This window comes from Vibrio sp. Vb0937 (genome assembly GCF_033338855.1).
On the sequence record NZ_JAWOTK010000020.1, the window covers coordinates 1 to 57,671 of the forward strand.

A 57,671-nucleotide genomic window follows, 5' to 3' on the forward strand; every position below is an offset into this window, starting at 1 on the left:
CAAGGTAAGTAACACTGAATGAAACCTTCATTACAACTCAAGCTAGGTCAGCAGTTAGCCATGACGCCACAGTTGCAGCAAGCGATTCGCTTATTGCAATTGTCGACACTCGATCTTCAACAAGAAATCCAAGAAGCGTTGGACTCAAACCCATTATTGGAAGTTGAAGAAGGCCAAGACGAGCCTCTAGCAAACGGTGAAGATAAGTCAGCGGTCGAGGCTGCTGATAGCAACAGTGCTAGCGAACCAACAGAAATTGACGTTCCAGATAGCTCCGATGTGATAGAGAAATCAGAAATTAGCTCTGAACTTGAAATCGACACGACTTGGGATGACGTCTACAGCGCGAATACTGGTAGCACTGGCTTAGCTCTTGATGATGATATGCCCGTCTACCAAGGCGAAACCACTGAATCATTACATGATTACCTCATGTGGCAGCTTGACCTAACACCATTCAGTGAAACCGACCGCACGATTGCATTAGCGATTATTGACGCTGTTGACGACTACGGCTATTTAACTTTGTCGCCTGAAGAGATTCATGAGAGCTTCGATAATGAAGAGATAGAGTTAGACGAAGTAGAAGCCGTTCGTAAACGCATTCAACAATTCGATCCTCTTGGCGTTGCATCGCGTAACTTACAAGAATGTTTGTTACTGCAACTGACGACCTTCCCAGAAGACACGCCATGGCTTGCTGAAGCCAAAATGATACTTGCGGATCATATTGATCACCTAGGCAACCGTGACTACAAGCTCGTCATCAAAGAGACTAAGCTGAAAGAAGCCGATCTGCGTGAAGTCTTAAAGCTTATCCAACAGTTAGATCCTCGTCCAGGTAGTCGCATCACTCCTGATGATACCGAGTACGTAATTCCAGACGTATCCGTTTTTAAAGACAATGGCAAATGGACCGTTTCTATAAACCCGGATAGCGTGCCAAAATTAAAAGTAAATCAACAATATGCTCAATTAGGCAAAGGTAATAGCGCGGATAGCCAGTACATCCGCAGCAATTTGCAAGAGGCAAAATGGTTAATTAAGAGCTTAGAGAGTAGAAACGAGACGCTACTCAAAGTTGCAAGATGTATTGTTGAACATCAACAAGATTTCTTCGAGTATGGTGAGGAAGCCATGAAGCCAATGGTACTCAATGATGTCGCTTTGGCTGTGGACATGCATGAATCCACGATTTCTCGTGTAACAACGCAAAAATTTATGCATACACCACGTGGTATTTTTGAATTGAAGTACTTCTTCTCTAGCCATGTTAGTACTGACAACGGCGGAGAATGTTCGTCAACAGCAATTCGTGCACTCATTAAAAAACTGGTCGCAGCAGAGAATACTGCCAAACCACTGAGTGATAGCAAGATTGCTGCTCTTCTGGCTGACCAAGGGATTCAGGTCGCAAGACGTACGATAGCCAAATATCGCGAATCCTTGGGAATTGCCCCTTCAAGTCAGCGTAAACGCCTATTATAAGGCACTAACTGAAAAGGAAAGTCTATGCAAATCAATATTCAAGGCCATCACGTTGATCTTACCGATTCAATGCAAGACTATGTAAATTCTAAGTTTCAGAAGCTCGAAAGGTTCTTCGACCATATCAATCAAGTGCATGTTGTACTAAAAGTTGAAAAAATTACTCAAATCGCGGAAGCTACGCTTCACATAAATCAAGGCGAAATCCACGCATCAGCCGATGACGAAAATATGTATGCCGCGATCGATTCGCTGGTAGATAAATTGGTTCGCCAACTTAATAAGCACAAAGAAAAACTAAACAGTCATTAATCATGCAACTGAGCGAAATACTGTCATTGGACTGCACCAAAAGTGCGGTCCACTGCACGAGTAAAAAACGCGCCCTTGAAATGATCAGCCGTATCGTGGCTGATCAAACGGGCCAAGATTCTACCGAGCTGTTCGAATGCATGCTCAATAGAGAAAAAATGGGCAGTACCGGTATCGGAAACGGTATTGCGATCCCTCACGCGAGAATGCAATCAAGCGACAAGGCCATTGCTGTCTTACTGCAATGTGATGAAGCAATCGAATTTGATGCGATTGACAATCGACCTGTCGATCTTCTTTTTGCGCTCCTTGTACCAGAAGAACAGTGCAAAGAGCACCTCAAGACTCTATCCTCTATGGCAGAACGTCTGAGCGATAAGCAAGTATTAAAACTACTGCGTAATGCTCAGAGTGATGAAGAACTTTACGACATCATGATTCACCAATAAGCAGGACTAACTCCATGCGACTAATCGTTGTTAGCGGGCACTCAGGTGCCGGTAAAAGTATTGCGCTTCGTGTACTGGAAGACTTAGGTTACTACTGTGTTGATAACCTGCCAGTTAACTTGCTAGACGCATTTGTTCATTCTGTTGCTGACAGCAAACAGAATGTTGCAGTCAGCATTGATATTCGCAATATTCCTAAAAAGCTAAAAGAACTGACGAGTACACTAGAACAGTTAAAAACTGAGCTTGATGTGACCGTGCTTTTCTTGGACGCTAATAAAGAAACGCTACTCAAACGCTACAGTGAAACACGCCGAATTCACCCGTTATCTTTAGGTGGCACCTCCCTCTCGCTCGATCAAGCCATCGAGCGTGAGAAGCAAATTTTGACGCCACTCAAAGCGCATGCAGATCTGGTCCTGAATAGTAGTGGGCAGTCTTTGCATGAATTGAGTGAAACCGTGCGTATGCGCGTTGAAGGCAGAGAGCGCAAAGGGCTCGTTATGGTATTTGAGTCTTTTGGTTTTAAATACGGCCTGCCTTCCGATGCCGATTACGTATTCGACGTTCGCTTCTTACCTAACCCACATTGGGAACCAGCACTACGCCCGCTTACAGGTCTGGATGCTCCTATCGCCGCATTTTTAGAGCAACACCAATCGGTGTTAAGTTTGAAATATCAAATTGAAAGCTTTATAGAGAATTGGTTACCTCTGCTTGAGAAAAACAACCGCAGCTACCTGACCGTTGCAATCGGTTGTACTGGTGGTAAGCACCGCTCGGTGTACTTAACTCAGCAAATCGGTGAATACTTCGCCAACAAAGGACACCAAGTACAAATTCGCCATACCTCACTAGAGAAAAACGCTAAGGAGTAGCCGTGGAGTTAAGTCGTAAAGTATTGATTCAAAACCGCCTTGGCTTACATGCTCGTGCAGCAGTCAAACTGGTCGAACTGGCACAGAGCTTTGAAGCGGTCATCACCATCGACAATGAAGAAGACAAAACCGCCACAGCAGACAGCGTAATGGGCCTGTTAATGCTAGAGTCCGCTCAAGGACAATACGTCACGATCCACGCAACGGGTGGGCAAGCGGAAGAAGCACTGGATGCCGTTTGCCACTTGATCGAAGATAAATTTGATGAAGGCGAGTAGTTTACTCGCTTTTTTCTTACCTCCCATTATCTTTCTCTTCCCTGACCTAATAAATAAATTTGCTTAGTATCATAAGTTGTTATTAAAAGGCGCCTAGAATTAAGTTATTATTCAACGCATTGTAAATATCAGGAATTGGGAGGAATGAATGGCAGAGCAAATTGAATTCGACCAAGCTCACCAAGCCCTCCAAGAAGTCACAGAAGCGCTAGAAAATGGCCGCTTCGTCCATGTTCGTCGTCAATTACAGGACATGGAACCTGAGGATATCGCTCACCTTTTAGAAGCCTCCCCACGTAAGAGCCGTGAAGTTCTTTGGCAACTCACCGACCCTGAAGATTATGGTGAAATCCTTGACGAGCTGAACGAAGACGTCAAAGACAGCCTCGTATCCAAAATGGCACCAGAAGCGCTTGCAGAAGCGACAGAAGGCATGGATACCGATGACGTGGCTTACGTACTGCGTAGCTTGCCTGACAACCTGTCACGCGAAGTCCTGTCGCAAATGGACTCCTCTGACCGCCTACGGGTCGAAACCGCCCTATCCTACCCAGAAGACACCGCGGGTGGACTGATGAACACCGACGTCATCACAATTCGTGGTGACGTAGATGTGGACGTAGTTTTGCGTTATCTACGTATGAAAGGCGAGCTTCCAGAAGCTACGGATGCCCTGTATGTGATCGATGAAGAGAGTAAGCTCATCGGTGAACTGCCGATCACGACGCTTATTACCACTCAGCCAGACGTAAAAATCATTGATGTAATGGAAGACGCGGACGAGGCCATCACCGTCGATACTAGCGACTCAGATGTTGCGAGTCTGTTCGAACGCCGTAATTGGGTATCTGCACCTGTTGTTGATGAAAACTTGCATTTGGTCGGCCGTATCACCATCGATGACGTGGTTGACGTTATTCGTGAAGACGCGGAACACTCGATGATGAGTATGGCGGGTATGGACGATGACGAAGATACTTTCGCGCCTGTTGTAAAATCAGCTCGCAAACGCAGTATCTGGCTTGGCGCTAACGTATTAGCCGCCCTTGCTGCTGCTTCAGTTTCTAACATGTTTGAGGCCACATTAGATCAAATGGCGGCCATTGCGGTATTGATGACGATTGTTCCGTCCATGGGTGGTGTCGCTGGTAACCAAACCGTCGCACTAGTGATTCGTGGTCTTGCTCTTGGTCATATCGGAGACTCAAACAAACGTGAACTGTTAATGAAAGAAGCCTCGATCGGCTTACTCAACGGTATAATGTGGGCGCTGATTATTGGTGGTATTGTTGTTGCTTGGAAAGGTAACTGGATGCTCGGAGGAATCATTTCCGCCGCCATGCTGACCAACTTATTGGTCGCAGGTATTGCCGGAGTAACGATTCCAATCCTGTTGAAAAAAATGAACATCGATCCCGCTTTAGCTGGTGGTATGGCATTAACAACGGTGACGGATGTGATTGGCTTATCTGTCTTCTTAGGGCTTGCCACAATACTGATTACCTAACAGAAAAAACGAAAAAGCCTGATGAACACATCAGGCTTTTTTGATTCTGAATTGCTAGGAAAGCTTATTCACCCGCCACTTTCATGGTATCCAGTAGGATAGAGCCTGTTTGGATTTGTGAGCGCGTTTCAATATCACTACCAACCGCTACAATCTTGGTGAACATGTCTTTTAGATTACCTGCGATGGTAATTTCTGATACTGGGTATTGGATCTCGCCGTTCTCAACCCAGAAGCCTGCGGCACCGCGAGAGTAATCACCCGTTACCACGTTCACACCTTGTCCCATGACTTCTGTCACTAGAAGACCAGTACCGAGCTCTTTAAGCATTTGCTCGAAGTTTTGGCCTGTCGACTTCACGTACCAGTTATGAATCCCACCAGCGTGACCTGTCGGCGTCATCTTCATTTTACGTGCGGCATAACTGGTTAACAGATAAGTTGCTAGCACACCGTCGGTAATGATCTCACGGTCTTGAGTGTACACACCTTCACTATCGAATGGACTTGATGCCAAACCACGCAATACATGCGGACGTTCTGAGATATTGAACCATTCAGGAAGCACTTGTTTGCCTAGATGGTCAAGTAAGAAAGAAGATTTTCGGTACAGGTTACCACCGCTGATCGCCATAACGAGATGGCCAATCAAGCCTGTCGCAACATCAGCCGCAAACATGATTGGGTATTGACCTGTTTTTAGACGCTGCGCATCTAAGCGGTTAACCGTATTCTCTGCCGCCTTACGACCCACCGTTTCTGGGGTCCATAAGTCATCACGATGACGTGCCACGGTGTAGCTGTAATCACGTTCCATCTCGCCGTTTTGACCAACGCCAATTACACAACAGCTAGTACTATGGCGGCTAGACGCATAACTAGCTAATAAGCCATGGCTATTGCCATACACTTTCACGCCGTAATGACTATCATAACTCGCGCCATCACTTTGCTTGATTGCTCTGTCATAACTTAGCGCTTCTTTCTCAGCGGCAATCGCCACATCGGCAGCATAGTCTGGATCGGGTGCGTCAGGGTGGAAAAGATCAAGCTCCGGGATCTCTTGCACCATGTATTCTTTTGCTGCAGGGCCTGCAAATGGGTCTTCAGATGTGTAATGTGCAATATCTAGCGCCGCTATAACGGTTTGCTCGATTGCCGCTTCACTTAAATCAGACGTGGAAGCACTGCCTTTGCGTTGACCTCGGTAAACGGTAATGCCCAGCGCACCATCGCTGTTGAACTCGACATTTTCTACTTCACCCATACGAGTTGAAACACTTAAACCAGTGCTTTTAGTAATTGCGACTTCGGCGGCGTCAGATTTTGCCGATGCAAGCTTTAAGGCTCTTGCGACGGCTTGCTCTAGCTCGGTACGTTGCTCAGCAACCTGCTGTTTAATATCCATTGTCTTTCACATCTTGTCTTTGATGAACAATAGGATAACAAGAATTTCGCTTTCTCCCCATGATTCTTGTTAAAATAGTCATAATATTAATCAAAACACAGGCAACTGAAATGGCACGTAAGAATCAAAAAGCGCCATGGGAACCAGAAGAAGAGATCATCTGGGTAAGTAAATCCGAGATGAAGCGAGACATGGAAGAACTGCAAAAGCTAGGTGAGGAGCTTGTCGGCCTCAAACCTTCAGTTCTAGAAAAGTTTCCATTGAGTGAAGATTTGCGAGAAGCAATTGCTGACGCGCAACGCTTTAAAAATGAAGCGCGTCGTCGCCAATTACAACGTATCGGTAAATTGATGCGTTACGAAGATCCAGAGCCAATCCAAGCCGCACTGGATAAAATTCGTAATAAGCACTCTCAATTAACGGCGGTATTCCACAAACTTGAAGCGTTGCGTGATCGCGTAGTGGAAGAAGGTGACAAAGCCATTGATGACGTAATGGAAATGTACCCAGAAGCGGATCGTCAGCGTCTACGCCAACTTGCTCGCCAAGCAGCGAAAGAGAAAAAAGCTGGGAAACCAGCAAAAGCGTACCGCGAAATCTTTCAGATCCTTAAAGGTCTAAACGAAGAAGAGTTTTAATTCGACGGCTCAAGCAATGAGCATTCGATTTAAACGCAAAAAGCAGACGTCAATGTCTGCTTTTTTTATCTTTGGTTTTACTGTCAGCGTTACACTAAGCGATTCACGCGGTCTCCGCGCTCGAAAGCGTTAATGTTCTCAATCAAGATTTCCGCTAAACGTTGGATAGATGAGTCGCTGCCCCATGCAACATGCGGTGTCAGTAACAAATTAGGTAAACTCATATTGGCAATCAGCGGATTGCTCTCATCAGCCGGTTCTTGTGTAAAAACATCAAAACCAGCCGCTGCAATTTCTTGATGTTTTAAGGCATCCACCAGTGCGCTCTCATCCACCAAACCTCCACGCCCTGTATTAATCAAAATGGCGTTGGACTTCATTTGTTTCAACTCTGCTTGACCAATTAAATTCTGAGTATGATCGTTGAGCGGGCAATGCAAAGTCAGCGCATCGGAGCGTTTTAATACTTCCTCAAACGACACATAACCTGGTCTACATTCTGCCGCCCCTTTACGCTCAGAAAACAAGACGGTCATTCCTAACGCTTGAGCCAGATTCGCCGTCGCTTGCCCTAGTGCCCCACTACCAACAACACCTAACGTGCTACCACCAATATCCCCGATTGGGTGAGTAAAAAAACAAAACTGCTGGTTACTCTGCCACTCACCTGCGGCAATATCTTGGTGGTACCCAAATAAATTCCGTCTTAAAGCGAATAACATTGCCATCACATGCTCGGGCACCGAACGCGTCGCGTAACCACGTACATTAGCAACCGCAATATCATGATTAGCACAGTAGTTCACATCGACGTTGTTAAAACCAGTTGCGGCAACCGCGATCATCCGTAATTTTGGTAGTTGCTCTAATACATGTTGGTCAAGCACGACTTTATTGCTAATCACGATATCGGCATCTGCTAACCTTTCTATTACCTGCCCAGGCGCAGTTAGGTCGTACTCACGCCAGTGGTGCGGAAAGCCAGGTCGTGGGACCTCAATATGTTCTGGGATGGTCGCTCGGTCTAAAAATACGATGCTTGGCAAAGACATAACAACTCCTTGTTCACGGCTGAAAGACAGGATACATCAACCACAGTAACGAAATAGCCAAAAATAGCGAACTAGAAAGAACCGCTGTTGAGTGCAATTGGCATTAAGGGTGTGGCAACGTTTTATAATCAGGCAATGTACGCTCTGGCGAAAAATAGTTAAAGATCATCGCCTCGGCTTCAGAATAAAAGTCACAGGGTACAAAAATACTGCTCAGCTGATCCGTAGCTGGATGATAAAAACTTAGCTCCGCAGCGTGCAACTCTAAACGTTCTGAAAACTGATACGCCTCTTCGCTTGCATAAAACTCATCACCCACAATCGCATGACCAATCGCCATCAAATGCACGCGTAACTGATGCGATCGACCAGTAATGGGCAGTAGTCGCACAACGGTTGTATGGGTGCCATCAGGGTGCACTTCACGCTTCACTACTTGGAATAAAGTTTGAGATGGTTTGCCGTCGTCAAAACATACTTTTTGTCGTGGACGATTTGGCCAATCACAAATTAATGGAAGATCAATATTCCCTTCTTGCGGCTCAACATGCCCCCAAACACGTGCGTAATACACCTTGTGAGTGAGGCGATATTGGAACTGCTTTTTTAATGCTCGCTCCGCGGGTTTGTTTTTCGCCAGCAACATCAACCCTGATGTCGACATATCCAAGCGATGCACAACTTGAATTTCTGGATGCAACTCTTTGAGGCGGCTCCACATGCTGTCGTAATGCTCTGCAAGGCGACCAGGGACAGACAGCAGCCCTGATGGCTTATTCACTGCCAGAATGTCGTCATCCTCAAAAACGATATCAACCCAAGGGTCGGTGGGAGGGGTATATTCAAGCATTGCCATGGGAGATCTCTACAAAATAAAAACGCCACGATTATATACCCAAATAGCACCCAGATGCAGGATTCTGAAGAAAAGTTCAACCCAATAAAACAAAGTCAATCCTTTAGCATAAAAACTAAAAATAGCACGTTGTAAATTTAGTTTGACAACAAGACGCATAACTGAATAGAGTGCTAGATGCACACAGCATGATATTCGCAAAGAATACTTAAAATAAATACACCAAAACACAGCATTTAAAAGACATTACCGTTGCGCAGTATAGGGCGTTCGCTCAGCTTGTCATGTACTGCGGTATGTATCTCTTTAGAAAGATACATAAGATAAAAAGGACAATAAGCAATGGACTCCGCCGTTATAGATAAACCCCAATCCAAACTTTCCTTATTTTTTCGTTCGCTAGGCCCCGGCATATTAATGGCATCTGCTGCGGTCGGTGGCTCTCACCTCGTGGCATCAACCAAGGCTGGTGCGATTTATGGTTGGCAATTGGCTGCACTGATTCTGCTCGTAAACCTGTTTAAATACCCTTTTTTCCGAGCGGGCGTACAGTACACCATGGGGACAGGGCTGACCTTGGTTGAGGGCTACGCGAAATTAGGTCGGCCTTATCTATGGCTATTTCTATTTCTGAGCGTGGTATCGGCCGTCATCAATACCGCCGCTTTGTTGATGTTTAGCGCTAGCTTGCTGGGCTACTTCATTCCGTTTTCACTATCAATGGCATCACTCAGCATCATTGTGATTGTCACCTGCCTGATCATATTATTTGCTGGCCATTACAAAGCGCTCGATACGCTATCTAAGGTGATCATGTCGGTGTTAACCATCGCGACTTTACTCGCTGTTTCTATCGCCTTTGGTAACCCTGTTGAGCAAGTAGCCAACTTCGAGCCGCCGTCACCTTGGTCTATTGCGGCTATTGGTTTTATCGTCGTGACAATGGGGTGGATGCCTGCACCGATAGAGATCTCCTGTTTAACCTCAGCGTGGCTAAAACGCCAATCAAGCCAGCAAGAAGTAACATACCGCTCTGCTCTATTTGACTTTAATGTCGGTTATATTGGCACGGCGTTTCTTGCCATTATCTTTGTATCGCTAGGCTCTTTGATGCTTTATGGTTCTGGCGTTGCGCTTGAAAGCTCTGGCGTTGGCTTCTCCCACCAATTGGTTGGCTTATATGCGGCAACGATTGGCGAATGGTCTCGTTACTTGATCGCGGTAATTGCGTTTTTCTGTATCTTTGGCAGCACGATTACCGTTATTGATGGCTATTCGCGCGTTATTTCGGATTCTCAACGCTTACTGCGCTCGCAACCAGACACTAACCCTAAAACCACTTCAGCGATCATGCTGGTAGTCTCCTTACTTGCATTGGGTATTGTGGTTTTCTGGGCTTCTGCGTTATTGCCTATGCTGAACTTTGCGATGATCCTCGCCTTTATGACCACGCCATTCTTTGCTCTGCTAAATTACACCTTAGTGAGCAAAACTGAGTTACCTGAGCCTTTGGCTGTTGGACCTAAACTAAAGTGGTTGTCGATTGCAGGCCTGATTTACTTGTTTGGCTTCTTGGCTGTATTTATCTGGTGGAAGTGGTTGATGTAAATGAGGTAGCTATCAGTGATTAATGCATTCCGCATAAAGAAACTAAACCGTAAATAAAGAAAAAGGTCTTCAACTGAAGACCTTTTTTAATGAGCAATAAATACTTACTTAGTTGTGGCTCACCACAATCAAACGCAGCGAGTCGAGCTGAACCTGAGCTTGGTTGATGTAACCAGTGAGCTCTTTAATTTGTGCGTCGATAGCTTCAATTTCTTCGTCACGAATATTTGGGTTCACCGCTTTCAGTGCTTGCAAACGCTCAAGCTCTGCATTCAAACTGTGCTGCATATCTTGATGAGCTTGCTTGCGTACTTCTTCGACCTTCTCTTCAATAAGAACATCACCAGCTTCAATTAAGCGGTGTACGTCTTTCTGTACCGACGTAACCAACTTGCTACCTAAGTGACGGTTTACAGGGCTGAGCTGGCGGTTAAAGCTTTCAAACTCCACTTGAGCAGACAAATCATTACCACGCGAGTCCATCATTAAACGGATTGGCGTTTTCGGTAAGAAGCGCGCGATACCACTGCGTTTTGGCGCTTGCGCATCTACCGCGTAAATCAACTCAAGAAGAATAGTCCCGACTGGTAACGCTTTGTTTTTCAATAGAGATACCGCAGACGTCCCCACCCCTTCACTCATAAGAAGATCGATACCACCCTGGATCATTGGGTGTTCCCAACTGATAAAGTGCATATCTTCACGAGATAACGCTGTATCACGATCAAACGTGATCGTCGCTCCTTCGTATGGCAGACCTGGGTAGCTTGGCACCATCATGTGCTCAGATGGGGTCACAATCAGGGCGTTTTCACCTTTATCGTCTTGATTCAAGCCAATCGTGTCAAAAAGAGAAAGTGCGAAGGTGACCAGATTGGTATCGCCGTCAGTTGATTCAATTTTCTCAACGATTTGTTGTGCTTTTTCCCCGCCATTTGAATGCATTTCTAATAGGCGATCACGGCCTTGCTCCAATTGGGATTTCAGCTCTTTATTCATTTTTGCTGACGCTTCAATGATCTCATCTAGCGTGCTGGTATCACCAGAGGCAAGAATTTCAATCAGATCATCGGAGTACTTATCGTAAACAGCACGGCCTGTTGGGCAGGTTTCCGCAAAAGCGTTCAGGCCTTCATCGAACCAACGTGCTAGGATCGCTTGCGATGTGCCTTTCAGGTAAGGAACATGAATGTCGATATCGCGATTTTGACCGATACGGTCCAAACGACCAATACGTTGCTCAAGCAAGTCTGGGTTAAATGGCAAGTCGAACATGACAAGTTGGTTGGCAAACTGGAAGTTACGACCTTCAGAGCCGATTTCGCTACAGATAAGAACTTGTGCTCCACCTTCTTCTTGCGCAAAGTAAGCCGCCGCTTTGTCACGTTCAAGAATCGACATACCTTCGTGGAAAACGGTGGCGCGGATACCTTCACGCTCACGCAGTGCTTGCTCCAATTGCAGTGCGGTACTCGCACGAGAAGCAATCACGAGGATTTTCTCGCTGCGCTTCTCTTTTACTTTTTCAAGCAACCAATTCACACGCGAGTCAAACTGCCACCAGCTCGCGTCATCGCCTTCAAATTCTTGGAAAATTTCTTCCGGGTAAAGGTTCTTCATCGCACGTGCTTCAGAACTCATCTTACCGCCAATCATTCCAGCAACACGCATTGATGTAGTGTATTGCGGTGGAATATCCATTGGCATCAGATGCACGTTACGCGTAGGGAAGCCTTTGATGGCCGCGCGCGTGTTACGGAACAAAACACGCCCAGTACCATGACGATCCATCAAGTTATCGATCAGCTCTTGGCGTGCCGACGCTTTAGCTTCTTCGTCCGCTTCACTTTCAATAATACGGAAAAGTGGTTCTACGTCTTGTTCAGACAACAACTCAGTGATCTGGTTTTTTGCTTCATTAGGTAGCTTTTCACCGGAAAAGAGTGAAGTAATCGCATCTGCTACGGGCGCGTATTGCTCTTCTTCCTCAACGAATGCTTCGTAATCATAGAAGCGGTCTGGGTCCAACAAACGCAGACGAGCAAAGTGACTCTCACGACCAAGCTGCTCTGGCGTTGCAGTCAGTAGCAACACACCAGGAGTACGTTCAGCCAAGCCTTCTACCACTTGGTATTCGCGACTTGGTTTGTCTTGACTCCACTCTAGGTGGTGCGCTTCATCGACAACCAGTAGGTCCCATTCACCTTCCAGTGCTTGTTCAAAACGCTTGCGGCTCTTGCGTAGGAAATCCAAAGAACACAGCACATATTGCTGAGTATCAAATGGGTTTTCTGCATCCGCAAACGCTTCGATACAGCGCTCTTCGTCAAAGATAGAGAAATGCAGATTGAAACGACGCATCATCTCAACCAGCCATTGATGCTGCAGTGTTTCAGGCACCACAATCAAAATGCGTTCGGCACGACCAGACAGAACTTGTTGGTGGATGATCATGCCCGCTTCGATGGTTTTACCCAAACCTACCTCATCCGCCAACAAGACGCGTGGCGCGTGACGACGGCCAACTTCGTGCGCGATGTAAAGCTGATGAGGGATCAAACCTGCACGCATACCACATAGGCCACGCATTGGGCTCTTATGCTGCTCAAACTGGTTGGTTAGCGCACGGTAACGCAGAACAAAGTTGTCCATACGGTCGATTTGACCGGCGTACAACTTATCTTGAGGTTTGTTAAAACGAATTTGGTTGCTAAGGAAAATCTCACGCAGAACAACAGCGGTTTCTTGCGTGTCTTCACGAGTACCGAAATAGGTGTAAAGACCTTCATCTTCCAGTACTTCTTCTACTTTTAGAGACCAACCTTCTTGGCAATCGATGACATCCCCAACATTAAAGGTGACTCGGGTAACAGGTGCATCGTTACGTGCGTAAACTCGGTTTTCCTCTGACGCTGCAAACATCAATGTCACAGTACGAGCATCCATTGCTACAACGGTACCTAAACCTAAATCGCTTTCCGTATCGCTAATCCAGCGCTGCCCCAAAGCAAATGTCATGAATTGACTACCTCGTTATTAGTTCTTGATTCGTATTTCTTGTTGGTCTACTCATGCCCGTAGGCATGGATAATAGTTTAGATCTGATTCTGGCTTCTGCTATGCCGGTAGCATTCGTCATTCCAGTATGAGCTGAGTATTTTTTAAGCCAGCTCAACATGATAAATCGGACGTAGCCTATACGCAGAAAAAGGTCGCTAATCTTACTTGAAGCTGTGATTTAGGTCACGCCGAAACCGCACCAAGCAGAAACTTTTTTTCCCAAACTCTAAATGCAATCAAATTGTAAAATACTCATGCCAATTATTAAGTTGTAGAACGTAAATATTACGTATACTTCTAATGAGGGGCGTTTAAAACCATTGCATATGATTTAAGCGCGTTAGTACACGATTAGGATCAACACGGGTTTGCAGTAAGTTGTCTTGCTACTCGGTTGCACACTAGCCGACATCAGCCCGACAACCTCTATTGCAAGCAATCAGAGTTAGGTCACTTCACACCTATTTGGAAACGACCTAACAACTCGCATGCAGAGCCGTACTACGGCAAGGAGACGCTATGGGCGATACCGATCGGAAACTGTTTGTACTCGATACCAACATTCTTCTTCATGAACCCTTTGCCATCTTCTCTTTCCAAGAACACGATGTCGTTATCCCCATGACCGTGTTAGAAGAACTCGACCGAATCAAAGACAGTAAGCGCGACGTTGCAAGAGATGCGCGCGTGGCTATTCGCACCTTGGAAGATTTGTTTAAAGAAGCAACGCCAGATGAAATCTCTGAAGGCATTCCTGTTTCTAAAGACAACCCCGACCAGGGTACTATTTCCATTTTGGCGGATTTTGAACTGCAGGAAACCGTCAAAGCCTTCGCCGACAAAGCCGGTGACAACCGTATTCTCAACGCGGTGCTTTATCTGCAAAATAAACGTGCACCACGTGAAGTGGTACTGATCACGAAAGACATCAACATGCGTCTGCGAGCCAAAGGGGCTGGTGTACGCTTTGTTGAGGACTATAGAACCGACCAACTGATTGACGACATTCAATACCTAACCAAAGGCTTTCAATTGCGTGAAGGGGATTTCTGGAGCGGTATTGAGGAAGTAGAAAGCTATGCACTGGGCGGAAAAACTTACCACAAACTCAGTCGCGAACCCTTCGACCCAACCTTTATCAACCAATACGTTATTGATGAAGACAGTGACTTTGCTGGTCGCGTAGAAACCATCAATGAAGACAAGCTAACGCTTCTCGACCTGAGCCGCGAACGCCTAATGCATCGCAAGGCTTGGGACATCACACCTAAAAATATCTACCAGGGAATGGCGTTAGATGCCTTACTCGATCCAGAAATTGACTTGGTGATTCTAACGGGTGCGGCGGGTAGTGGTAAGACATTACTGGCAATGGCAGCAGCATTGGAGCAAACCATTGAAAAAAGCATGTTCGATAAAATTATCGTAACACGTAACACGCCAGATATCGGTGAATCCATCGGCTTCTTACCCGGCTCCGAAGAGGAGAAAATGATGCCGTGGTTAGCGGCGGTGACCGATACCTTGGAAGCACTACATAAACACGATCACTGCACTGAAGGCTCATTGAAGTACATCTGCGATAAAGCCAACATTCAATTTAAATCGATCAACTTTATGCGTGGCCGTTCGATTCAAAATGCGTTTGTACTGCTTGATGAGTGTCAAAACCTCACTGCATCACAAATCAAAACCATCATTACCCGCTGTGGTGAAGGAACCAAAATCGTCTGCTCCGGTAACTTGGCGCAGATTGACTCTCATTACCTCACCCCAGTGACATCAGGATTGACGTACATGGTTGAGCGCTTCAAGAACTTTGAAGGCAGCGCAAATATTCACCTCAACGGCGTGGTTCGTAGCCGCTTGGCGGAATTTGCTGAAGAAAACCTGTAATTGACACCGACTCACAAAGCAAAAGAGCGCTCTAATGAGCGCTCTTTTTATAACGATTCGACTGAGTTACTCAGTGCCACCCACTGTCAGTGAGTCCAGCTTCAAGGTCGGCTGACCAACACCAACTGGCACACTTTGACCTGCTTTACCACATACGCCAACGCCCTTGTCGATACTTAGGTCGTTACCGACCATAGACACTTGCTGCATTGCTTCGATACCTGAGCCAATCAACGTCGCACCTTTAACAGGGCGCGTAATTTTACCGTTTTCAATCAAGTACGCTTCCGATGCAGAGAACACAAACTTACCCGAAGTAATGTCCACCTGGCCGCCACCAAAGTTTGGCGCATACAACCCTTTCTCGACCGTCGAGATAATTTCTTCTGGCGTATGTTCACCTGGAAGCATGTAGGTGTTGGTCATACGAGGCATTGGCAAGTGTGCATACGATTCACGACGACCGTTACCCGTTGGATTTACACCCATTAGCCGCGCGTTTAGCTTGTCTTGCATATAGCCTTTCAGCACACCATTCTCGATAAGCGTGTTGTACTGGCCGTTTACCCCTTCATCATCCACATTCAATGAACCACGAAGGTCTTTTAACGTGCCATCATCGACGATGGTACATAGTGAAGACGTCACTTGTTGACCCATTTTGCCAGAGAAAACCGAAGATTCCTTCCGGTTAAAATCACCTTCTAGGCCATGACCTACCGCTTCGTGTAGCAACACGCCAGGCCAGCCAGAACCCAATACCACTGGCATCATGCCAGCTGGTGCTGCTTCTGCTTCAAGGTTGATTAACGCCATGCGAATCGCTTCGTCTGCGTAATGAAAAGCTTGTTTCACACCATTGCTTTCCGTTAAAAAGAAATCGTAACCGAAACGGCCGCCGCCCCCCGCACTACCGCGTTCACGTCGTTCGCCTTTTTGTGCAAGCACACTAATAGACAAACGCACCAAAGGACGAATGTCGCCTGCATAAGTACCGTCTGTTGCCGCAACAAGCATCTGCTCATGCACACCGCTGATGCTAATCGAAACTTCTTTAATCAATGGTTCTTTAGTGCGGATGTAAGCATCTAGAGATTTGAGCAATTCTGTTTTTTGCTGCTTTTCCCATTCAGCTAGTGGATTCACAGCGGCGTAGTACGCTTGGTTTTCGGTGCGTTTAAACGCTTGGACTTTACCATTCTGCCCTTGCTGAGCAATACCGCGCGCCGCGATTGCACTCTGCTTCAGGCCTTCAGGCTGGATTTGATCAGAGTAGGCAAAGCCGGTTTTCTCGCCAGTTACTGCACGGACACCAACACCACAATCAATGTTAAAAGAGCCATCTTTGATGATGCTGTCTTCTAGAACCAGAGACTCATGCCAGCTGGACTGAAAGTAAATGTCCGCATAATCGATCTGGCGCGTAGCAATGCTGGCAAGCGTGTCAGCAATGTCTTGTTCTGTCAGACCATTTGGGGCAAGGAGTGCCTGTTCTATTTGGTTTGTGCTCATAGTTAGCTCTTTTATTTCCGTCTCAATTCATTTTGAAAGCGACTGTGTTGAGTCAGCGGCATATTCTGCCTTACTTGTTGGCTTTGTGACAAATCTATCTCTGTCACCAATAAGCCTACTTCATCCTGAAGCTGTTTATGGATACGTCCCCAAGGGTCAACGACCATTGAGTGTCCCCATGTTTTTCGTCCACATGGATGCGTTCCAGTTTGTCCGCTTGCCAAAATCCAACATTGTGTCTCAATCGCTCTAGCTCGCAATAGTATTTCCCAGTGAGCTTGCCCCGTCACAGCGGTAAACGCAGCGGGCACCACAATGATATCCGCCCCTTCTTGACGCAATACTTTATAAAGTTCTGGGAAACGTAAATCATAACAAATACTCAATCCAACACTGCCGATATCAGTTTCCGCAACGACTATTTGATTACCCGCCATAAACGTATCCGACTCACGATAACTACCATAACCATCGGCTACGTCGACATCAAACATATGCAGTTTGTCATAGTGAGCAATGCATTTACCGTGCGGCGGCAATACAAGTGTTGTTGTCGTGACACCTTTTGCGGTTTGAATGGGCATGCTTCCGACAATCAGTGTTAACTGGTTCTTTCTTGCGATTTCACAGAGCCGCTGTTGAATCATGCCACTGCCAAGTGGCTCTGCATGTTGATGATAAGCTTCGCGACTGGCAAATAGCACTGTATTTTCAGGAGTAAGGACAAGTTTGGCACCTTGCTTGCTCGCTAAAGCACACTGTTTTTCGATGAAGTCCAAATTCGCGTTAATATCCGGACCCGAAGTCATTTGAATAATGCCAACACGTTCCATGTGTTTCCTCCCTATTCCATTATATTCGGTGAATTATTTGGCCTGTTCACGCAGTTTTTCTGGTAGCTTGTATTCACCTTTACTTCGCGAAATTTCTTTCACCGTTGGTGAATCTAGTGGGCCTTTCACTTCATAATTGACTTGAGTGAAGACCTCAACCACCGGAGATATCACCGTAGAGATGGCCAAGACATACAAAGCAGTTTGAGGCGCAACGGCAAACGCAGTCAGCATTGGTAAGCCTGATGTGATGTCTGGTGTGAATTTCACTTCCGCATCAACCATTCTGCTGTTCATATTAGCGATACCGCGGATTTGCATTTCCCCTGCTAACGCATCCATTACGATATCATTGGTGATAAACACACCGTCTTGGATTTTGCCCGTTCCCGTGATCGAGTTGAATGCCATGCCTTTATCGAATACATCGGTAAAGTCGAGCTGCATCTTACGGATGATAGAATCCAAGCTGAACAAGCCTAACAAGCGTGCCGCACCACTAACTTCACTGATCACGCCTTTACCAAATTCCGTTGAGACGTTTCCTTGCAAGGTTTGTGTCTTCATTGACCAAGGTGCGCCGTCCCATTCCATATTGGCATTGATCTCAAATGGTGCTTGTTGAATGCCTGATGTAATACCAAAGCGCTCCATAAGATCGGTGTTGTTATCACCTTTCATTTTCATGGTTAAGTTGGAATGGCTACTCTCTTTCGTCAGGTCCCACCAACCACTCATATCAATGCGGTTTTTGCCGCTACTAAAGGTGATATTTTTCCACTCCAAGCGGTTCTCGCGACGCTGCAAATCAACATTCACTTTGCCCACTTTGTAGCCTTGCAGCCAAAAATCATCAATGTTCAAAGTTAAGTTTGGCATCTCAGCGTGAAACTTGCGGTCAAAATTGGTAATCAAAGGTGCGTTTTGATCTTCACTCGCAAAGATTGAGCTGCGCTCTTTGGTCATCTCTTCAAACCCTGGGATGTACAGATGCAAGTGCTCTAAAGAGACCGATAGATCATAGGGTTTCAGATAGTTAGCTTTCCCTTTAACCTCTTGACTGTCCACATCGAGTTGCCAACTCAAATTTTTCTTGCTTGCTGAAAAATCCACATCATGAAACTCAATCCCACCGAACTGTAAGTTTGGCGTTTCAACTTCAATGCGTGTCGGCAATGGAATGGTCGGCGTTTTCATGCTTGCCAAAACAGACGATGAAGGCTTGCTCTCAGAGACCTGCGCAAGCTCAGCCCATTGGTCTAAATTCAGTTCTTCGACACGCACCGAAGCATCGTGCCCGACAATAGGACTAATCCGGAAGCCACCTTTGCCAACCATTAAATGAGTCGCAGTCAGAACCGGGACATCGCCAGCGATATCTATCTCAGTTTGATACTTCACATTTGGGATCTGTAGTCTTGCTGAAATACTCTCTTGATTGCCAGATGCTTGCAGTTTCGCTTGTCCAGACTCGCCAATTTGTTTCGCTAAAGGATAAGGATATTGACTAGCCAGACGATTTAGCTGCGCCAGCACTTCAAGCTGATAAGTGAAACCAACATCATTGAGTTGCAAGTCAATGTCCATTTGCCACGGCGCATGGCCAGAAACAAGGTTTAACCAACGCTCACCGACATAGGGTTTGAGAGGCTCGACATCCCAATCTCCTAGTGTATTAATTGTCACGTTGTAGCCTTGCTCCGCACTCTCTCCATGGAAATCAAGAGAGATAGGCTGTTGTAATAATTCGGCCGACAAACCCGATGTGGTAACCACATCATTGTCGAAGGTGATACGCCCTGTGGCGTTTTCAAGCGTCATTGGCGGCGCTTCAATATCAACACGATTTTCTGTTAAATCGGCATAACCCCAAGCGCGAGACTCTTTATCAAAATCAAACGGTATATTGAGTTGAAACTCAGAGTAAACGGGACCACTCACTTGCAGCGCTGTCAATGCGGCACCGACTGAATCCACTAATGGCGTCGCCATCATGTAGTCACGGACTTCATTACCCGGCGCGCTTGCTTTCGCTTCAATCTCGATGTGCCCACCTTCTGCCAACTCAGGGATTCGCCCAGTGATACGCTTGGCATGAACGCCATTTAGTGTGGCTGATTTTGAATCCAAATACATGGCATCATTTTCAAACAGCAAGTCTAGCTGCAAATCCGTGATGGTTGGCCATGCAGTATCAAAGCTAAATTTCGCATCTTTTAATCCAACCCAAGCTTGGAACATGCCATTATGTTCTTTGTAAGGAAAATCACCTAACTCGCCATACCACAACAATTTTGCTGTGTTCACTTTACCGCCCTGAATCGCGGTCGAAAGATAGTCGGTCAAGTCTTGTCCAAGTGCCAGAGTCGGTAGATAGCGCCATGTTTCACCCGCGTTGTAGAGATCCGCTTCGGCATAAAACGATAAAAATGGGCTTTGTTCTTTTGGAAAATCAAGACGGAATGCCCCCAAGACTTGAAGATCAGGCGTTGCTGCCGTCACTTTATCCGCCCACAAACGCCAACCCGCATCATCTTGCTGCCAGATAATATCGACTTCACCTTGTTTGATATTCAGCGGAGCTTGGAATACATCGCCGTACGGAAAGACATCATCAATGACGGTGACTTTTGCTTTAGCTTGATTCACATCCCCCGATACGCTGCCCTGTACGTGATGAAACCCGGGTAGGAGCTCCCATTGTGTCATCGCGAGTTCATCCAGTTCAGCCGAGTAGCGTAAGGTGTCTAAACCACCGTTCATTGACAATCGGACATCTTCGACCCGACCTTTCGGTGCTAGTTTGTTAATAAGGTCACTGGTCGACTCTGACTCTGGAGCCAGCTTGATGAGCGGAATGAGTGCTTCGATGTCGAGCTGAGAGAGATTAAGCATCCAGCCGTTTGGTTGCCAATCAAACGCGACGTCTAGCTCTGGCCAAGGGGTATTATCGGTTCTGATCTGAAGTGAGTGGCCATTTACTTTCCAGCCTTGTTTATCTGGTCGAAGATTGAAAATTCCAGACTCAATAAACAGCTCATGATGTCCATCTTCATTCCACACCAACTCGGAAGGCAGCAATTCAACATAAGCATCATGCGGTTGGCTATGTTTGAGCGTTAGCCAAGTATTTAAGCTGACTTTACCCGACTCTGCTCCTGACTCTTCTTGCATGTAAGTGGTCAGCCAAGGTGTGACCGAGACATCTTGAGCACTCACGTAAAACTCACCAGATACATCGCGCAACGAGCCATGATCTTTAAAGTTAGCGCTTACTAACAATGAGTTCAGGCGAACATCGGCAATGCTAACCGTGCCTTCGGCTACGTGACGTTTCCCTTGATTGCTCCAACGAAGCTGCTCAATATCTAAACGGCGAGTTTCACCTGACACAGACTTATACCAAATCCGTGAATCGCTAATAGTGAAGTCTTCGAACTGACGTAAAAGAAGTGAGTCGAGTTGGTCAATGAGTTTCACTTCGCTCTTATCCACTTCAGGCTTCGGATCTTGACGATGAGAAGTCGGCAGAATGTCTACCGTGTGAATGTCTAAAGCGAGGTTATGAATGGTAAGGTCTGCAACTACAGGTTTAAGTTGAAAAAGAGATTGAATAAGGTCGAACTCAATTTGGACTTCTTCAACAGCGAAGCGTGCATCTTGCACGTTTGGTAGATTTGCCTCTAAACCCAGTAACGCAATTGAGGGATGATTATTGCGCCACGTCCCTGCGACATTGGCAATAGAAACGTCAAAACCTGTGCCTTGTTTGACCCAGGTTTTGATCTCATCTTGGAAATGGTTAAGTTGCGGCAGTGTGACGCGAAGCGTGGTTACTAATATGGCTAATAACACCAATACAGTAACTAAACTCCACGCACAAAAACGCCCAAAACGGTTAACACCAGAATTCACAAATGTTCCAAATTACATCATTACGACGTCAAACTGTTCCTGAATGTACAGGGGTTCAGCCTGAACTCGCACTTGCTTGCCAATAAATACTTCGAGCTCAGCCAACGCATGAGACTCATCGCCCAATAGCGCTTCAGCAACAAACGGCGATGCGTACACGACAAAATTATCGGCGTCGTAAGCACGGTTCACACGAGTAATCTCGCGTAATATCTCAAAGCATACAGTTTCGACCGTTTTCACGCTGCCACGGCCTTCACAAGTAGGACAGCCAGAACACAAGATATGTTCAATACTTTCTCGTGTGCGCTTACGTGTCATTTCAACTAAGCCAAGCTGGGTAAAGCCGTTGATGTTGGTTTTTACTCGGTCTTTCGCCAGCGCCGTTTCCAGTGAGGTAAGTACTCGCTGACGATGCTCTTCGGATGCCATATCGATAAAATCAATAATGATGATACCGCCGAGGTTACGTAAACGTAGCTGACGCGCAATAGCTTGCGTTGCCTCTATATTGGTATTGAAGATAGTCTCTTCGAGATTACGACGACCAACAAATGCACCCGTGTTGATGTCGATGGTGGTCATGGCTTCGGTTTGATCGATGATCAAATAGCCGCCCGATTTTAGCTCGACCTTGCGCTCTAAAGAACGCTGAATTTCGTTTTCGGTGTCGTACATGTCAAAGATTGGCTTGTCACCTTCGTAAAGCTCAAGCTTATCTGTTAACTCCGGTACATACTCAGAAGTGAATTCTTTCAGGTTTTCATATTCAAGGCGGGAGTCGACCATGATCTTATCGAGCTCTGTGCCAACAAAGTCACGCAGAATGCGTTGAGCTAAGCCGAGTTCACCGTAAAGTGTTGAACGCGTTTTGTATTTTGAGCGACGCTCCATGACTTTTAGCCACAAACGCTTTAGAAATGCCGCATCTTGAGAGAGCTCTTTTTCATCAGCGCCTTCTGCCGCGGTACGAATGATAAAACCACCGTGCTCATCGCAGTAATGGTTCACCACCTTTTTCAAACGCTCACGCTCTTTCTCACTTTCAATACGCTGCGAAACACCGACATGGCTGGCCCCCGGCATAAAAACAAGATAACGCGAAGGTAAGGTGATATCCGTCGTTAAACGTGCACCTTTCGTGCCGAGCGGATCTTTGACCACTTGCACAACAATGTCTTGTCCCTGGCGTACCAGCTCAGAGATATCACGGACTTGAAACTGCTGTTTTTCGTTTTCTGCCACACATTCGGTATGAGGAACAATATCTGACGCATGTAAAAACGCCGCTTTATCTAAACCAATGTCGACGAAAGCCGCCTGCATACCTGGTAACACTCGGCTTACTTTGCCTTTGTATATATTGCCCACAATACCGCGACGCGATTCGCGCTCGATATGTATTTCTTGTAGTACTCCACCTTCAATCATGGCCACACGAGTTTCACTCGGGGTCACGTTAAGCAGCAATTCTGCACTCATGTGCACACCTCAAAACAATTATAAAAATTCTTGAATTAGCTGATCGGTTTCGAACAAAGGTAAGCCTACTACAGCGTGATAACTGCCTTCGATTCGGGTGACAAATCGCCCTCCGAGTCCCTGAATACCATAACTTCCAGCTTTATCGCATGGCTCTCCTGACTGCCAATATTGTTCGATTTCTTCGTGAGTCAGTGGTTTGAACCACACGTCAGTGGTAACGACCACTGAATGTTGTTGTTCCGATGATACAACGCTCACCGCAGTCATCACTTGATGGCGACGACCGGATAAGTCAGTAAGCATACGCTTTGAATCTTCAAAACTTTTTGGTTTTTCTAGCACACGGTCATCGCATACTACGACCGTATCAGAGCCCAATACAACGGAATCAGGCTTAGCCAACGCTAAGCCTGCCTGAGCTTTTTCCAAAGAAAGACGCAACACGTAATCTCGTGCTTGCTCATGAGCCTGTTTGGCTTCCTCAATATCAGGCAATACGATCTCAAAATCATAACCCAGTTGAGCAAGCAGCTCTTTTCTTCTCGGAGAACCCGATGCGAGAACGAGAGATAAGCTTTTCTTCACCGCTTTACCTTACGTGCCATGCACGACGAACTCGTCGCATTAATAAAAACATCCATGGCCAAAGTATACAGTTTATTGCCGCCGTCCACAGAGATAATGGATTAAATACTACGTCCTGGTTCAAATATTCCCCACAGAATATCAAAACTTCCAATAACGCAGTAAAAAAGGCAATTAAAATCGACTGTTGCCACAATGCCATGTTGCGAATCAACAGGAAATTCAGCGCCACAAGGTAGATAACGATCGACATCATCATGCCACGAATTCCAAGCGTTGAGCCGATCAAAATGTCCCATAATAAGCCCAACACTAGCGCAGTTCCGACGTTTACTCGGTGCGGTAGTGCCAACACCCAATAACACGTGACAAGGAACAACCATGAAGGGCGTAACACATCTAACACACCTGGCCATGGAATGGTTTGCAGTACCAGCGCAACGAAGAAACTGACGCCAATCACCATTCGGCTACTCAATACATTATTGGCCATCGGTTACCTCTTGTTCTTGCTCTAACCCTTCATCTACATTGGACCGCAGTACTTTGTGTTGACGGTCTTCATTCGGCCAAATCAGCAGTAGGTAGCGTAAGCGATCAAACTCCACAACCGGCTCAGCCTTGATTGAGGCGAACTCTTGACGCGTATCGTGATCCACATTGGTAACCGTCGCGACTGGATATCCCTCAGGGTAAATGCCACCTAAACCGGATGTCACCAATAAATCACCAACCTGAATATCTGTGCTGGTTGGAATGTGCTCCAGTTGGATTTCATCCATTTCACCATTGCCCGATGCGATCACTCGGATATCATTGCGGATCACCTGGACAGGAATTGCATTTTTCGCGTCCGTTAGCAGCAGAACACGTGCGTTGTGCGCTGCGACAAACGTGACCTGACCAACGATGCCTTTCTCATTGATAACAGGCTGACCAACGTAAACACCATCAATACGGCCTTTATCGATCACCACTTGATGACGATAAGGTGAAGTATCAACCGCCATTACTTCTGTCACGACTTTCTTTTCATCACGGACAAATGAAGATCCTAACAACTTACGTAAGCGTTGGTTTTCTTCTTTATATTGGTCGAGCAAGATAAGCTCGCTTTTCAGGCGTAGCACTTCTCGCTTTAAGCTGCGATTGCCTTCAACCAATGCCTGATGAGAATTAAAACGTTCAAATACTCCATCGAACATACTACGAGGTAAATTCGCTGCGTACTGAATCGGTGCAACCATACTGTTTAGTAGGTATCGAACGTTGGAAAACGTATCTAGACGACTATCGGCCAGCATTAAGCTCGCCGACACGATGACAGCAAAAAACAGACGTAATTGCAGAGACGGACCTCTGCCGAAAATCGGTTTCATCTTGTTTTTGACCTGATTGCTTCCATGATTATTGAGCCTTACTTGGCAACCTAAAAATACTTAACTAAATACTTTTAGGTATGGAGCATGTTTGAATTACAGAGAGAGCAGAAATGAAGGTGAAGCCCGACATGAGCTTCACCTAAACCTTTATTCTTCAGAGAACAGATCGCCACCGTGCATGTCGATCATTTCTAGAGCTTTACCGCCACCACGAGCCACACACGTTAGTGGATCTTCCGCGATAACCACAGGAATACCAGTTTCTTCCATTAGCAGACGGTCTAGGTCTTTAAGTAGTGCACCACCACCGGTTAGTACCATACCGTTTTCAGAAATGTCTGAAGCAAGCTCTGGTGGGCACTGTTCTAGTGCAACCATGACTGCTGATACGATGCCAGATAGCGGCTCTTGAAGCGCTTCTAGGATCTCGTTTGAGTTCAAGCTAAAGCTTCGTGGCACACCCTCTGCAAGGTTACGACCGCGAACTTCAATCTCTTGAACTTCATCACCTGGGTAAGCAGAACCGATTTCGTGTTTGATCTTTTCAGCCGTTGCTTCACCAATCAAGCTGCCGTAGTTACGACGTACGTAGTTGATCACAGCTTCATCAAAGCGGTCACCACCGATACGTACAGACGATGAGTAAACCACACCGTTTAGAGAGATAACGGCAACTTCAGTTGTACCACCACCGATATCGACCACCATTGAACCTGTCGGCTCAGATACGCGTAAACCAGCACCAATTGCCGCCGCCATTGGCTCGTCGATTAGGTAAACTTCACGGGCACCAGCACCAAGTGCTGATTCACGAATTGCGCGACGCTCAACTTGGGTAGAACCACAAGGAACACAAACAAGAACACGTGGGCTTGGCTTTAGGATGCTGTTATCGTGCACTTGCTTGATAAAGTGCTGAAGCATTTTTTCGGTTACGTAGAAGTCAGCGATTACGCCGTCTTTCATTGGGCGGATAGCGGAAATGTTGCCAGGTGTACGACCAAGCATCTGTTTTGCTGCGTGACCGACTGCAGCAACGCTTTTTGCAGAACCTACACGATCTTGACGAATAGCAACTACAGAAGGTTCATCAAGGACAATTCCTTGCCCTTTTACGTAAATTAGAGTGTTGGCTGTACCTAAATCGATAGATAGATCGTTAGAAAACATGCCACGAAGTTTCTTAAACATACTCTTCGCTCATCCTGCAAAAATATAGAAGACAAAAATTGCTCTAAATGTACCAATGCCTCGCTGTCACAGCAAGGTATTGGTACACAAACATGAGCAGAAAGCCTCAATTTCTTGCAGTTTCCTAACTTAAGGGCAAAAACCTAAGTTGTTACTGTCCGGTTAACCCTGGCTCACCACGGTAAATCACACGGTCATTACCTCGGTGAATACCGAAGGTGACGACGGAGGATGGGTTTTCTTCGGAGCCATCATTGTCCCAGTCGTATTTGAGCCAAGGGAGGTTGTTACCACTAGGGTCGAGATTAAGCCAAACTTCAGCTTGTTGACGTCCACAGTCTGCGCGCTCTTGCTTAGCAATAAGTTCACGCATGGCACCATCGTTAACCGTCGTTCTGACGCCTTCAAGTAAAATGTCGCAGTCGGAGCCATCATCAGGCCAAACTGGCTCCTGGCTTTTTAGAGTTGGGGACACTGTTGTCCCGTTATCCTTACTGTTTAAAACGAATCGGGTATCTCTCCAATACTCCACTCTAAGGGGGATATTAACAGATTTACCCTGATTCACTCCCACATCATCCAGAGCTATGCGACCAAACCTGACATCAGGTTGCGATAGTAGCTGTTGCGAAACCATTCTATCTTCAGTGCTATTTTGCCCTTCTTTTAAGAACATCGTAGGATCAACATAGCCAGATACTTTAGTTCCATTATTATTAAGTGAAAGCGAAATAGACGTTTCGATGGAACTATCCTTGTCTGCCGGTAGTTTTGAATTAAATGGACCATCGGGACTCGGCAAAGATAAATCTTTACGCCAATAAACTGAGTTATCCCAAGTTTTGCTCCACACAGCTCCCGACCAGTTATCACTAGTCAAATCGGAATCCAAAATGCTAAGTCTATCTGAGTAACCACCAGCCAAATACAAATCTGCTTTTAAAGAATTGGCAAAACCACCATAATTTTGAGTTGTGTAACCGTTAGCGTTATATGCTGTGACTTCAAACTTAACCGATTCAAAATTCTGTCCCATATATACAGATTGATTCTGATTATCAGGGTAGGTCCACTCTGTCCCGGTGACTTTAAAGTAATCCGGATAGAAGCGCCCAATGGTTGACTTACCATCGGCTATTTTAAATGCATTACTACCAAGATATAGAGATGTGCCAATATCATCGCCATTTTCATCTTTAGCAACTGGTGCCTCAGCAATAAGCTCGAAAACACCGACTTCTGAAACCGATTGATCAAACGTCACACTGCCACGAGACCATTTACTTGATTCTGGTAGCTTCTCATTTAGAAGTTTGGCTAATGAACCATTAGACGGGTACTTCACTTTATTACTAACCGTAATAGTCTTCTCTTGATAGTTCTCAGCAACCGTATCATCATCTTGCAATGCCGAGATGGTTAACTCAAAAACTTCACCAGCAGCAACAAACCCCGAAGAGCAGCCATTTTTACTGTTGGTGCACTCTCCGCTCTTATCACCACTCTTTGCAGTAACTTTCAGTTTTGAAGGAAAACTAACGAAGCTGCCGAATCCATCCGAGTCATCAACACCTTCAACACTGGCTTTAAGTTTGACCTTTCCAGCTTCAGAGTATCTCAACTTAAAGAATGCCTTGCCTTCATCATCAAAATAAACATTAGGCAGGTATTTATTAGCTCTGGTTAGCTCGACATTTGAACTCCATTCCACAGCCTGATCTTTCACTTTTTTCTTGTAAGAAATCACGACAGGTTGAGAGCTATCGATCGGTGCCACTTCATAATCAATCGACATATTAACACCGCGAGATTCACCGCCGTCTTCAGTTCGAGTTGAACAAAACGATAGGTAGTCCTCCCCCGTAGTTTCGCGACTAGCAACTACATCATTAACATTCACCGCAAGCACATTTGAAGCGAAGGTTACATTACAGTTGTTAGCAGATAGTGGCCCGCCATTAATTCGACATCGTGCCCCTTCAAAGCCAAACTGTGGTACGGAACTTTGATCGATACCCAAAGTAATATCGCCAGCTCTTGAACCTTGCAGCTCAAGCTGAGTTTCATTCTCAAACTGTACATTTGTACCACCAACCCAGTTGGCAACATTATTGCCAGTAGATGGAAGTAAAGTGACAGAGAGAGGCGTTAAGCTGCCATCATCGTATGCATCTCTAGGATATTGCTCAGAACAACTTTCATTCATACAAGCTCTAAGTGTCACATCAGAAGCCTGACACGTACTGCCTGAGCCTGAGTAGTCAAACTCGAAATGATGAATACCATCTGTTAATCGCGAGTACTTGTCCGCACAGACTCGGAAGTTATCAATATCATGCGTATTGGTAAGCATACCTGTGGATGCCGTTACCGACAGACGGAAGTTATCTGGAATATAGTTAAAACCACCTTTTTTCAAAACGTTAAACTCTTCGATAACAGGATCCCATCCGCCATTTTTTCCGACTTTTCGAAATACAGCCAGCGTTATCGTATCGGTGTTACGCGAATTTAAAACTACTTTATAACGATGCAGTTTCTCTTTACCTTTTCGATTATCCAACGAGCTGCTGTATTTTTTGCCAGTGATATACGGATAACCTTTCAACCACTTACCATTCGCATCTTGGACGCCCTGTCCACGCACCCCAACATTATCAGCAACACTATTTGAAACGATTTTCTCGCTCCCTTCACGAATGTAGTTACCAAACTCATCAATACCAATACCTAGCCAACCACCAGCAAAGCCTTCTACATCTTTGGAGACTTCAGGGTAGTGATTCTTTAGAAGCTTCATCCCGTAACCAAGCGGACCACCAAATGCCCCGGTTTGAGGAGGGACACTCGCATCAGAAATCACCAGCGCAACACCGTCAGCACCATTCCCACCATATGCATTGTGATCAAACTCAATCTCTAAATAGTTCTGATCTGACGGAAAAATATAGTTATATGCAGAGGCTGTTGCCTGCTCTGGTTTATTTGAGTTTAAGATGAAACGTCCATCAGAGATATGGGGCTCGTCACTGGTACCAAAGCCCATCACCGACCAGTTTGACAATGAACCTGAATTGAAGTTTTCTTCTGGTAATAGTGAACATTGCTGTGTTGGAGGAATAACAGGAACTAATTCAGGACAAAGTGAGGCTACAGCCTCTATTGGGCACTCTCCGGTCTGGGGGGGCTGACAGTTGGGATCATCTACACCACAATAAATGTCACTATCATTGTACTCGTAAGAATGTGATTTTGAGTTAACAGAACCACAGACGGTCGAGCTTTTTACTGTGGCTTTCCCGTGGGACTGAATCGCTTCACTAAGAGTATAAACACCTCGATTTTGATCGAGTTTAGAGTTAGTCAACGATACTTCGCTACCTGTTGATTCTACCCGGCCACAAACCAATGAGTTTTTAATATCGACTTTATGTAGAGCGAGAATATTTCCGTGTACTTGGTTATGGCTCTCTAGGATCACCTCGTGACCTTCACTAGTTACATCCCCAGTAACTTTCGTTTGTTTTAAAGTAACTTTGCTTCGTGCCCAAACATCACCTTGAATTTCATTTTCATTTGATTCTGTCTTTACTTCACCGCCTTGACTTGTAACTTTCCCCTCGACAACCGTCTTCTTCAACGTTATATCACCATGCGCTATAACATCACCATGAATCCTGTTACCATTGCTCTCCGTTTTAATTTGTCCACCCGTACTCGTAACATTGCCATTCACTGTTACTTTCGAGAGAGTTACGTCTTTAGCCCCCTCAACACTGCCATTAATGACATTCCTTTTACCTTTTATCTCAATACCATCAGAGTAACTGGTAACATTGCCTTGTACTTCTGCATCTTCAAGAAGCACCTTTCCGTGGGATACGTAGATTAAACCGTGAACCTTAATATCGTTCTTGAGTTCAACTGCACCGAAAGACTCCACACGCCCAAAAATTTCAATGTCATTTTTACCTTTGAAATCGCTGTTCTTGGATAGGATATTGATCGAATGTTCACTGCTTCCTAAAGTATTTTTTCCTTTAAGTTCAACACCACCATAAACATGAATGTTGATATCACGGTAAGCGTTGACTGACTGGCCTACATTCATTGTAAGACCATTGGGACAAATATAGTTGCCAAAATCATAATAATACCCACCACAGAAGCTCCCTCTGGCTTTCATTTTCCCCTGACTAATCGACCAATATGGAGTCATATCATTTGGAACAGCAGAAAAACTTTCAGAAGAAAACAAACTGACGAATAAAGCAGTAATTATTATTCTTTTCATTATCCTAATCCCTAACCCAAACTTCTTGCTGACGCTGTACCTGTATAACCCCAGAACCACACGTTGCCGTGGCCTGCACCTTAAAAAGAGATTCAGCGTCAGGGGTACCCTCATTGAAAGTACCTATATTTGTACATGCCATCGCATTAACCTTGCACCCACTTCCCACAGCTACCGGCGGAACGGCACCGCTAACCTCCCCACTGCATACGGTCTCGATATCTGTTGTACTTGTATCTAACGGATACATCTTGGTCAGTGCCCACTCATTGGCGGACTGAGCAACAAACCAAGCTTTTGTTCCCAAAAACTCTCTTGTTAATCCGCTTTGATTCGACCATGTAACTTTCATTAAAGAGGAAGCCAAATATCCCATTACAATAATGACGAATAACACGATGATTAGTACATTTCCGCTGGAGTTTCTTTTACGGGACATTGAGCACCTGCACATCTTGTTGATACACACTACGTTCACCATCCTGCTCAAACTCTAGATTAATATGAACTAAACCACCTCGTTGCAGAGTAGACTCTAGATAACGCATACCACTTACGGACGTATCGACACTATCCGCAACTGTAATACCATTTCGCGTAACTCGCTTGGTATCAAAACAGTAGCGAACCTCCGACTTCTCTTGATAAATATAAAGACGGCTAGAAACAGAGGATCCCGTAATCGTACTTGCCCCCCCACTAACAACAAAAACCTTACCTGTTTTAGCTAAACCACCAATGGCTATATTTCGCGAAGAAGTTGATTGTAAATCTTCATATCGGCTCGGATTTATCACCATCCTGCGATTCGTAGGAATAGGATTAAGCGTTGAGTCATTACCTAGCAAAAACTCTAAGTCATTATTCTTAAACGTGTAAAAACCAGAATATTCAATCGGCACAAACTCTAGACAATTAGTTGTTCCTTTTGGCACATGAAAACTATTAGGTACAGCATGGCGGATTTCACGCGTCATCTTTTCTAAAACAAACTGAGCTTGTGTTTGTATTCGTTGGCGGTCGATAGTATCAGCGTACCCTTTCATTCCTAACTGGACATACCCAGCTATACCCAACATGATGAAGCTGCCGATCACAATCGTAACTATCATTTCCATTAAGGTGAAACCACGAGCTTTCATCAGTAGTTCCCTTTAATAGCGGTTAAAGTAAGGGGCTGCGTGTTCCCCGCAAAAATCCGTAATGTTACTTTTTTGTATTCGGTTATTTCATCGGGAGCTTTATCCGTCAGATCATCATAGGCAACGCTAATTTCTAATCTAAAGTTTTTGTACTGCTCAGTACTGTCCGCACCAAGTACATCACTAATATTCCCTCTAGGGATACCATCACACTGAGAAGCCGTTGTAGATGTGCTCCAACACCCGATATAGTCATCGACATCATTGAAATCACTAGGCGTTGTTTCCAAGGAACCGTCTAGTTTTTTATCCGCACCTAATTTATTTACGTCAGTGCAGCTCACTCCATTCTCACCACACCGAACGGTGCCACCATCAAAGTCGCTGTTTTCATCGAAGCCTCGCGCCAATATCTGAGACATGAAACCTTGGCCTAATGCGGCCGCGCGGGTTTGATAATGAGGGATGGCGGAATCTCGAATTTGAGGGACAAGAAAAGAAGTAAACGCCACCATCGCAATGCCCATTAAAACAATCGCGATGATCATTTCTATCAAAGTCATGCCACTAGATTTCTTCATGAGCATGTACCTTTAGAAACATAGCCTTGAGTATTAATTTCAACTTGGCAGCGGCTTCGACCATGCTTATCTTCAATCAGGATTGAAACCCCACCACTCGCTGAGTTTATTGGATTACCCAATAAATCAAACTCGATTGGATTAGTTACAGCATTGGTCAGTGAAAACTTTGCGGATTTATCAACAACCATGTCACTACGAGTGTCTTGTTCCTTGCTAGCCAGGCCGCATGCAGCACTAGACCCGATGCAAGAGCTTGTAATCGACAAACAAAAATTAGTGTAGCTAGAGTCCTCTCCAGCTTTGTAGCTACTAGGTAGGCACCTTTCAGGATAAGACTTGTTTGGGATGCTGATATTCGACTGCATACGATTCACCTGCACTTGGCGAATCACAGAAATCACGCGTTCTTGTAATGCATATGCAGAAAAACTGCCTGAGCCCATAAAACGGCTGGCTGCAAAAAGTGAAAGGATAGAGAGGAGAACAATCACGAGGATTAACTCCATTAACGTGAACCCTAATGCAGAGCTGCGAATTTTCATAACCCAACCTTAGGCTTAGAACAAGCGAAATAAGTATACGATGAAATTATGAGATTAATGATAGGTTTGTAACTTTTCGATTCGAAGTGTGAACAGACGAACAAACAACCAATGTCTAGTTATTTTGCCCTTTTGAACGGCCAATCTCTTCTTCAATTCGATCGTAAGTTTCTTTATTGCTCAGCGTTTCAGAAACGTGTTCAGCGGTCTGCTTGGTTTGCTCCCACTTCGCTTCGTAAGTTTCTGGCTCGAAGCTGATAAATCTTGGTAATACCACATAACCGATCACCCCCAAGATAATCAGCACAACCACAAACTCTATTGCACTAAGACCTGATGATTTACGCATATGAACTATTCCGAGATTCATCAAAATAAGGAGATAAAGGCCAGACTAGCTGGCCTTTGAATTCTTATGGTTTCTTACAACCATCAGTGACAGTCGCTTTATCATTAGCTACTACTTTAATTACAGCCGCAGCTCCAGACGTTGCTTGTTTATATTCAACACACGTAGAGTCATATTTAGGAATACCAAAATATGCGTACGTATCATTACCTTTAGATTTATTTTCTTTCTTCATTTCAAAATCACTGTCAGTGCCAATACCGTCAACAATTTTCGAAATATCATCTTCTGTTGCTAAAGGGTAGCCATAGATTGTTTTTATCTTAGTGCCATCCCCCAAGTCTAACTCAGTACCGTCAGCCTCAGCAGCGGTCTCAATACCAGCAATAGCAGACTTGCCATATACAATGCCGGATGCACCTTGGATAGCACCTTTTAAGCCTTCAAGTGTTGCATTACGAGCATCATCTTGCAGGTTAAGGAAACGTGGTGCTGCAGTTACCGCTAGAATACCTAGGATTACAATTACCACTACCAATTCGATAAGGGTGAAACCACCTTGTCTTTTCATTGTTTACTCTCTCTATGTAAGCATGCAGTACAACTGCAAAGTTTTGTTTAGGTCACGCGACCATTTTGGATATTGTCAAAACGGTTTGGGGCAGCAACGTTCACTAAAACTGACCGTGAAGTGGATACTGTATCTACCGCTTGAGCAGAATGACGATTCGCCATTATTCAGTTCATGCTGCAATGAGAAAAACACATTATTGTTTACCCTCGATTACAGCCTGTTACTTATGGTAATGATTGCATTATACCGACTTTCATTACCAATTATAGTGATTAGGTGTCAAAAAATTCACTCCGCCGACATTTCGACGTCTATTTTCAGTTGATTAGCAGTTGAGATAACTACAATCGACTGACCATTTTCATAAGTGTAGTGACAGACATAACGATCAGTTTTGATGGCTCCACTGATATCTATTAACTTGTTGGTCATTATTTTACGTTGGGGGTAATGCACCGCTAGCCAATAACCACAATCTAATACACCTTGCTGAGTAAAGGGAGACACTAACCCGTCCTCAGTCATAGTAAGGTTAAAACCATCCATCAGCATATGTTCTGGCTCGCCTTGTACTAGCCAAGCTTGACGATAACGCTGAACACTGTCTTGCATCCAAACTCTCGCTAACTTCGCTCCAGTTACTTGTGCTTGCTCGGTAACAGGACGTAATTTGACCGCCAAACCCACCGCCATAATCGTAGCAATAACCCCAAACACAATAAGCGTTGCTCGGCTTTGATTTTCAACCACCTATTAGCCGCCTTTGATGATGTCGAGCATTCCCCACATTGGTAAGAAGATACCCAATGCCAGCACCATGACCATGCCTGCGACAATCACCAAAAGTAATGGTTCTATTCTTGCGGTCAGCGTTTTTAGATCGTAATCGACTTCTCGATCGTAAAAGTCCGACACCTCCAGCAGCAACTCATCAATACGACCAGTTTCTTCACCTACTGCAATCATCTGAATCACCAATGGGGTGAATATTTTACTGTTGATGGCCGTCACTGAAATGGTGCTACCCGCTTCAATTGCGGACTTCATCTCAAGAATTCGGTTTTCTAAAAAACGGTTCCCTAAGGCTTCCCCGGCCAAAGCCAAAGACTGGTTAAGTGGCACACCTGATTTCAGCATCAACGAAAAGGTTCTGGCAAAACGAGAAAGCTGCGCACGATTAACGATATCGCCTACAATTGGCAGCCGAAGCCGAAACTTATCGAACTTCTCCCGACCATCAGCCGTCGCCACCCACGCTCTGAACACCGTAAACGCGCCAATCATTGCCACAACTAGCAACACCCAATAATTAACAAAGAAATTAGAAGTCGCGATCAAAATACGCGTCGGCAATGGTAGCTCAACACCAAAGCGCGTGAACATCGATGCAAACTCAGGGATCACCAAGATATTCAATACAAACATGGCGATGGTGATAAAGATAATGACAAACGTTGGATAACGCATCGCCGCTTTAATGCGTTTGCGAGTCTCAAGTTCCTGTTCGTAGTAATTCGCCAGTTGCAATAGCGCTTGGTCAAGCCGACCCGTATTCTCACCGACGTTGATCATAGAAACGAACAGTGGGCTGAATACTTTACTGTGTTGCTGCATCGCAGAAGACAAACCTCGGCCATTACTCAGTTCAGAAACGACATCTTCTAGCGCCTCTTTGAGCTGTTTGTTTTCGCAATTTTGCAACAAGCCACGCATAGAGCGCAGCAAAGGTACGCCAGCTTTAGTCAAACTAAACAACTGGCGAGAGAAAAGAATAATTACTTCCAACGGAATAGCAGGCACAAACAGCTTAGATAAGCTCACTTGGCTTTTTGCCGACTCTTTCTCTAACCGTACATTGAGCGGGATGACCCCTTTATTCATCAAAGCTTCCGCCGCAGCTTCTGAGTTCACTGCTTCGATTTTGCCGTTAGTGGATGAGCCGTCTAGCGTGCGGCCTTGATAACGAAAAGTTGGCATTCACTTACCTATATGAAAATGGGATCAGTCTTACCAGAAGCATCACCCTCACCTAGGGTCATCACTTCATCCAAACTGACGGTGCCTTGTAGCGCCAGTTCCATTGCAGAAGCAAGCAGTGGCTTATAGTTTTCTGAGCGGCGCGCGGCTTGCGCAAAGCCAACCGCATCATTGGCGCGCAATTTATCCATCATCTCTTGCTCAAGTTCGAGCATTTCAAACACACCGATTCGGCCTCGATAACCAGTCAAGTTACAGTTTTGGCAACCTGCGCCTTTATAAAAAATGGTGCTAACTTGATTTGGGAAACGCCCAGCTAACCACTGCTGGCGAGACTCATCTAAGTGGTCTTCTGTTTTACAATCTGGGCAAACTCGGCGCACAAGACGCTGCGCCACCACGGCTCTGACTGCACTAGCAACCAAGTAACCCGGCGCTCCCATATCGATCATACGTAACGCACTGTCGACAGCATCGTTGGTGTGGAGAGTACTCAATACTAAGTGACCCGTTAGTGCCGCTCGCAGACCAATTTCTACCGTCTCTTGGTCACGCATCTCACCAACAAGAATGATGTCTGGGTCTTGACGTAAAAAGGTTCTAAGAACACGCGAGAAAGTTAGATCGATCTTACTGTTAACCTGTACCTGAGTGATACGAGGCAGACGATATTCAACCGGGTCCTCTGCTGTAATGATCTTTTTCCCAGGTTCGTTGAGCTCACTCAATGCGCCGTAAAGCGTGGTGGTTTTACCGGAACCTGTCGGCCCGGTAACCAAAATCATGCCATGCGGACGCGCCAACTGTCGACGTAAGCGAGCAAGCAAGTCTGGCGGCAAGCCCGACTCTTCTAACGGACGCAAACCAGCGGACTGGTTAAGCAGACGCATTACTACAGATTCTCCGTACTGCGTTGGTAACGTCGACATACGAATATCAATTGATTGGCCACGAACTTTGATATTGAATCGGCCATCTTGCGGCAAGCGCTTTTCAGAAATATCTAGGTGTGCCATCAACTTCAGTCGAAGAACCAAAGCCGATGCAATATTCACTTCATTTAAGAGCGTTTCATGCAATACGCCATCAATACGCTGGCGCAAACGCAATACTTGATCGTCTGGCTCAATATGAATATCCGAAGCTCCAACCTGTACCGCATCTTCAAACATGGAATTAACCAGCTTTACAACGGTAACCTCTTCACTATCGGCTTCATCAATACCGTAATCAAAGCTTTGTACATCTTTATGCTCTTCATGCAGCTGTTCAGCAAAGGAGGCTATCTCTTTAGTACGGCGGTAATAACGGTCAAAGCTTGAAATAAGCTGACGCTCTGAAGCAACAATGAACTCAAGGTTGTATTGACCTAACAAGTTCATCAATGATTCTTGGATGAACAAGTCCGCAGGGTCACTCATAGCAACGCGCAGTGTGTCCCCATTTCGAGCAACGACCATCGCACGTAAGCGACGTGCGTGTACCTCAGGTAAAATCTGCACGGCTTCGGCATCCACAGGCGCACGACCAAGATCGATCAGTGGCAAACCAAGCTGCTGAGACAAGAAGTCCAACATTTGCTTTTCGGTAATAAAGCCAAGGTCAATTAACGCATCCCCTAGCTTCTGCCCGGTACTGCGTTGTGCGTTTAGTGCTTGCTGGATTTGTTCTTCAGAGACGATACCTTCCTCTACCAGAAGATCGCCCAAGCGTTTTCTCAACTGAATTTTCATTGTGCGCTCTCCAACTCTTTCAAGATGCTCAAACGGTCACGGATAAATGCTTGCGATTGATTCGAAATGCCAACTTTACCCAGAGCTTGGTTGTAAGAGTGAATCGCGGCAGTAAAAGCCAGGGCGCGCTCTTGTTGAATAGCCAAACCTAACCACCAGCGCGCGTTTTCCGGCTCACGCTGAGTTAGGAGTTGATAGCTCTCAAGCGCAATGTCATTTTGCTTGTGTTTTTGTGCCAATGCCGCACGCATCGCCAAGTAATCTCGACTTGGTACTGGAGGCAAATGAACAAGCGGGCTCAGCGCCGCTTCAGGTTGATTAGCTTTCACTAACAACTTAGACAAGGCCAAGCGGAGTACTTGGTTGTTCGTATCTAGGTTGATGCCTTCTTGAATAATCTCATATGCTTTACGCGTGTCACCTTTACCAAAGTACAACGCTGATAACTTTTGACGCGTGTCTGCATTCATTGGCTCATAACGCAACGCCTCGGCATAAGCCGATAACGCTGTTTGCATATCGTTAGCATCGAGTGCCTTTTCCGCTCGACTAACAGCCTTAAGGGAAAGCTGACGATGTGTAAGCTCAACCTGCTCAATACTCATTGAACTGTTTTCTGCTGTCGTGTGGGTTACGTGATCGTATTGTTCCTCGCTCGGCATCGTTGCTAACTGCGCGAGTAAAACTGAATCATCAGAGGCGATATTTATCTCAGATTTTGGCGTGAACCTATCAGTCTCTTGCATGTGAGGCTGTTGCGCGACCGGCTGTGTGGCTGGTTTAGTGTAAACCACTTGAGTTGTATCGGGCGTCATTTTACTCGTTGGCGAGTGAGTGCGCTCCGATGACACAATTGGTGAGACATTCACAGACGACAATGGCATAGCGTCGGTTTGAAATTGTGATAGCTCGCCTGAAGGGACAGGACCGCGAGAGACCGCCCAGCTACCAACCGCAAGGCTTAACGAAAAACCGGCGACAAGCCAAAGCCAAGGTTTACTGCGTGAGACACTTGGAATCTCCGCACGAGTAAGCTCTGACGGCGATGTTTTTTCAGCAAGTTCTGATAATGCTTTATTGATGGCACTCAAGGTTGACTCCATCCCCAAAATACGGGTGTTTTAAACTTAGGTTTACGGGCATCAAACGTATCGTGCATAGCGGCGTAAACGTGATGATTTTTCAATAGTGTGCAACGATCATTAAATGCAGCAAGCAACGACTTGTGACTAATTTGGTTTATCAAGCGCGGAATCCCCATGGATGAACGCCAAATCGCTTTTTTCTGTTCAATAGAAAAAATGTGCGCCCCATTGCCTGCTTTATCTAAACGATTATTGATGTAAGCCACGCCTTCATCGATAGAGAGAGGACGTAACTGGCAACTAAACGTAATGCGTTGACGAAATTGCCTTAGCTCATGGTTAGCCAATCTTTCATCCAACTCAGGTTGTCCGAATAACACCAATTGAATGAGCTTATCTTGTTCCGTTTCTAAGTTGCCAAATAGACGTAATGTTTCTAAAGCTTGTGGGGAAAGAGCTTGCGCTTCATCAACGATCAATACGGTTTTCTTTCCCAAGGCATGTACTTGAATCAAGTGCTCTTGAATGAGGGAAACGATACGCAGCGGATCATCGTTCTCGATACCCAACTCTCTGGCGACAGCAAACTGCAACTGTTCCCCATTCAACACTGGATTGGGTAAGTAAATAAGCTCAACTTCAGATTCAATCTGCTCGATCAGCTTACGGCATACCATGGTTTTTCCAGTGCCGACTTCTCCCGTCACCTTAATCACCCCTTCTCCCATTTGCACGGCAGCTAGGATGGTTTGGATCGCCTCATAGTGAGGGACTAACCCCAAGAACATTTCTGTATTTGGGGTTAACGAAAAAGGCTGAACTCGGAACCCAAAGTGTGACAAGTACATACTCGAATCACAAACCTATTGAAAAACAGAACCTTTCCCAGCGCTTATTGCGCATCTGGGAACCACTCTTGCAGCAGATCACGAGAGCGCTCTAGCTCTTTCTGCCAAGAGTTCACGCCAACTACGGTCGGTTTTAGCAAGATGACCAATTCTGTTTTCTCAGTTACGTTATTCACGTTGCGGAACAAATGCCCCAATGCTGGTACATCGCCCAAAAATGGGACTTTAGAAACAAGCTCACGATTTTGCTGTTTCATCAACCCGCCGATAACCACAACATCGCCATCTTTAGCACGAATAACCGAGTCTGATTCACGAATAGAGCTTTTCGCTAATGGCAGTTGGATGTTTTGGAAATCTCCGCCCAAGTTCAATTGCTTCACTTCTTCTGTAACTTCAATAACTGCGGGGTGAACATGCAGGAACACATTGCCTTTGTTATCAATTTGCGGAGTCACATCGAGGGAAATACCCGAGAAGAATGGCGTCAGTTCCACTTCAGGAACTGCATTTGAGTTTTCACCGTTGCCTGCATTACTCGATAGCTCGGTAACAAAGTACTCATCGGTACCGACTTTGATGACAGATTTTTGGTTGTTGGCAGCGGTAATACGAGGGCTCGAAAGGACGTTCAAGTCACCTTGCGTAGACATGAAGCTCAACACTGCATTGAAGTTACCATCCGAAATAGTCACGTTGGTTTGACCGCCCAAGAGCGTGCCAATCGCATCCAATGGTGGTAATGCCGATGCAGGGCGGTTGACTACGATACTACCCGAGTTACCAATTGACGCCGATAAGTTTGACCAGTTGATGCCTTGTTGGTAGCCATCATTCAACGTCACTTCTAGAATTTTAGCTTCAAGAATGACCTGGCGCTGCATGCGCTCCTGCGATACACCTAAGAACTCGCGTACTTCGCGAATATCATCTGGAAATGCTCGAACCGTAATAACTCCCGCTTGTGGCGTTACAACCACACTTTGCCCTTTGCCTGAACCAATTAGATTCGCAACAGCTTGCTGCAGCATAGGCCAGAAGTCACTCTCAGTGATGGTTTCAATGCGTGTACCACCCGTAGATGTGGTCGAGCTATCGTTGTTGTTTCCATTGTTAGAGTCTGACGAGTCAGAACTGTCTGAGCTACCACCAGAATTAGACGTACCAGCCGAGGTTACAGAGCCCGTAACAATGCTGGTTAATGAGCGACCAGAACGCTTGAACTGCAGGTAATCGACTGGAATGGTCACCGTACGCATACCTGCTGGGTAGATTTGAATAACTTTGCCAGACTTCACCACGTCATAGCCATACATATTCTGTACGACATTCAGAACTTCATCCAATGTCACATCTGACAAGTTGACGGTGATATTACCTTGTACCGATGGGTGAATCGCCACGCTGTACTCAGTGCCTTTCACTAATGAGGCGAAAAAGCTTCTTGCATCGACCGCATTCGCCTGAATACGAAAACGCTTCGAGGTGCCTTGCTCTGATGCAACGTTCGAGTCTAAATTTGGCATCAAGTCTGCCTCAACAGAAGAAGGGATTTCTTCCAATGTGCGGCTGTTCGCTTGATTAATCGATTCATTGAGCGCTTCTTTAACTTCCACTGGATTCCGATGACCCATTGAACATCCCATTAAAGAAGCAATCGTTATTCCTACAACTAATTTGCGCATATCTGATCGGGCTCTGGTTATTATTGTTTTACGTTTAAATCAAAAAGCTCTAGGTCCCACTGACGGTTACCACGCTTTAAAGTTACAAATTCACTATTAATGCTCGCGACGCGATAACCCTTAAATAGCTCGCCTTTTTCGACAAGTTTGTTATCCATAATCGCGATACAATCAGTACTTGGCTTACACACAATACTGTTGAGCTTAGGCAGTCGGTACCGTTTAACTTTTGGTTTCGCTGACGTTTCAACCGCTGGTTTTTCCCAACCAAGTGGGGCCGTTGGGTCTTGGTTTGCCCAAGCGGTTCCTGCCGCTGCCATAACAAGCAATGAGATGATGAGTTTGTTAACCACCAATAAACTCCTCTCTAGATCCTAGTGTGTAGACTTCTAATACAAGCTTCGCTTTCGGGTACTCTTCGACTTTATAACTAAAGCTGCGCCAGTAATAACTCGCAGGAAGGCTCTCCAATTTATTCAGATAATTAGCAATAGAAAAATAGTCACCAGTCAGTTCCATACGAACAGGATGCACGTAGTAACCAGAGTATTGCGATGCTTCTTTATCTTCCGTTATTGGCTCAGATGGCAAGGTTTGCAGAGACAAAAGGTGAATGCCACTTTGCTGCTCCAACACATTTTCAAGCAGCTCAGCCATTTGCGAAGGTGTAATAAGATGCTCGATGATCTCCGCTAATTGCATCGAAAGATGCTGACTCTCAGCTAACAGATTAGATATCGCGCGATCAATCTCAGCATTTGGATCTTTCTTAAGTTGCGCCTGAATACGTAGCGTATCGATTTCAATCTTTTGATTGGCTTGCTTTAAATTACTTAGTTGCCTCTCATTACTGATGATCTCGTTAAGCTTTGGCTCCAATACCAGCGTAAAGAGCAACATGATCACGACAACTAAACCGCACAATGCAGTGAGCACTTTTTCACGCGTACTCATTTCGCCAAAGCGCCCTTCTAATGAGAGCCAGAATTCGTTCATTTCTCTTTATCCTCGCGCGTTTTTAGTTCAAACGTCACAATATCCTTATCATTTCGACCTATTTTGACGTCGTCAAACGTTCGGCCAACCAAGCTAATTTCATTTTTAAATAGGCTGACCCAATTTGGCACTGAGCTCGGTTTTTTCGCTAGTCCCTTCAGGTCTAAGGTATGGGTATTGATTCGAATTTCGGACAAAGAAATTTCTTGGTTTCCTAGCTTCGCTAATGATTGCATCACGCCAGAGTAACCCGTGCGTTGCGAGTCATCGTATTTCCCGACAGCTTTAAGCGAGTCTCGCTTCGCCTTGACTTCACGCTCTAAGCGGGCTTTAGCTGCCAGCTTATTATTGTCAGGTTGATGTTTACGTAGCTTGACTTGATAACGTTCAAGCTCTGACTTCATGATATCGCCTTTACTTTTTACAATAGCAATCTCATCTTCCAAACCGCTGCTCTGCCAAGTGACATAACCGTAAGAAAATAGAATTGCAGCCGCCGCAACGCCCCAAGATAACGCGATATTTTTTAGCGTCAGGAGCTCTTTTTTCGGTTTTAAGTAATCGGGATATAAGTTGACGCGTCGAGTATTTGAAGTAGCCGCAGTGTCAGCCAAAACATGCCCTGATAGCTCATGTTCTGGTGGTAATAACGGTGAAACCTTAGTACTTAAACGGTAGTTCAGAGCCTGAACAAGCTCGCTCTCATCCTCTTCATCACAGCACACTTTCAATTGATGTAATTGCACGTGGCGTAACTGAGATGAAAGATAGTCAATCGAACGTTGCAGTTCTAACGACAGACTGTCCATCTGTAAATCGCTAGACGGAACCCCCGTTAACGGTGGCGTCACACTGCGAATAGAGCGGTGGAACGCAATAGTATTTTCGACAAAAGCGCTTATACGGAAATGACCACGCACACTGCGTTGTAATAATAGGAAGTTTCCTAGTTCACCAGCAGTCTCTCCCCAAATATCGTCTTCAGGAAGAATGGCTTCTAATGGTAACTGGGCTCGACTGGCCAGTAACACAATCTTATCCAATATTTTTCGCGATAAGACGTATGCTTGCACTTTGGTTGAATTCGGTAACTCGACCGCATCGGCAATAATGTCGATAGCACGCTCAGAGATCAGTTCTTTCAACAAAAACGGTAATGCGGCTGGCCATTCTTGACGCGGCATGACCGGTTTGTCGATTTGGTACATCTGGTAATAGTTATGAGAAAGAATAACCGTTAATGAATCATACGCACTCGCTGCAACGCTCAATGCTTGCTCAACGGCTTTTTCCCAATTGGACTCAGAAATATCAAATTGGTATGGACGACTACTTTTGATTGAAGATGATAAATAAACGGCGTCTGGCTGAATAACCAAAAAGCAGGAGCGATCACCACTAGATGATCGCTTAAGCTTGTCGAATAGTGCTTTGAAGTCCATGATTATTATCTTTATTTTTTCCGCCAGCGATTTCGTCTTCCCAATTTAACTTGGGATTCTGATTGAGAATTCGGCAACGCTTGGGGACGAGGAAGAAACTGCTGCTCCGCAGAAAAGTAACGCCCTTGCCCACCATAAACCCCGAGCTCAATTAATGTGTTGAGCTCGTTCTGATTCTCAATTCCCACTGCTATAATTTTAGTTTTACTGTTTGCCGCCGCACCTAGCATACTGCGGACAAATAGCTGGTTTTCATGTCGTTGGTCGATTTTTGCTACTAAACTGCGATGAAGTTTAAGGTAACGAATGTCCACTTCTTTTAAATAGTGAGTGCTGACGATGGTACGCCCAGCCTGCCCAACCATTAAGTGGCACCCTAAACCGGCCAGCATTTTAGCGACTGGTCGCATAAAGTCTAAGTGTCTTACAAATTGTGCTTCAACAAACTCAAAACTGAGACACTTTCTCTGCTCACGTGACAACTGTAAGAGTTCATCACGAAACCATTTAAAGTACTCTCGGTTAGAAAATGGCGTTACATTCAAATTGAGCGCATACGATCTTGAGTTATCAAAATTATCCTTAAACTCTCTTAAGAATTTATTAATAACCGACTTATCCATTTGCGCTTCATAACCAACCTGTCTGATCGCAGAAATGAACCGAGATGCTTTAACAATCCCATTCTCAGGATCGCGAATCCGACATGTTAACTCTTCATATAATGATTTTTTATGCGTCGCGTCACTTATTGGGTGCACAGATTGTGCGTAGAGTATCACACTTTCAGGTGTAAGTGCTGTGTCAAATAACGTTCTCCACCTCACACTTCCGCGAGCTTCTTCATCGTGGTTCCATTTTTTGAAGCGACTCCAATTATTGTTATTTTGTAGTTGCGCACTACGCAAAGCAGTCTCAGCTTCATCAATGATTTGGCTGTGTCGCTCACCTTCTTTATAAGTGGTGATGCCAATATGGCACCAGTTGTCTGGATCAAGTGGCTCTGGCGGCATTAACTTTTCTAACTGGCGAATGCATTGCGAGGCAAGGTTAGCCACATCTTTCGCACTTTGGTGCGGTAGAAAAAGCGCAAAATCAGCATCGTAATAACGGGAAAATACAACATCTGGGTATCGTTGAACTAAATTGGACAATAAACTCCCAACTTCAACAATAAACTCATCCGTAATTTGCTTATCTTGCTCTTCTTCAACCAGTTTCCAGTCTTGAATACGCACTAGCAACACGGCGCCGCGAGCCCCACTTTCTAGTAACGCCGATTCCAACTTGCTATCAAATAACACTCGGTTAGCGGTACCGGTTAGCTTATCAAGGAAGGTTTGAGTTCGAATAAAGGTATCAAATCGGCTTCGCTCTTGACGCGCATCTTGTAACTCTTCGATTAATACATCGAGCGCTTCACTGGCGGTGTAAGGCCATTCTTTTTTGTCACCTTTAGCATACTGCTCCACCCTACCAGCCAGGATCATTCTGCCTCGCTCTTCGAGCATTTCGGAGCCTTCTAATTGCTCTTTAAGCCATGCCACGCCGCGCATTAAGCAGAAGATGATCAATATAACGGCAAGCGTGATCGACCAAAGCGCCTGCATTGAGTAGCTGTAACCTAAGTAAGGGGGAATTGCTTTAAAGTGAATCGTGTAATCTTGATTGTGAGTCAGCTGATACTCTGCCTCAAACAAGACTGACGCTTCCATTTGATGAGAAGTATCTTTGAAGCGATAAACAACGGCGTTGTTGGTCGACAACGTCATTTCGACAATATTGGAAGCCTGCAGCATTTTCGGCATCCAGCGCTGCATAGAATAAGCGGCGTCAGGATCTTCCATCTCCTTGTCGACCACCTCTACGATCCCTTCTAAATAATGGGTGAGATATTCCTGCCCAAGACGTTTAAAAGAGAGGGTGCCACCGACAAACAAGATAAACATGGCGCAGATAACGATCATGGTGACAAAGGCCACCAGCCGTGTGCTTAACTTAAGAGTTGGGGTATACCTCATGAATACCAAATTCCTTTTTTATTCATCATATACCTTATTGAAATATTTATACTTGATAAGAGTTCATCAAACAATCGGATTAGTCTGATAGTGAGAGGCTGGAGCATAAAGAAAATCACACTCATTGATAAGTTTTATTGTTACGCCTAACCTTGCCAAGATAAGCCTGTGAGATCATTAGATTGCGACAATAAAAAAGGCCGCGATATTCGCGGCCTTTTCGATTCAAGCATAAGCAGAATTTAGAACGGGATATCGTCGTCAAAATCCATTGGTGGCTCATTGTACTGCTGCTGTGGTTGCTGCGGAGCCTGTTGTTGTGGTTGCTGTTGCTGAGGCGCATTGTACTGCTGCTGAGCTGGCTGTTGAGGCTGACCCCATCCACCTTGTTGCTGCTGTTGACCGCCCATTGGTGCGCCGCCACCTTGAGCACGACCGCCAAGCATTTGCATAACACCATTGAAGCCTTGAACAACGACCTCAGTTGAGTAGCGATCTTGGCCACTTTGATCTTGCCATTTGCGAGTTTGCAGTTGCCCTTCAATGTAAACTTGAGAGCCTTTACGCAAGTACTCACCTGCTACTTCCGCAAGTTTGCCGAACAACACAACACGGTGCCATTCCGTTTTTTCGCGCTGTTCGCCAGTCGCTTTATCACGCCATGAATCAGAAGTCGCAATAGTAATGTTTGCTACTGCACCGCCATTCGGCATGTAACGAATTTCAGGGTCGTTACCTAGATTCCCCACCAAAATAACTTTGTTAATTCCACGGCTGGCCATGATGTGCTCCGTTTCACTCTGGATATATAAAATTTTAGCGCATTAGAATAGCACGCTTTAATGTTTTGATTAAAGTCTAATACCATTGTGATCTATTGAGTCATCCTCTAGAACCCAAATCGTATTTCAACTTACGTGTGTAGCATTTTTGATTCGCGTTGCAGACATCGTTTCGTGAAGCTTTGAATTCGAACGCATTTATTCAGTAAAGCGATGGTTATGGCCTCTCTTTAATGCCAGTTTATGGCTTCTATTGAACCCAGGGAGATTGGAACACGTGAGAAAGTCGGCTTACGCAAGAAAGCTATTTCTGATCAGTATGGAAGATAATGCGCAAAAAAAAGTGGCGGCACTCGAAAAGTACGTTGATATGAGCATCCCGGTGATTTCAACCGCAGCACTCATGGAAGCCAAGCCACAACACCGTAATAAAATTCTACTGATAGACTTCAGTGAACATAAATCACTTGTTCAATCGATCAAAAACTTGCCTCTTGTATGGAAAAACTTTGAAACCGTTGTCTTCAACGTGCCTAAAAGACTAACCACGGATGAACTTCTTTCATTTGGTCAATTAAAAGGTGTGTTTTATTCTGAAGATACGCTAGAGCAAATTGGAGAAGGGTTAAAAGGCATTGTTAACGGTCAAAACTGGCTGCCGCGTAATGTAACCAGTCAACTTTTACACTATTACCGCAATGTCATTAATACTCATACAGCACCAGCTACGGTAGACCTAACCATTCGTGAGCTACAAGTACTGCGTTGCCTACAAGCTGGCGCCTCGAACAGTCAGATGGCCGAGGAGTTATTCGTCAGTGAATTCACCATCAAATCGCACTTATATCAGATATTCAAAAAGCTATCCGTAAAGAACCGAGTACAGGCAATCGCCTGGGCAGACCAAAACTTAATGTCATGATGCAATGTGAGCGGCTCTGATAACTGAAATGACGAGTCGCTCATCTTTTTTCCGCACCGAGTCTCACATTTTTTCCTACTTTATTCATGATTCATTGATACCTCTCGTGTTAAAGTTATGCGCAGATTCTTGATAAAAACGAGATAGGATATTCCCCCAATGATAAAAAAATGTCTGTTCCCTGCTGCAGGCTATGGCACACGCTTCCTACCGGCAACGAAATCTATGCCAAAAGAGATGATGCCAGTCGTGAACAAACCGCTTATTGAATACGGTGTCGAAGAAGCAATCCAAGCTGGTATGAACGGCATGTGTATTGTGACAGGTCGTGGCAAGCACTCGATCATGGACCACTTTGATAAGAACTACGAACTGGAACATCAGATTAGCGGTACCAACAAAGAAGAGCTGTTGGTAGATATCCGTGAAATCATTGAATCTGCAAACTTCACTTATATACGTCAACGCGAAATGAAAGGCTTGGGCCACGCGATTCTAACTGGACGAGAATTGGTAGGCGATGAGCCATTTGCTGTTGTTCTTGCTGATGACCTTTGTGTGAACGAGCAAGAGGGCGTACTGGCTCAGATGGTGGCACTATTTAAGCAGTTCCGCTGTTCTATCGTTGCAGTGCAAGAAGTACCAGCCGAAGAAACGCACAAATACGGCGTTATCTCTGGTGAAATGATCAAAGACGACATCTACCGTGTAGACGACATGGTAGAAAAACCAGAGAAAGGCACGGCGCCTAGCAACCTTGCTATTATTGGCCGCTACATCCTGACTCCCGATATTTTTGAACTGATCGAAAACACTGAACCTGGTAAAGGTGGTGAAATTCAAATCACGGACGCGCTGCTTAAACAAGCAAAAGCGGGCTGTGTATTGGCTTACAAATTCAAGGGCAAACGCTTTGACTGTGGTAGCGTTGAAGGCTACATCGAAGCAACTAACTATTGTTTTGAAAACCTGTATCTAAAAGATGAAAAAACCTCTGAGCTAGGTAAGCACGCAACACAAAAAGCAGTATAAAGCATCGTCTTAGTACGAAATTACTGTATCGAAAGCCCAGCACAACGCTGGGCTTTTTACTTTACTGTTTTTTTATCCAGTGATTTTCTTTGCACATTTCTCACACTATGTAATACTTGCCCCACTTGGTTATACATAGAGCAAAAACGATGGATAAAATAGAAGTTCGCGGTGCCCGAACCCATAACCTTAAAGACATTAATCTTACAATCCCTCGCGATAAACTGATTGTCATTACTGGACTAAGTGGCTCCGGTAAATCCTCTCTCGCTTTCGATACATTGTATGCAGAAGGCCAACGACGCTACGTAGAGTCTCTCTCTGCCTACGCTCGTCAGTTTTTGTCTCTGATGGAAAAACCCGATGTCGACCACATTGAAGGGTTATCACCTGCGATTTCTATTGAACAGAAATCTACTTCTCATAACCCGCGTTCAACCGTCGGTACAATTACCGAAGTCTACGACTACTTACGTCTATTGTATGCTCGTGTGGGCGAACCCCGCTGTCCAACGCACCATGCCCCTCTTGCTGCGCAAACCATCAGCCAAATGGTGGACAAAGTCCTAGAGATGCCGGAAGGCAGCAAAATGATGCTATTGGCGCCTATTGTCAAAGAACGTAAAGGGGAGCATGTTAAAACGCTTGAGAACTTAGCGGCTCAAGGCTTTATTCGTGCGCGTATTGATGGAGAAACTTGCGATCTTTCCGATCCTCCAACCCTTGAGCTACATAAAAAGCACACCATTGAAGTTGTGGTAGACCGCTTTAAAGTTCGTCCAGACTTACAACAGCGCTTGGCCGAATCTTTCGAGACAACACTCGAATTATCAGGCGGTATTGCGGTTGTCGCGCCAATGGATGGCGACGGTGAAGAGATTATTTTCTCCGCCAACTTCGCTTGTCCACAATGTGGTTACAGCATGCAAGAGCTAGAGCCGCGACTTTTCTCATTCAACAACCCTGCTGGAGCATGTGGCACTTGTGATGGTTTGGGTGTTCAACAATACTTCGATCCAAGCCGAGTCATTCAAGATGATTCATTAAGCTTGGCACAAGGTGCGATTCGCGGTTGGGATCAAAAGAACTACTACTACTTCCAAATGCTCACCTCATTGGCCGATCATTATGGTTTTGACCTCCATGCCCCTTTTAATTCTCTGCCAAAGAAAACGCAAGATGTCATTCTAAAGGGCTCAGGTCGTACTGAGATTGAGTTTAAATACATCAACGATCGTGGCGATATTCGCGTTAAACGCCATCCATTCGAAGGTATTCTGAATACCCTAGAACGTCGCTATCGTGATACAGAATCCAACTCTGTCCGTGAAGAGCTTGCAAAATACATCTCCACTAAATCTTGTTCAAGCTGTGGCGGTACTCGTCTACGCCTCGAAGCACGTAACGTGTTTATTGCTGATACGACACTACCTGAGATTGTTGAACTCAGCATTGCTGATGCATTGGAGTTCTTCCATTCCTTGAAACTGGAAGGTCAACGAGCCCAAATCGCTGAAAAAGTGATGAAGGAAATCAACGACCGCCTGCAATTCTTAGTTAACGTCGGTTTGAACTACCTAAACTTATCACGCAGTGCTGAAACCTTATCAGGCGGTGAAGCTCAACGTATTCGTTTAGCAAGCCAAATTGGTGCAGGTCTTGTTGGTGTCATGTACGTCTTAGATGAACCGTCGATTGGCCTCCACCAGCGTGATAACGAACGACTCCTAAAAACACTGACTCATTTGCGCGATTTAGGTAATACCGTACTTGTGGTAGAACACGATGAAGATGCGATTCGCTGTGCAGATCATGTCATAGATATTGGTCCTGGTGCTGGCGTACATGGTGGTAATGTTGTTGCGGAAGGCACCATGGAAGAGATAGTCGCGAATCCGAATTCTCTGACAGGTCAGTACTTAAGTGGTGTTAAAGAAATCGCAGTACCGAAAGATCGCACGCCGCGAGATCCGAAAAAAACGGTTGAGCTATTAGGCGCTACAGGTAATAACCTTAAAAACGTTAATCTTTCAATTCCTGTTGGGTTATTCAGCTGTATTACAGGAGTATCTGGCTCAGGTAAATCAACGCTGATTAATGATACTTTCTTTAAAATTGCGCATACCCAACTTAACGGAGCGACAACGGCTCAGCCTTCACCTTATAAATCGATTAAAGGTCTAGAGCACTTCGATAAAGTCATCGATATCGATCAAAGCCCAATTGGCCGTACACCTCGCTCTAACCCTGCAACCTATACGGGGATCTTTACACCAATCCGTGAACTGTTTGCAGGCACACAGGAGTCGCGTTCTCGCGGTTACAAGCCGGGCCGTTTTAGTTTTAACGTACGCGGTGGTCGTTGTGAGGCCTGTCAGGGTGACGGTGTTATCAAAGTAGAAATGCATTTCCTACCAGATGTTTATGTGCCATGTGATGTGTGTAAAGGTAAACGCTACAACCGTGAAACTCTCGAAGTACGTTACAAAGGTAAAACTATTGATGAAGTGCTAGAAATGACGGTCGAAGATGCACGCACCTTCTTCGATCCAGTTCCTGCCATCGCTCGCAAACTACAAACACTGATGGATGTGGGTTTGTCGTACATACGATTGGGTCAAGCGGCAACAACACTCTCCGGTGGTGAAGCACAGCGTGTTAAATTGGCGCGAGAGCTATCCAAACGTGATACAGGAAAAACCTTGTACATTTTGGATGAACCAACAACCGGCTTGCACTTCCATGATATCCAGCAGTTGCTCACTGTACTGCACAGACTTCGCGACCACGGAAATACTGTCGTGGTGATCGAGCATAACCTGGACGTCATTAAGACTGCGGACTGGATTATCGATCTTGGTCCTGAAGGGGGTCAGGGTGGCGGCGAGATAATCGCTCAAGGCACTCCGGAAGATGTGTCGCAAATCGAGGGTTCGCACACAGCTCACTTCCTCAAGCCTATGTTGAAGTAGAAAAAACAGGTAAAGTATCGAGACCAGCAAGTGCTGGTCTTTTTTCATTCAAAACAACGCAATAACTATGGCTACTATACATGTAAGTGGAACAAAGCTTTCTCCCGAAAAAGTACAGGTTCCCCTCAATCGCAAGTTTCTCATTGCCTTGGCAACACTATTTGTGTTGGCAATGCACTTTTTCATGCCCAACCCCGGCGGTTCGGGGCTTTCGCTTTCGTTCAATGCGACAACTTGGATTGCTTTTAGCTTTGCATTAGGCATTGGGTGTTACCAACTCGCGAATAATCGAGTGCTACGTTACTCAAAACTAACCATCGGCTTGTTCATTAGTGCTCTTATCATGACAGTGCCCATTCTGTACCCAAATGCGAATAGCAGCTTGGCAGCCAATAAGCTCATAGGCCTGTGGTGTGGTGTCCTGTTCTTTATTGTTTTACAACAATTTCATTTCAGTAATAAACATCGCCAACGCCTATTATGGTTCATTGTCCTTGCGGTTGTTATCGAAGCCATTTTTGGTCTGGCACAATATCTGTATCTCAAACCAGGCAATCCGTTTGGTTACGACACGGTGGCCAATCGTCCTTATGGTATTTTCCAACAGCCCAATGTAATGGCCAGCTTTCTTGCGACAGGGTTGGTGATTGCCAGCTATTTACTTGCACGTCAGCCCTACAAATACGACCGTAAGTTAAGTGATGTTTACCTTCTCTATGCCGTGCCAGTTTTAACTTTACCACTAATTGTGGCGTTGGCTTCACGCACTGGTTGGTTAGCCTCGGTCATCGCCGTGTTGTTGGTCATTCCATACATGTACCGCTTTGCAACCAAAGGGCGCTTTATCCGCTGGGTTGTGTCACTTGTAAGTGGGCTCTTACTCTCAGTCGTTGTCATGCATCTTGCCTTTCCTGATGGAGGTGGGTTAGCCGCAGAAAAAGTAAATATGGAGTCTCCTCGAGCGTATACTTTTCCGCAAACATTAGACATGGTGATTGAAAAGCCTTTTACTGGTTATGGATATGGCAAGTTTGAATCTGAGTACATGCTGTATACGGCTCGTCAACATGCCCTAAATGAGAATTACCCAGCTGGTTTGCCAGCCATGGATCATCCGCATAATGAGCTACTATACTGGGGAGTAGAAGGTGGCTTGCTGCCAATAATCGGCATCTTCTTAGCGATGGCACTGGTACTGTATCGAATCTATCAAGCCAAACGCGGAACTCGTCTTGCGTTGCTGGCCTTGTTTATACCTATCGTATTGCACTCGCAACTGGAATACCCTTTCTATCACTCTCTCGTGCATTGGTTGATCTTCGTTATCCTGCTGTACTGGGTCGATCAGCGCGTCTCTCGTTATCGACAAATCGGCTTTAGTAATGTGACCAAAAGCTTGCTGCGTGTTTTTAGTTTGGTACTTCCCGTTGCGTTTACGTTTTACATGGTAAGCGCATTGCATACGAACTATGTATTGACGAAGTTTGAGACCACTAGGCCAACTAACCCTGATATTCTGAATCAAGTCAGTAACCCTGTAGTTTGGAAAGACAGGTTTGATTGGGATGTCTACAGCACGTTTTTAAACCTTGGGCTGTACCAACAAGACGCAACCTTGATTCAGCCTTATATCGATTGGTCGCTAAAAATCATCAAAGATAAGCCTCGCCCTGCATTTTATAATAATTTGATTTTGGCCTACCAAGGCTTAGATGACTCAAGTAAAGCGGAGCAAATTAGAGCTGAAGCGCAGTTTTTGTTCCCGAAGATTGATTTCAGTGACGTCAATTACCAACCACCTTCTCAAGCTATCTCTGCCTCACCAACCCCCACTTCAGGAGCTGAGTAATAAATACAAAAAAAGCGAAGAGATGACCTTCGCTTTTCTTTATCTCATTGCTGTATGATTTTACTCAGTGAGTGACTCTTCTAACGCTTTTAAGCACAGCGCAACGTTTTCAGATCGAGCGCCGTAACCCATTAAGCCAATACGCCACGCTTTACCAGCTAATGCCCCAAGGCCTGCACCAATTTCTAGGTTATAGGTTTCTAGCAAGTGAGCACGAACTTTTGCTTCATCAATTCCTTCAGGCACGTAAATCGCATTTAATTGTGGCAACCGATGGGCTTCGTCCACAACAAATTCAAAGCCTAACTTTTGTAAGCCATTTTTGAGTTTTTCATGCATCAGTTGGTGACGAGCCCAAGCGTTTTCTAATCCTTCATTTTTCAGTATCAATAAAGCTTCATGAAGCGCATACAAGCTATTAACTGGCGCCGTATGATGGTAACTACGCTTACCTTCTCCACTCCAATACCCCAAAACTAAACTCTGATCGAGGAACCAACTCTGTACTGGTGTTGTTCTTGCTTGAATCTTTTCAATCGCGGCAGGAGAAAACGTCACTGGTGAGAGCCCAGGTACACATGACAAACATTTTTGACTACCAGAGTAAACCGCATCCAGTTGCCATTCATCCACTTTTAACGGCACACCACCAAGCGATGTCACCGCATCAACAATAGATAATGCATTATGCTGTTTCGCCAGCTTACCCAATGCTTGAGCATCACTGACTGCACCAGTTGAGGTTTCCGCATGCACAAAAGCAAGAACTTTTGTATCTGGGTGCTGTTCGAATGCTTGCTCGACTTTATCAATGGAAACAGGCGTCCCCCATTCATCATCGACGATAACAACTTCACCACCAGCACGGACGACATTTTCGCGCATGCGTTCACCAAATACACCATTACGGCAGACGATCACTTTATCGCCTTTCTCGATCAAGTTTACAAAGCAGGTTTCCATTCCTGCACTACCAGGCGCTGAAACCGCAATAGTGAACTCATTGTCAGTTTGAAAGGCATACTTCAATAGCTGCTTGAGCTCATCCATCATACCGATAAACAGAGGATCAAGGTGACCTACAGTAGGACGGCTTAGTGCTTGTAACACTTGAGGATAAATATCAGAAGGACCAGGTCCCATTAAAATACGGTGAGGTGGAATAAAGCTTTGGATCGACATGTCAGCTCCTTGATTATCTTTTATCCTGAGCATTCTAAAAGTTCTATTCAATAAGATGGCTCAGGTGCAGGGTTCTTCACCCTAATAGATTTTTCCTCTATCAGCAATTAGCCGTAAGTATGGAGGTCAAACCAGTGTCACAAAATCGTTAATAAAAAACACCATAAAGGTTGAAATATTGATTGACATTAAGGCCTCAAAACCGTTCAATGTTTGAGCTTTATGTAGAAGAGGAGCGCTACCCAGGTAGATGATTTGTGGAACCGCAATTCCAACACCAATCATTGAGGGGGAGTAGTGCCGAGGTAAGTCAAAGTTGCAGGATTTGACTTGTCGGTTGAATTGGGCTGAATCCCATCAACTGTCATCAGCGCAGTCTGATGAAGGGCTTCTGAGGGTAAATTTTTCAAATAGCATTCTAAATACCTCTCTTTTTGCTCTGTTCCTTTTCTCACTAAACATTGGATGTACAATTTTTTAGGAAGTCGTGGGAGAACGCAGTGAGCGCATTTAACGTAGCTAAATTCGGTGGAACCAGTGTTGCCAACTTTGAGGCAATGAGTCGTTGCGCCACCATTATCGAAAACAATCCAAATACTCGCCTGGTCGTGAGCAGCGCTTGCTCTGGCGTCACCAACCTATTGGTAGAACTCGCCAACGGTGTTCAGGATCAAACGCACCGTACTGAGCTGCTGCAAAATCTGGCCAACATTCATGACGCCATTTTAACTCATCTCGAAGACAGCACGAAAACTGCTGCCGAGGTGTATGGCATATTAGATACCGTAACCAGCCTGGCCGAGGCTGCATCTATCCAAGCTAGTGCGAAGTTAACCGATCATTTAGTCGCATGTGGCGAACTCATGTCGACGCATATTCTAACTCAGTTAATGTGTGAGCGAGGCATTCAGGCTGTGCGCTTTGATATCCGCGATGTGCTGCGTACTGATGACAACTTTGGTCGCGCGGAGCCAAACATTGAAGCAATTTCGACGCTTGCGCAAGATAAACTCGTACCACTTTGCCAACAATCCGTTGTTGTTACTCAAGGCTTCATAGGATCTGACGAAGCAGGTAATACAACAACACTAGGTCGAGGAGGCAGCGATTACAGCGCCGCCTTAATTGCTGAGAGCGTCAAAGCGGCAGGGTTAGAAATCTGGACTGATGTTCCGGGCATCTACACAACAGACCCGCGAATTGCGCCAAAAGCCTCACCAATTCCTGAGATCAGCTTTAGTGAAGCTTCAGAAATGGCTAACTTTGGCGCTAAAATCCTTCACCCTTCTACGCTAGTACCTGCATTGCGTCACGACATTCCGGTATTTGTGGGGTCATCGAAAGAGCCTGAAAAAGGGGGAACTTGGATTCGCCACCAAGTCGAAAGCTCACCGTTATTCCGTGCGCTAGCTTTGCGTTGTAACCAAACCATGGTAACGCTACGCAGCGCCAATATGTTCCACGCATACGGCTTCTTAGCAAAGGTCTTTGAGATCCTTGCAAAGCATAAGATATCTGTCGATTTGATCACAACATCTGAAATCAGTGTATCGTTAACACTTGATCAAACCGATACATCCGGCGGCGCGCCGCAGCTGCCGCAAGCTGTACGAGAAGAGTTAGAAGAGTTATGTAAGGTAGAAGTTGAACGTGACCTATGCCTCGTTGCCCTAATTGGTAACAACATGAGTGAGAGTAAAGGCTACGCGAAACAGGTTTTTGGCACGCTAGAAGATTTTAACCTACGCATGATTTGTTATGGCGCTAGCCCTCACAACTTATGCTTCTTGCTCCATGAATCAGTATCGAAACAAGCCATACAAAAACTCCACACTGAGTTGTTTGAGAAGTAAGTTCAACTCAATAAAACAAAGGGCTGCGTATCTGCAGCCCTTTGTCGTTTCATTAGTTGTTACATTTGGACGAGGTAAACATCAATTTAACCGTTAATGTTTGGCCCTAACCATTTTTCAGCCTCGATCCTATCCCACCCCTTACGATCGGCGTAACTCTCTAGCTGATCTTCTTGGATCTGTGCGATCGCAAAGTAACGTGAGTCAGGATGAGAGAAATACCAACCAGAGACTGACGCGCCCGGATACATTGCATAGCTGGAGGTTAGAGTCATGCCAATATTCTCTTCCACATTAAGTAGCTCCCAAAGCGGTCCTTTTTCAGTATGCTCAGGGCACGCTGGATAACCTGGTGCAGGGCGAATACCTTGGTATTTTTCACGAATGAGATCATCGTTAGATAAATCTTCATCCGCAGCATAACCCCAAATTTCTTTACGGACACGCTCATGCAAATACTCAGCAAACGCTTCGGCTAGGCGATCCGCCACCGCTTGAATCATAATTGCGTTGTAATCATCTCCCTGTGCTTTGTATTCATCAGCAAGCTCTCGTTCACCAATACCACCAGTGACAGCAAATGCCCCTATCCAATCATGTTTACCCGACTCTTTAGATGCGATGTAGTCGGATAAACAATAGTTGAATCCTTTTGGTTTCTCGGTCTGTTGTCGCAAGTTACGTAATACTTTCACAACGTCGGTACGAGTTTCATCAGCATAAACTTCAATGTCGTCCCCCACGCTCGCAGCAGGGAATAAGCCACACATTCCACGCGCTTTTAACAGGCCTTCTCGCTCAACTCGATCAAGTAACTCGTTGGCATCTTCGAATAAACGTTTTGCTTCTTCACCAACTTCTTCATGTTGGAAAATTGTTGGATACTTACCCACAAGTGACCAAGTCATAAAGAATGGTGTCCAATCGATGTATTGACGTAATATAGCCACATCAAAATCATCGAAGATATGAATGCCAGGCTTAACAGGCACTGGAGGGGTGTAAGCTTCCCAATCGATAGCAACTTTATTCGCTCGAGCAGCTTCTAATGTCACTGGTTTGGTTCTCGGTTTCTTTCGATTATGTTGATCACGTACTCGTTCGTAATCAGCTTCAAGTTTTTCAACAAATTCAGGGCGACGTTCATCTGACAAAAGAGAAGTACATACGCCCACTGCACGTGAGGCGTTGTTCACGTAAACCACTGGATGCTTGTAATTTTGCTCAATCTTAACTGCTGTATGGGCTTTTGACGTTGTTGCGCCACCGATGAGAAGAGGTAAGTTAAAGTCGAGACGCTCCATCTCTTTTGCAACATGCACCATTTCGTCTAATGAAGGCGTGATCAACCCTGATAAACCAATAATATCGACGTTTTCTTCTTGCGCTACTTTTAAGATCTTTTCGCAAGGAACCATGACACCAAGATCGATAATTTCGTAGTTATTGCACTGCAATACAACGCCAACGATAT

The 57,671-nt window shown here is 45.3% G+C and carries 46 protein-coding genes and 1 riboswitch (1 of these 47 running past the window's edge); of the genes, 14 read left to right on the forward strand and 32 right to left on the reverse strand.

Features of this window, described 5'->3' with window-relative positions; genetic code table 11:
- Window positions 1-18 precede the first annotated feature (18 nt).
- From R7P67_RS18265 to mgtE, 6 genes are all read left to right on the forward strand, one after another.
- On the forward strand, window positions 19-1,488 hold the full coding sequence (locus R7P67_RS18265) for an RNA polymerase factor sigma-54 (RefSeq protein ID WP_005381112.1): 1,470 nt from the start codon (window positions 19-21) through the stop codon (window positions 1,486-1,488).
- 24 nt (window positions 1,489-1,512) lie between these two features.
- On the forward strand, window positions 1,513-1,800 hold the full coding sequence (gene hpf, locus R7P67_RS18270) for a ribosome hibernation promoting factor (protein ID WP_005381114.1): 288 nt from the start codon (window positions 1,513-1,515) through the stop codon (window positions 1,798-1,800).
- 2 nt (window positions 1,801-1,802) lie between these two features.
- Window positions 1,803-2,249, forward strand: coding sequence for a PTS IIA-like nitrogen regulatory protein PtsN (gene ptsN, locus R7P67_RS18275; protein ID WP_005381116.1), 447 nt, complete (start codon window positions 1,803-1,805; stop codon window positions 2,247-2,249).
- A gap of 14 nt (window positions 2,250-2,263) precedes the next feature.
- Window positions 2,264-3,127 (forward strand): RNase adapter RapZ, encoded by an 864-nt coding sequence (gene rapZ, locus R7P67_RS18280; RefSeq protein WP_262654033.1) that lies wholly within the window; start codon window positions 2,264-2,266, stop codon window positions 3,125-3,127.
- Window positions 3,128-3,129: 2 nt separating this feature from the next.
- Window positions 3,130-3,405, forward strand: a complete 276-nt coding sequence (locus R7P67_RS18285) for an HPr family phosphocarrier protein (RefSeq protein WP_005381120.1) — start codon at window positions 3,130-3,132, stop codon at window positions 3,403-3,405.
- Between the two features lie 148 nt (window positions 3,406-3,553).
- Entirely contained in the window at window positions 3,554-4,912 is a 1,359-nt protein-coding gene (mgtE, locus tag R7P67_RS18290) for a magnesium transporter (RefSeq protein WP_005381121.1), read from the forward strand.
- Between the two features lie 64 nt (window positions 4,913-4,976).
- Here mgtE and pmbA read toward each other — a convergent pair whose 3' ends face one another.
- Entirely contained in the window at window positions 4,977-6,320 is a 1,344-nt protein-coding gene (pmbA, locus tag R7P67_RS18295) for a metalloprotease PmbA (RefSeq protein ID WP_042523482.1), read from the reverse strand.
- A gap of 110 nt (window positions 6,321-6,430) precedes the next feature.
- Here pmbA and yjgA point away from each other — a divergent pair, with 110 nt between their 5' ends.
- Entirely contained in the window at window positions 6,431-6,958 is a 528-nt protein-coding gene (gene yjgA / locus R7P67_RS18300) for a ribosome biogenesis factor YjgA (protein WP_005381124.1), read from the forward strand.
- A gap of 89 nt (window positions 6,959-7,047) precedes the next feature.
- On the opposite strand, the gene R7P67_RS18305 is transcribed toward yjgA, so the two are convergent.
- The gene (locus tag R7P67_RS18305) at window positions 7,048-8,010 is read right to left on the reverse strand and encodes a D-2-hydroxyacid dehydrogenase (RefSeq protein WP_262646284.1); all 963 of its coding nucleotides are present in this window, start codon (window positions 8,008-8,010) and stop codon (window positions 7,048-7,050) included.
- Window positions 8,011-8,113: 103 nt separating this feature from the next.
- Window positions 8,114-8,866: a bifunctional tRNA pseudouridine(32) synthase/23S rRNA pseudouridine(746) synthase RluA gene (gene rluA / locus R7P67_RS18310; protein WP_042523486.1), complete on the reverse strand. Its 753-nt coding sequence runs from the start codon at window positions 8,864-8,866 to the stop codon at window positions 8,114-8,116.
- 342 nt (window positions 8,867-9,208) lie between these two features.
- Here rluA and R7P67_RS18315 point away from each other — a divergent pair, with 342 nt between their 5' ends.
- Entirely contained in the window at window positions 9,209-10,474 is a 1,266-nt protein-coding gene (locus R7P67_RS18315; protein WP_005381130.1) for an NRAMP family divalent metal transporter, read from the forward strand.
- Between the two features lie 108 nt (window positions 10,475-10,582).
- On the opposite strand, the gene rapA is transcribed toward R7P67_RS18315, so the two are convergent.
- Window positions 10,583-13,492, reverse strand: coding sequence for an RNA polymerase-associated protein RapA (gene rapA, locus R7P67_RS18320; RefSeq protein WP_005388434.1), 2,910 nt, complete (start codon window positions 13,490-13,492; stop codon window positions 10,583-10,585).
- Window positions 13,493-14,053: 561 nt separating this feature from the next.
- On the opposite strand from rapA, the gene R7P67_RS18325 reads away from it, so the two are divergent.
- Window positions 14,054-15,430, forward strand: coding sequence for a PhoH family protein (locus tag R7P67_RS18325; RefSeq protein WP_005381133.1), 1,377 nt, complete (start codon window positions 14,054-14,056; stop codon window positions 15,428-15,430).
- Window positions 15,431-15,496: 66 nt separating this feature from the next.
- On the opposite strand, the gene tldD is transcribed toward R7P67_RS18325, so the two are convergent.
- The 26 genes from tldD to R7P67_RS18455 all read right to left on the reverse strand — a co-directional run bounded on the left by tldD (window position 15,497) and on the right by R7P67_RS18455 (window position 46,387).
- Window positions 15,497-16,942 carry a metalloprotease TldD gene (tldD, locus tag R7P67_RS18330; protein ID WP_025767609.1) on the reverse strand — a complete coding sequence of 482 codons (1,446 nt, stop codon included), beginning with the start codon at window positions 16,940-16,942 and terminating at the stop codon, window positions 15,497-15,499.
- 11 nt (window positions 16,943-16,953) lie between these two features.
- Entirely contained in the window at window positions 16,954-17,775 is an 822-nt protein-coding gene (locus R7P67_RS18335; protein WP_085570016.1) for a carbon-nitrogen hydrolase family protein, read from the reverse strand.
- A gap of 33 nt (window positions 17,776-17,808) precedes the next feature.
- A complete protein-coding gene (locus R7P67_RS18340; RefSeq protein WP_213973530.1) occupies window positions 17,809-21,690 on the reverse strand; it encodes a YhdP family protein in 3,882 nt (1,293 codons plus the stop codon).
- Between the two features lie 12 nt (window positions 21,691-21,702).
- Window positions 21,703-23,172 (reverse strand): ribonuclease G, encoded by a 1,470-nt coding sequence (rng, locus tag R7P67_RS18345; RefSeq protein WP_005381138.1) that lies wholly within the window; start codon window positions 23,170-23,172, stop codon window positions 21,703-21,705.
- Between the two features lie 18 nt (window positions 23,173-23,190).
- The gene (locus R7P67_RS18350; RefSeq protein ID WP_005381139.1) at window positions 23,191-23,760 is read right to left on the reverse strand and encodes a Maf family protein; all 570 of its coding nucleotides are present in this window, start codon (window positions 23,758-23,760) and stop codon (window positions 23,191-23,193) included.
- 4 nt (window positions 23,761-23,764) lie between these two features.
- Complete coding sequence (mreD, locus tag R7P67_RS18355) at window positions 23,765-24,253, reverse strand: rod shape-determining protein MreD (protein ID WP_005381141.1); 489 nt, start codon at window positions 24,251-24,253, stop codon at window positions 23,765-23,767.
- Complete coding sequence (gene mreC / locus R7P67_RS18360; protein ID WP_005381142.1) at window positions 24,243-25,139, reverse strand: rod shape-determining protein MreC; 897 nt, start codon at window positions 25,137-25,139, stop codon at window positions 24,243-24,245. Before mreC ends, mreD begins: the two co-directional genes overlap by 11 nt.
- A gap of 150 nt (window positions 25,140-25,289) precedes the next feature.
- Complete coding sequence (locus tag R7P67_RS18365; protein ID WP_005381144.1) at window positions 25,290-26,333, reverse strand: rod shape-determining protein; 1,044 nt, start codon at window positions 26,331-26,333, stop codon at window positions 25,290-25,292.
- A 151-nt stretch (window positions 26,334-26,484) separates the two neighbouring features.
- A complete protein-coding gene (locus tag R7P67_RS18370) occupies window positions 26,485-30,627 on the reverse strand; it encodes a DUF6701 domain-containing protein (RefSeq protein WP_044129503.1) in 4,143 nt (1,380 codons plus the stop codon).
- Window positions 30,628-30,631: 4 nt separating this feature from the next.
- Complete coding sequence (locus R7P67_RS18375) at window positions 30,632-31,066, reverse strand: hypothetical protein (RefSeq protein ID WP_025767605.1); 435 nt, start codon at window positions 31,064-31,066, stop codon at window positions 30,632-30,634.
- On the reverse strand, window positions 31,056-31,769 hold the full coding sequence (locus R7P67_RS18380) for a PilW family protein (protein WP_154205003.1): 714 nt from the start codon (window positions 31,767-31,769) through the stop codon (window positions 31,056-31,058). The genes R7P67_RS18375 and R7P67_RS18380 overlap by 11 nt, the downstream gene beginning before the upstream one ends.
- The gene (locus R7P67_RS18385) at window positions 31,769-32,350 is read right to left on the reverse strand and encodes a type II secretion system protein (RefSeq protein ID WP_025767603.1); all 582 of its coding nucleotides are present in this window, start codon (window positions 32,348-32,350) and stop codon (window positions 31,769-31,771) included. Before R7P67_RS18385 ends, R7P67_RS18380 begins: the two co-directional genes overlap by 1 nt.
- A complete protein-coding gene (locus tag R7P67_RS18390) occupies window positions 32,347-32,895 on the reverse strand; it encodes a type II secretion system protein (protein WP_213912450.1) in 549 nt (182 codons plus the stop codon). The genes R7P67_RS18385 and R7P67_RS18390 overlap by 4 nt, the downstream gene beginning before the upstream one ends.
- 115 nt (window positions 32,896-33,010) lie before the next feature.
- A complete protein-coding gene (locus R7P67_RS18395; RefSeq protein ID WP_005388453.1) occupies window positions 33,011-33,244 on the reverse strand; it encodes a type II secretion system protein in 234 nt (77 codons plus the stop codon).
- Between the two features lie 64 nt (window positions 33,245-33,308).
- On the reverse strand, window positions 33,309-33,815 hold the full coding sequence (locus R7P67_RS18400; RefSeq protein ID WP_064368799.1) for a type II secretion system protein: 507 nt from the start codon (window positions 33,813-33,815) through the stop codon (window positions 33,309-33,311).
- Between the two features lie 291 nt (window positions 33,816-34,106).
- A complete protein-coding gene (locus R7P67_RS18405; RefSeq protein ID WP_031781206.1) occupies window positions 34,107-34,568 on the reverse strand; it encodes a hypothetical protein in 462 nt (153 codons plus the stop codon).
- Window positions 34,569-34,571: 3 nt separating this feature from the next.
- Entirely contained in the window at window positions 34,572-35,795 is a 1,224-nt protein-coding gene (locus R7P67_RS18410) for a type II secretion system F family protein (protein ID WP_005381186.1), read from the reverse strand.
- 8 nt (window positions 35,796-35,803) lie between these two features.
- Window positions 35,804-37,528 (reverse strand): GspE/PulE family protein, encoded by a 1,725-nt coding sequence (locus R7P67_RS18415; RefSeq protein ID WP_005381188.1) that lies wholly within the window; start codon window positions 37,526-37,528, stop codon window positions 35,804-35,806.
- Window positions 37,525-38,619 (reverse strand): tetratricopeptide repeat protein, encoded by a 1,095-nt coding sequence (locus R7P67_RS18420; protein WP_199266801.1) that lies wholly within the window; start codon window positions 38,617-38,619, stop codon window positions 37,525-37,527. The genes R7P67_RS18415 and R7P67_RS18420 overlap by 4 nt, the downstream gene beginning before the upstream one ends.
- Window positions 38,616-39,461, reverse strand: coding sequence for an ExeA family protein (locus tag R7P67_RS18425; protein WP_005381192.1), 846 nt, complete (start codon window positions 39,459-39,461; stop codon window positions 38,616-38,618). The genes R7P67_RS18420 and R7P67_RS18425 overlap by 4 nt, the downstream gene beginning before the upstream one ends.
- A 44-nt stretch (window positions 39,462-39,505) precedes the next feature.
- A complete protein-coding gene (mshL, locus tag R7P67_RS18430) occupies window positions 39,506-41,146 on the reverse strand; it encodes a pilus (MSHA type) biogenesis protein MshL (RefSeq protein ID WP_033907420.1) in 1,641 nt (546 codons plus the stop codon).
- 20 nt (window positions 41,147-41,166) lie between these two features.
- Window positions 41,167-41,499 carry a hypothetical protein gene (locus R7P67_RS18435; RefSeq protein ID WP_005381196.1) on the reverse strand — a complete coding sequence of 111 codons (333 nt, stop codon included), beginning with the start codon at window positions 41,497-41,499 and terminating at the stop codon, window positions 41,167-41,169.
- Window positions 41,492-42,142 carry a type II secretion system protein GspM gene (gspM, locus tag R7P67_RS18440; RefSeq protein WP_005381197.1) on the reverse strand — a complete coding sequence of 217 codons (651 nt, stop codon included), beginning with the start codon at window positions 42,140-42,142 and terminating at the stop codon, window positions 41,492-41,494. The genes R7P67_RS18435 and gspM overlap by 8 nt, the downstream gene beginning before the upstream one ends.
- A complete protein-coding gene (locus tag R7P67_RS18445; RefSeq protein ID WP_262654041.1) occupies window positions 42,139-43,584 on the reverse strand; it encodes an MSHA biogenesis protein MshI in 1,446 nt (481 codons plus the stop codon). Before R7P67_RS18445 ends, gspM begins: the two co-directional genes overlap by 4 nt.
- A gap of 11 nt (window positions 43,585-43,595) precedes the next feature.
- The gene (csrD, locus tag R7P67_RS18450) at window positions 43,596-45,605 is read right to left on the reverse strand and encodes an RNase E specificity factor CsrD (protein ID WP_005381201.1); all 2,010 of its coding nucleotides are present in this window, start codon (window positions 45,603-45,605) and stop codon (window positions 43,596-43,598) included.
- A 242-nt stretch (window positions 45,606-45,847) separates the two neighbouring features.
- Window positions 45,848-46,387 carry a single-stranded DNA-binding protein gene (locus R7P67_RS18455; RefSeq protein ID WP_005387798.1) on the reverse strand — a complete coding sequence of 180 codons (540 nt, stop codon included), beginning with the start codon at window positions 46,385-46,387 and terminating at the stop codon, window positions 45,848-45,850.
- Between the two features lie 277 nt (window positions 46,388-46,664).
- Here R7P67_RS18455 and R7P67_RS18460 point away from each other — a divergent pair, with 277 nt between their 5' ends.
- From R7P67_RS18460 to R7P67_RS18475, 4 genes are all read left to right on the forward strand, one after another.
- Window positions 46,665-47,309 (forward strand): LuxR C-terminal-related transcriptional regulator, encoded by a 645-nt coding sequence (locus R7P67_RS18460; RefSeq protein WP_005381237.1) that lies wholly within the window; start codon window positions 46,665-46,667, stop codon window positions 47,307-47,309.
- Window positions 47,310-47,468: 159 nt separating this feature from the next.
- Window positions 47,469-48,341 carry a UTP--glucose-1-phosphate uridylyltransferase GalU gene (galU, locus tag R7P67_RS18465; protein ID WP_005381239.1) on the forward strand — a complete coding sequence of 291 codons (873 nt, stop codon included), beginning with the start codon at window positions 47,469-47,471 and terminating at the stop codon, window positions 48,339-48,341.
- A gap of 149 nt (window positions 48,342-48,490) precedes the next feature.
- The gene (uvrA, locus tag R7P67_RS18470; protein ID WP_005381241.1) at window positions 48,491-51,313 is read left to right on the forward strand and encodes an excinuclease ABC subunit UvrA; all 2,823 of its coding nucleotides are present in this window, start codon (window positions 48,491-48,493) and stop codon (window positions 51,311-51,313) included.
- Window positions 51,314-51,380: 67 nt separating this feature from the next.
- A complete protein-coding gene (locus R7P67_RS18475; RefSeq protein ID WP_262654043.1) occupies window positions 51,381-53,162 on the forward strand; it encodes a PglL family O-oligosaccharyltransferase in 1,782 nt (593 codons plus the stop codon).
- A 60-nt stretch (window positions 53,163-53,222) separates the two neighbouring features.
- On the opposite strand, the gene R7P67_RS18480 is transcribed toward R7P67_RS18475, so the two are convergent.
- A complete protein-coding gene (locus R7P67_RS18480; protein WP_104975641.1) occupies window positions 53,223-54,344 on the reverse strand; it encodes a pyridoxal-phosphate-dependent aminotransferase family protein in 1,122 nt (373 codons plus the stop codon).
- A 220-nt stretch (window positions 54,345-54,564) separates the two neighbouring features.
- Window positions 54,565-54,743: riboswitch (Lysine riboswitch) on the forward strand.
- Window positions 54,744-54,844: 101 nt separating this feature from the next.
- Between R7P67_RS18480 and lysC the strand changes: the two genes are divergently transcribed.
- Window positions 54,845-56,197: a lysine-sensitive aspartokinase 3 gene (gene lysC / locus R7P67_RS18485; RefSeq protein ID WP_213908228.1), complete on the forward strand. Its 1,353-nt coding sequence runs from the start codon at window positions 54,845-54,847 to the stop codon at window positions 56,195-56,197.
- An 86-nt stretch (window positions 56,198-56,283) separates the two neighbouring features.
- Here lysC and metH read toward each other — a convergent pair whose 3' ends face one another.
- On the reverse strand, window positions 56,284-57,671 hold the final stretch of the coding sequence (gene metH, locus R7P67_RS18490; protein WP_205461589.1) for a methionine synthase. 2,293 nt of this gene lie beyond the right edge of the window; the window shows 1,388 of its 3,681 coding nt (coding positions 2,294-3,681); the start codon falls outside the window, past its right edge; its stop codon occupies window positions 56,284-56,286.

What these genes read in the sequence shown, in the direction of transcription:
- R7P67_RS18445 (WP_262654041.1), bottom strand. Translation starts at nt 43,584, where the DNA reads ATGGACTTCAAAGCACTATTCGACAAGCTTAAGCGATCATCTAGTGGT.
- R7P67_RS18455 (WP_005387798.1), bottom strand. Translation starts at nt 46,387, where the DNA reads ATGGCCAGCCGTGGAATTAACAAAGTTATTTTGGTGGGGAATCTAGGT.
- R7P67_RS18370 (WP_044129503.1), bottom strand. Translation starts at nt 30,627, where the DNA reads ATGAAAAGAATAATAATTACTGCTTTATTCGTCAGTTTGTTTTCTTCT.
- R7P67_RS18400 (WP_064368799.1), bottom strand. Translation starts at nt 33,815, where the DNA reads ATGAAAAGACAAGGTGGTTTCACCCTTATCGAATTGGTAGTGGTAATT.
- csrD (WP_005381201.1), bottom strand. Translation starts at nt 45,605, where the DNA reads ATGAGGTATACCCCAACTCTTAAGTTAAGCACACGGCTGGTGGCCTTT.
- yjgA (WP_005381124.1), top strand. Translation starts at nt 6,431, where the DNA reads ATGGCACGTAAGAATCAAAAAGCGCCATGGGAACCAGAAGAAGAGATC.
- hpf (WP_005381114.1), top strand. Translation starts at nt 1,513, where the DNA reads ATGCAAATCAATATTCAAGGCCATCACGTTGATCTTACCGATTCAATG.
- R7P67_RS18410 (WP_005381186.1), bottom strand. Translation starts at nt 35,795, where the DNA reads ATGCCAACTTTTCGTTATCAAGGCCGCACGCTAGACGGCTCATCCACT.
- R7P67_RS18425 (WP_005381192.1), bottom strand. Translation starts at nt 39,461, where the DNA reads ATGTACTTGTCACACTTTGGGTTCCGAGTTCAGCCTTTTTCGTTAACC.
- R7P67_RS18415 (WP_005381188.1), bottom strand. Translation starts at nt 37,528, where the DNA reads ATGAAAATTCAGTTGAGAAAACGCTTGGGCGATCTTCTGGTAGAGGAA.
- mgtE (WP_005381121.1), top strand. Translation starts at nt 3,554, where the DNA reads ATGGCAGAGCAAATTGAATTCGACCAAGCTCACCAAGCCCTCCAAGAA.
- tldD (WP_025767609.1), bottom strand. Translation starts at nt 16,942, where the DNA reads ATGAGCACAAACCAAATAGAACAGGCACTCCTTGCCCCAAATGGTCTG.
- R7P67_RS18395 (WP_005388453.1), bottom strand. Translation starts at nt 33,244, where the DNA reads ATGCGTAAATCATCAGGTCTTAGTGCAATAGAGTTTGTGGTTGTGCTG.
- R7P67_RS18365 (WP_005381144.1), bottom strand. Translation starts at nt 26,333, where the DNA reads ATGTTTAAGAAACTTCGTGGCATGTTTTCTAACGATCTATCTATCGAT.
- R7P67_RS18385 (WP_025767603.1), bottom strand. Translation starts at nt 32,350, where the DNA reads ATGAAGAAATCTAGTGGCATGACTTTGATAGAAATGATCATCGCGATT.
- R7P67_RS18475 (WP_262654043.1), top strand. Translation starts at nt 51,381, where the DNA reads ATGGCTACTATACATGTAAGTGGAACAAAGCTTTCTCCCGAAAAAGTA.
- rluA (WP_042523486.1), bottom strand. Translation starts at nt 8,866, where the DNA reads ATGGCAATGCTTGAATATACCCCTCCCACCGACCCTTGGGTTGATATC.
- R7P67_RS18480 (WP_104975641.1), bottom strand. Translation starts at nt 54,344, where the DNA reads ATGTCGATCCAAAGCTTTATTCCACCTCACCGTATTTTAATGGGACCT.
- R7P67_RS18315 (WP_005381130.1), top strand. Translation starts at nt 9,209, where the DNA reads ATGGACTCCGCCGTTATAGATAAACCCCAATCCAAACTTTCCTTATTT.
- R7P67_RS18305 (WP_262646284.1), bottom strand. Translation starts at nt 8,010, where the DNA reads ATGTCTTTGCCAAGCATCGTATTTTTAGACCGAGCGACCATCCCAGAA.
- R7P67_RS18380 (WP_154205003.1), bottom strand. Translation starts at nt 31,769, where the DNA reads ATGAAAGCTCGTGGTTTCACCTTAATGGAAATGATAGTTACGATTGTG.
- galU (WP_005381239.1), top strand. Translation starts at nt 47,469, where the DNA reads ATGATAAAAAAATGTCTGTTCCCTGCTGCAGGCTATGGCACACGCTTC.
- R7P67_RS18335 (WP_085570016.1), bottom strand. Translation starts at nt 17,775, where the DNA reads ATGGAACGTGTTGGCATTATTCAAATGACTTCGGGTCCGGATATTAAC.
- mreD (WP_005381141.1), bottom strand. Translation starts at nt 24,253, where the DNA reads ATGGCCAATAATGTATTGAGTAGCCGAATGGTGATTGGCGTCAGTTTC.
- mshL (WP_033907420.1), bottom strand. Translation starts at nt 41,146, where the DNA reads ATGCGCAAATTAGTTGTAGGAATAACGATTGCTTCTTTAATGGGATGT.
- R7P67_RS18390 (WP_213912450.1), bottom strand. Translation starts at nt 32,895, where the DNA reads ATGAAAATTCGCAGCTCTGCATTAGGGTTCACGTTAATGGAGTTAATC.
- R7P67_RS18375 (WP_025767605.1), bottom strand. Translation starts at nt 31,066, where the DNA reads ATGTCCCGTAAAAGAAACTCCAGCGGAAATGTACTAATCATCGTGTTA.
- pmbA (WP_042523482.1), bottom strand. Translation starts at nt 6,320, where the DNA reads ATGGATATTAAACAGCAGGTTGCTGAGCAACGTACCGAGCTAGAGCAA.
- uvrA (WP_005381241.1), top strand. Translation starts at nt 48,491, where the DNA reads ATGGATAAAATAGAAGTTCGCGGTGCCCGAACCCATAACCTTAAAGAC.
- rng (WP_005381138.1), bottom strand. Translation starts at nt 23,172, where the DNA reads ATGAGTGCAGAATTGCTGCTTAACGTGACCCCGAGTGAAACTCGTGTG.
- ptsN (WP_005381116.1), top strand. Translation starts at nt 1,803, where the DNA reads ATGCAACTGAGCGAAATACTGTCATTGGACTGCACCAAAAGTGCGGTC.
- R7P67_RS18265 (WP_005381112.1), top strand. Translation starts at nt 19, where the DNA reads ATGAAACCTTCATTACAACTCAAGCTAGGTCAGCAGTTAGCCATGACG.
- R7P67_RS18325 (WP_005381133.1), top strand. Translation starts at nt 14,054, where the DNA reads ATGGGCGATACCGATCGGAAACTGTTTGTACTCGATACCAACATTCTT.
- rapA (WP_005388434.1), bottom strand. Translation starts at nt 13,492, where the DNA reads ATGACATTTGCTTTGGGGCAGCGCTGGATTAGCGATACGGAAAGCGAT.
- rapZ (WP_262654033.1), top strand. Translation starts at nt 2,264, where the DNA reads ATGCGACTAATCGTTGTTAGCGGGCACTCAGGTGCCGGTAAAAGTATT.
- gspM (WP_005381197.1), bottom strand. Translation starts at nt 42,142, where the DNA reads ATGAACGAATTCTGGCTCTCATTAGAAGGGCGCTTTGGCGAAATGAGT.
- mreC (WP_005381142.1), bottom strand. Translation starts at nt 25,139, where the DNA reads ATGAAACCGATTTTCGGCAGAGGTCCGTCTCTGCAATTACGTCTGTTT.